Here is a 48,979-nt window from a genome sequence, read left to right on the forward strand (position 1 = left end):
CGACACCAACAAAACACCTTTAGCAGGCGCTAGTGTGCGGCTTAAAGGCACCACCATACAGACAAAAACCGATGAAAAAGGTGTATTCAAACTAGAAAATGTCCCTAGCCGATCTGTATTAGAAATCAGTTACCTCGGATATGAAATCCGTCAAATTGACCTAAGTGCAACAGATGCACGTAACCTCGGTCCATTGTTCATACTCAAGCAACAAATGGCGGAGTTAGAAGAAATCACCATCCAGGCCAATACAGGTTACCAAAAATTAGACCCAAGCAAAGCCACCGGTTCTATGGTAGTCATTGATGAGAAAAAAATACAAGAAAGTCCTGCTTTAAGCCTTATGCAACGCTTAGAAGGACAAATCCCAGGTGTTCAATTCAACATGAAAACCAACTCCATGCAAGTTCGATCTCCAAATACCATTTTTGGTTCAACAAGCACACCACTTATTGTTATCGATGGGTTTCCAGCAATGGATCAACAATTGAGTACAAATCCTACAGGCGCAGGACGTCTTTATGCCACCAATTCAAGCGCAAGTATCCTCAATAATTTTAATCCCGACGACATCGCGAGCATTACTGTTTTGAAAGATGCAGCAGCAGCCTCTATTTGGGGCTCCAGAGCAGCAAATGGAGTTATCGTCATCGAAACCAAATCCGGAAGATTGGGCAGTAACAGTATCAATTTCTCCAGCACATTCGGAACAACAGCACCTCCAAATCTAAATCGTCTGAAGACAATGAATTCGGCGGAGTACATCGATTTCGAAAAAGAACTTTTTGATAATAACTTTTATTACGATCCCACGACGGGTTGGCGGTACAGCAACCTATCAGACGCATTGCATGTGATGTTCAAAGCACAACGGGGAGAAATAACAAGCGCAGAGCGAGACGAAATCCTTACACAAATGGGGCAGCTAAACAATCGCGATCAGATCCGCGATAACCTCCTGCAGAATGCGCAAACGCAACAATACAACCTATCCTTTAATGGTGCTGTAAAAAACACCAAATACTACGCATCTGCTGTATATAGTAACGACCGTCCTATTTACAAAGAAAACAGTGCTTCCAATATGTCTTTAGCTTTTAATATGGAAAACAATTATTTCAACAATAAACTTCGTTTTTCTTTGGGGCTAAACCACATGCTACAAAAAAGTAAAGTTAATGACGCAGCACTCAAAGCTATAAGCCCAGGTAATTTTGGACTTAAGCCTTATGATATGTTACTAGATGATGCGGGCAACTCAATAAGCCGTTACTACACCTTCACGCCGCAGGTCATGCAAGACCGGTTTGAAAGTCAGGGATATCTTCCCTGGAGCTACAACCATATTGATGAGCTGAAGTATGGAAACGATCGTTACGACAATAACCAAACACGTGTTATCGGGAAAATCGACTATCAGGCATTTAGCTGGTTACATGCTTCTTTATCCGGAACCTATCAAAGAGGCTTACGCAATATGGAAAGTCTACGTGATAAAGACAGCTATGAAATGCGCGAGCTTATTAACTTAGCTACGACAGTCGACGCCACAGGCAAGAAGATATATGGTGTCCCTATGGGTGGGAAATTTACGACTTCAAACAATAAAGCCGAAGATTACACCCTACGATTCCAAGTCGACGGAGAAAAACGATGGAATGATATACACGAATTATCAATCTTCGCAGGAACAGAAATCCGACAGACCTACAATATGGGGTACATGCAAACCCGGTATGGTTTTGATAAGGACACCTATCAATCCACATTAATCAATCCTACTATACCTTACCGCGATATTTATGGAGCCAATAAGCTGCTTAATATCCAAGATGCACCTATCAATATTGATCGTCTCCGGTATTTAAGTTACTATGCTAACGGAGGATATACATTGATGGATAAATACTATCTCACAGGAAGCGTTCGCTTCGACGATGCGACGATTATCGGCGTAGATCGCTCAAAACGGGCAAAACCATTTTGGTCAACCGGTGTCAGATGGGATATACATCAAGAAGCCTTCATGCAGCATATGAATTGGTTAACCCGATTGTCGATACGTTCAAGTATAGGAACAGGCGGCTCCGTTCCTACGAATGGCACCTCATTTACACTCTATTCTGCATCAATTATCGATCCCGTCACCCAATTACCTACGGGAATGATTTCGACGCCTGCCAATCAAATGCTTGGTTGGGAAAATACCCGTACCTTCAATACAGGTGTTGATGTTGGGCTATTCAACAACCGTTTGGGGCTAAACGTCGATATCTATTCCAAACGATCTTCCGGTATTATGGCGAGCGTTCCCTATAATTCAACCTATGGATGGTCAAACCTTACCTTCAACACATCGAACATGAAGAGCAGTGGTATTGATATAAATATCCAAGGACAAATTATCCAAAAGCCTCTATGGAATTGGAGCAGTTCATTCAATATGGCCTACAGCACAAATGAAGTAACGGATAATCGCTTTCCTCGCACGTCCAACACACCTAGCTTAAGTTCTGCAGCGATTGAAGGTTACCCTATCGATCAATTATTTGCTTATCGTTGGGGAGGTCTAGATAACAAAGGCCGTACACAGATTAAGGACCAAGCAGGTAATATCATTGATTCGGAAAGCTCCACCTCTAGCTTCACGCCCGACGATCTACGCTATATGGGAAGGTTAACAGCGCCTTACTTTGGCGGTTGGACCAACAATGTATCTTACAAAAATTGGACTTTCACTGCGCGCGTAACCATGAATTTCGGACATAAAGTTCGCTGGCGCGAGGTAAACGGATCGCAATATCCAAACAACACGGCAGGTTTTGGAGGATTCCTAGCCAACAGTAAAGCTTTAACCGAAAGATGGCGTCAGGAAGGTGACGAAGCAAGAACGACTATTCCAGGTGTAATTAACACCAATTTCAACAGTATCGATCGTTTTCAATATGCCGACATCAATGTGCTAGATGCAAGCCACATCCGTTTGCAGCAATTATCGTTAAACTATAGTTTTCCAGCACACCTGCTCAACAACTACAAAACATTTAAGTCTTTATCGGTGGGTATCACAGCCTCAAATCTGGGCATCATCTGGAAAAAGACAGATCGAGATATCGATCCCGAATACATGTTTGATGGAAACTATCAAAGCATGCCACCAGTAGCAAGTTATTTATTCCGATTAAATGTTGGTTTCTAAAACTTAAACAACAATGAAATTTACACTAAAAAATATCACCTATCTTATCGTGCTTCTTTCCTTGGCATCATGTAGGAAATATGTTGAAATAGACCTCGTGGGGAAAAGAGAGTTGAAGTATACACAAGATTACCAAAATTTACTAAACAGCACGACCAACGTGGAACGCTCCTATTATTTCCCGGTGTTGGCCAGTGACGACGTTTATTCAGGAGACGAAATATATCTCAACAGGTTTGGCGTCAACGATGCCAATGCTTACACTTGGAAAGCCGATATTGTTGGTGATAATGCCGAAGATGATGACTGGGCCGGGATGTACAAACAGATCTATCTCTTTAATCAAATCACTTCCGAGATCATGCAAAGTCAAGGCGGTAGCGAAGAACAAAAAAGAAACATATTAGCCCAAGCAAAGGTTCATCGCGCGCTAAACTATTTCTTTCTCGTCAATATTTATGCGAAGCAGTACAATGCCAGTACCGCATCTTCCGATCTAGGTGTTCCATTGTTGACTACACCCGATCTATATGCATCGCTCGTCAGAAAACCGGTTCAACAGGTATACGATCAAATTATCGAAGATCTAAGCAGTGCTATCCCTGATTTACCTATAATAGCGGATCATAAAATATTAGTTTCCAGCACAGCTGCTGAGGGGATATTAGCAAGAGTATACCTACAGATGAAAAATTATGCTAAAGCTTTAGAATATGCCAATTCAACATTAGAAAAACAATCTGGATTGGTCGATTTAAAGAACTACACCACTAATCCGAATATTTATCCAGACATCCTTGTTGATCCAGAAGAAATCTTCATCAAGAGCACCAGGATAACCTCTCCCACATTATCGCTCCATCCCGATTTAATCGCATTATTTGAAGAGGGCGATTTACGGAAGACACTATTTACTATTGATGGTTCGGCTTTCGGGTCATGGCTATCCTTTACCGGGGTAGGCTATAATAAATTTCGTATCATATCGGCCAACAGTAAAATCACCAACGGTCCCAATGTTCCTGAGATGATGTTGATTAAAGCAGAAGCATTAGCTCGAGATGCCGCGAGATATCAGGAAGCACTAGCCGTATTGGACAAATTACGCGAACAACGCTTTACCAGCGCAAACTTTACCTCACTCTCACTTTCTTCGGCGCAAGAAATCTTAAAAACAGTTATTGCCGAGCGTAGAAAGGAATTGATGGGAAAAGGTCTACGTTGGTTTGACCAAAAGCGATTAGCAGATGAGGCAGGCTTTGTGAATACACAAACACGAACCTATAAAGGAGAAACGTTCACATTAGCGCCTACAAGTAATCGGTATGTCCTACCTATTGCAACAAAGTATATCGTCCTTAATCCCGAAATACAGCAAAATCCGAGATAAAAAAAGCGTTTAAAAACAGCTTACTTTCCTGAAGAACGGCCCAATCGTGCCTGGGTCGTTCTTCATCAGAACAGCATTACATTTTTGAAAAAAAATGCGCTGTCCGGGGAAGGTTCATCCATCAAAAAACAAAAAAATGACTACAAACAATGAAGCTCCTATCGTCCAAGTGGTCGATCTTTCTCACAAGTACAACGTACAGTGGGCCGTGCGGGATATCAACTTTGAAGTACGCAAAAATGGCATCTATGGTCTTTTAGGCGCGAATGGAGCCGGAAAATCGACAACGATGAACATCATGTGTGGCGTCCTCAACCAATCCCATGGTCAAGTACTGATCCGTGGTATTGACATGGCTGAGCATCCCGTTGAGGCAAAAAAACATATTGGATTTCTTCCACAACACCCGCCACTACTGCCCGAACTTACGGTTGAAGAATATTTGATCCATACAGCCAATCTTCGCTTAATGCCTGCAAATGAGATACCAGCTGCATTAGACAAAGTATTGGCAAAGTGCAACATCAGCCATTTTAGAAAACGACTACTAAAAAACCTATCCGGAGGTTACCAGCAGCGTGTCGGTATCGCACAAGCCATCATTCACGAGCCCGATTTTGTCGTATTAGATGAACCCACGAACGGCTTAGATCCAAATCAAATACTCGATGTACGTCACCTTATACGGGAAATTGCCCAAGAGCGCACGGTGGTCTTATCCACCCATATCTTACAAGAAGTGCAAGCCCTGTGCGATCATATTTGGATGATACACGAAGGTCGTATGGTGTTTTCAGGATCCATGGAAGAATTCGATAGCCAAGTCGCGCCAAACAGTGTCATGGTCAGTATGATTTCTCCTCCCTCCGTTGATTACCTACAAAGTTTGCCCTATGTCGTAGACATTGAACCCATAGGTAACGTCAAATTCCGTATCCGATCTACAAATACTCAAGAACTTATTCAGCAACTTGTAGAACGCAGTGTCGTAGAAAAATGGAATCTTATTGAGATCTATTCCGAAAAAAGCTCTTTGGAAACCGTATTTGCAGAGATGACCAAGAAAAAAAGGAAAGCATAAAAGCAATTGGATCAAAATATAAAACCTAGATGTACATCATGTTGGACACCGTCGAATCAAATTTAGACAGACAGTCGGCCACAATTGAAATAAAAAATTAGATGAAAACAACTTTAAAAATAGCAAAAACCGAGCTACAGGTTCTATTCTACTCCCCAGTAGCATGGCTTATTCTCATGATATTCACGTTCCAGATCGGCCTCTTGTTTACACAAGGATTCGAAGGCATGGTTCGTGTACAATCGATGAAAATCGATCTTGTAAATGCAACACAAAGCCTATTCTCCTCTCCTTGGGGCGGTATATATCCAAAGGTACAAAGCTATCTGTACCTTTATATGCCTCTTTTAACCATGAGTATCATGAGTAGAGAATATGCCAGCGGTTCTATCAAGCTGTTGTATTCGTCGCCGGTAACCAACAGTCAGATCATCTTAGGTAAATATATAGCATTACTTTTGTTTGGTTTAACATTAACCTTGACGGTAGCCGTTTTTGCTGTGTTTACCATGTCAACACTTATCAACACCGATATTGCCCCCATATTAACCGGTTTACTTGGATTATTTTTACTCCTCTCGGCCTATTCTGCTGTAGGTTTATTTATGTCCTCTCTCACCAGTTACAATATTGTAGCCGCAATAGGCACACTTTGCATCTTTGCCCTGATGAACTTTGCCCGTGATCTATGGCAAGATATTCCATTTGTCCGCGAGATCACCTATTGGATAGCCATCAACGGAAGAGCAGACACCTTTATTGCAGGTCTTGTCACTACCGAAGACGTGTTCTACTTTCTTCTGGTCGACCTTCTATTCATCTCATTTACCATCTTCCGATTACAAGCTGTTCGTAAAAAACAATCCAACACGCAACACATTATCCGTTTTGGAGGCATTGCACTTTGTGTATTCGTATTAGGCTACATCACCACATTACCAGCACTCAAGGGATATTATGACAGTACCTATCAAAAAAGAAACACCCTTACGAAGAGTAGTCAAGCCATCATGTCCAAACTAGATGGGGATTTTAGCATCACGACCTACGTCAATATGCTTGAACCCAACAACTTTATCGGGCTCCCCGCATCGTACAAAACTGATGTAGGTTCATTCGAGAAATACATTCGATTTAAGCCAGAGACAAAGATGAAGTATGTCTATTATTATCATGATGCAGAAAATCCTACCTTAGATCGTCAATTCCCTTCACTCAACACGGAGCAAAGGCTAGATACCTTGCGCAAATTCAACAAATGGAAATTTGACATTCTCCCTTACAGTGCGATCAAGGATCAAGTAGACCTCTCCACAGAAGACTATCGGTTCGTTCGTGTGCTAGAACGTGGTGATGGCAGAAAAACATTTCTCCGCGTATTTAATGATATGGTCCGCGTGCCGACAGAATCTGAAATCAGTGCCGCCATCAAGCGTCTTGTTATGGACGAACTTCCAGTAGTTGGATTCGTGAGCGGACATGGCGAACGTGACAGCAAGTCTACACAAGATCGCGGTTACAAGACCATTACTCAAGAAAAAACATTCCGTTACTCTATGGTGAACCAAGGCTTTGATTTTAAAGAAATCAATCTTTCGCAAGATATCCCCAGCACCATCAACATCTTAGTCATAGCGGAACCACGCCAAGCCTACAATGAAAACGAGCTAAAGGTGCTACACCGCTATATCGAACGAGGCGGCAATATGTTGCTTGCAGGCGAGCCAGAGCAAGCTAGCATTTTTAACGAAATCGCTCAGCCATTAGGTGTTTCTTTGGAACCAGGTGTCTTAGTCAAAAATCAAGAAGCTCTTCAACCCGACCTACTGACATTGAAGCCAACCTCTGCGGGTGCGTCGTTCTCATTCTACTTACAACCGATGATCCGTCGAGAAGAAGTCGTGACGATGCCAAGCACAGCTGGATTGTCCATTGCCGACAGCAGTACCTTTACCGCTACAGTACTCTTTGCTAGTGATAGCACCGGTACCTGGAACGAATTGGAAAACAGCAACTTCATCGATTCCAAGCCAACCTTGCAGTTGCAGGCAAACGAAAAAGAAGGAGCACGTGCAACCGTACTCGCCTTATCACGCCAAATATCCGGTAAAGAACAGAAGATACTTGTTACGGGCGATGCAGACTGGATCAGTAACAGTGAACTGTTCATTCAACGCAACCAGGTCAATGCCTCCAACTTCTCTTTAGTTAGTGCTGCCTTTTCGTGGCTCAGTGATGGCGAAGTTCCTGTAGACATGCGCCTTCCAGAACCTATTGATACCACCCTACGTATAGGAAAAAGCAGTTGGAACTATTTTGCAATATTATTTAAGATCATCATTCCATTGAGTATGCTTAGCATAGGCATCATCATCTGGATCAGAAGAAGAGGACGGTAATTATGGGCTTAATCATAGATAAACAAACCTTAGACGATCTAGGTATCTTCGCACAGCGTGGTAAAGCATCGATCTTCGGCATATTTAATAGAACGGCAACATCAGGAGGTTCAGAATTATTAGAAGAATGGTTCACCTATCCGTTATCTGAAGCGCCTCTTATTGAAGAACGCCTAGAAACGATTGCGTATTTTATTTCCAATCCCACAACATTTCCATTCGAATCGAATTGGTTTGATCAAGCGCTATTTTATTTAGACATGGCCGACGAGCGCAGTAGACTGCATCAGGGCAACCAAAGTTTAAAAGAGCGGTTCCAATCGTTATTAGGAGGAGATACAGAGTACAAGAAAATAGTTGCCGGTATAACGGCCTGTAGCGCTATTATCCATCGGTGGAAAACCCTCTTGGCACAAGCAACCGGCGAGCCTAGCAATAGTTTTTCCAAACAGCTCAAGCAGTTTTCCAAGAAACTATTAGGAAGCAGTCTGGAAACCTTCCCTTTGTTAAAGGACAAGCAAAAAATCGCAAGAGAACAAGTTATATATTATGACAACATCTTACGTTTTGAAGAAAAAGATCTTTTCCAACGTATCCTGCGCGATATCTATACATTAGATGTCTATATCTGCGCCGCACAGGTTGCAAAAGCACACAATTTCCATTTGCCAACCCTTACTCCTATAGGAAAACAACAATTGCACTACGAGCAAGTTTTTCATCCATTGGTACCGGGAGCAAAAGGCAACAGTCTCTACATGGATGCTGATCACAATATCACATTCCTTACCGGAGCTAATATGGCCGGAAAATCTACGTTTATGAAATCCTTGGGCATATCGTTATTCTTAGCACATATCGGGTTCCCCGTTCCCGCCCAGCGCCTCATATTTTCGCCACGAGATGCACTATACACCTCAATCAATCTGCCCGACAATATACAAATGGGCTACAGCCATTTCTATGCTGAGGTTCTCCGTGTAAAAAAAGTAGCTCAGCAACTCGCAGAAGGCAAAAAGCTTTTCGTCATTTTCGACGAAATGTTCCGTGGAACGAATGTAAAAGACGCCTATGAGGGAACAGTAGAAGTCGTATCCAGGCTCTACAAACATGGCGGATGTCAGTTCATTATTTCCACCCATATATTAGAAGCAGGTGAACAATTGAAGGCCAGTCATCCCGACATACAATATGTCTTTCTACCAACGATCATGAAGAACGGGATCCCGACCTATACCTACGCGCTGCAACAAGGCATAACAGCCGACAGACATGGTATGATTATCATTGAAAACGAAGGAATCATCGATTTATTAACCCCGCAAAAATCAGCACGTATATGAGTTTCATAACGGATAAACAGACCTTAAGAGATCTTAATATTTTGGGAAAATACAGACGGGATTCAATCTTCTCGTTATTCAACCAAACATCCACCTTTGGAGGAGAGCATCTTTTGGAAGACATGTTTCATAACCCGCTAACCCAGCTGTCCGAAATTCAGAAGCGCAGTGCAATAATCGCTTTTTTCAGAAAGCATGCCCTGCCATTTAATATTGATCTGGACGACCTAGAGCTCGGTCAGAACTTTATAAACAGTGACACAAACCGTTCCTACAGTGCCAGTCTATTCAGCATAGCCCGATACGCCATATTAGAAAAAATGGGGCTTAGTGCAGAGAAGAAACACTTTGAAGCAAGTGCTCGAGCACTTTTACGCTTAATGTTAAGCCTCCGTCGTTACCTACAGCAGTTAGATGGTGTCGATCATCAAAATTTACTACAAGAAACCCCGTTAGGCCAACGCTGGATAAGAGAAGCCAACGAATTGCAGCAACTGCAAGAGGAGGTTGAAAAATCAACAGATTCCCTTTCCTGGCAAACAGCCGCAAAATGCGACTACTACCTACGTTATACTTGGGCCGAAGAGCTGCAAGATGCACTAAAAATGATATACTACATTGATGTGTATCAATCAATTGCACAAGTTGCTAATCTTCGAAACTTTGTAGCAGCCGTTCCCTACCCCACAGAATTACAAAAGATCAGCCTCGAGAACGTTTATCACCCGACTATCCCGCGTGCCATAGGCAATGATATACACTTTAATAAAGAAGAAAATCTGCTGTTTTTGACAGGCGCCAATATGGCGGGAAAATCCACCTATATGAAAAGCCTAGGTATAGCTTTATATCTCGCCCACATGGGTTTTCCCGTCCCGGCTAATGCGATGCATTTCTCGATAAAAGATGGACTTTACTCATCTATCAATGTGGAAGACAATATCGATCTAGGCCATAGTCATTACTACGCCGAAGTACTGCGGGTCAAACAAATAGCCGAGGCTGTAAACGAAGGAAAAAATCTCGTCGTTATTTTCGATGAACTTTTCAAAGGAACGAATGTAAAAGATGCATTTGAAGCTACATTAGCTGTTACGCGAGCTTTCCAGCAGCATCATTCTTGTCAGTACCTCATATCAACACATATCGTTGAAGTAGGCGAAAAACTAAAGGAAGAAATACCTCAAGTACAATTCCTCTATATGCCAACTATCATGAGAGGACAAGTCCCACATTATACTTACAAGTCAGAAAAAGGCATCAGTGCAGATAAACATGGAATGGTACTTATCCAAAAAGAAAATGTACTCGAACTATTAGAAAACAGTAGAACAAAATTTTAGCATATGCGATTTACACCCTTATTTTTTACCTTACTTGCCTTATCTCTTGGTGCAGGCGAGCCAATCTTAGCACAAGAAGCAACGGCATCATCTTTAGAGAAGCCAATATCTTCTGAAAAAATCCCATTAAATCCAGACGTTAAAGTCGGCAAATTAGCCAATGGCTTTCAATATTTCATCCTCCGGAATACAGAACCTAAGGAGCGTGTATTATTTTACCTTGCCAACAAAGTAGGTTCGCTACAAGAAACCGACAAGCAGCAAGGCTTAGCTCATTTCTTAGAACACATGAATTTCAACGGCACGACGCATTTTCCTAAGAATGCACTCGTTGATTATCTACAAAAATCAGGCATCCGCTTTGGTGCCGATTTAAATGCCTATACCGGATTTGAAGAAACGGTGTATCAACTCCCCTTACCAACAACAGATCCTACACTATTAGCGCAAGGTTTGCTGATCATGCGAGACTGGGCCAATGGTGCATTACTAGAAGATGAGGAGATAGACCAAGAACGAGGTGTTATACTCGAGGAGAAAAGACAACGAGGCGGTCTCTCACATCGTTTGCAGGAGAAAACCTTTCCTATGCTAACCAACAATTCCCGCTACGCTTATCGCATGCCAATAGGTACCGATGAAGTACTAAACAACTTTAAGCACAGCGAAATACGTGATTTTCACAAAAACTGGTATCGCCCAGAACTGCAGGCATTAATCGTAGTAGGCGACATTCAAGTAGAAGAAATAGAAAAAGCAATTATCGACAAATTTTCAGACTTAAAAAATCCGAAAAAGGCGCCAAAGCTACAGCAACACCCTATTCCGTTGACGAACAAGAATCAGTTTCTATCCTTCACCGATGAAGAAGTAACGCAAACATCGTTACAGATCCTCTACAAAGTCGACCACAAGAAAACAGAAACAACAGCAGATTATAAACCATCCTTGGCCAAAAATCTATTCATCCAACTTACCAACACGCGCTTAGGCGAGTTGACTCGAAATGCCCAAACACCGTACTTGTCTGCTTCATTAAGCAATAGCACGCTGGTAGGAAATCTAGAAACCAATGGTATACAGATTATGCCGAAACCAGATAGTTTAGAAGCCAGTGTTACAGCCGTGTATCAAACCTTAAAGCAAATCAAACAATTTGGTTTTTCAACCAGTGAACTCGATCGCTTAAAAAAGAACTATTACACAATGCTGGATCAGAGTCTAAAAGAAAACGATAAAACCAATTCAAAATCGTTTATGGATCAAATTCTCGCCCACTATCTTAAAAACGAGCCAGCTCCATCTTTCGAGTTTCTGTACCCCATTCTTACAAAAGCTATCCAAGAGATCAGCTTAGAGGACATACTGGCCTATGCCAACGACTTTGAAGGCAATAAAAACCGCGACATTATCTTAGTACACACGAAAGATAGTAAGCACGTTCCTGACGAATCCGAACTACAGACCTGGATAGCTTCCGCCATAAAAAAGGATGTAACCCAATACGAAGAGGAACAAGCCGCCACACAACTTCTGGAAAATTTGCCCACTCCTGGTCAAATCATCAACGAAAGTAAGGATAATGTTGTGGGCACCGAAACACTAACGCTCAGTAACGGAGTTAAGGTCATCTTAAAGCCTACGCAACTCAAAAACGATGAGATACAGATTACATCGTTTAGTCCAGGCGGATATTCATTATATGATATAAAAGACTATCAATCTGCAATCAACGCAACGAGCATCGTTACAAACAGCGGATTAGGTCCCTTCAATTCCTTACAGCTGTCCCGTTATTTGAATGGTAAGAACGCATCCGTAAGCCCTTTTATCAATGAGATTGGCGAAGGTATCAAAGCCTATGCTACAAAAGAAGATCTTGGCACAGCCTTTCAGCTTCTCTACGCGTATTTTACGGCAACACGCTTAGATGAAGACTTCAATGCAGCCAATTTGGAAAAATCTAAAATTGGCTTGAAAAATCGGCATTTACAACCCAGTACTTTTTTCTCCGACAGCATCGCTGCAGTTTTATACCATAATGATCCACGAAAGACAGCGCCTACACTAGAGAAAATTAACCAAATCAACATGAAACGCTCTCTGGAGATATTTCAGGATCGATTTGCTGATGCTTCCGACTTCACCTTTGTCATCGTCGGCAATTTTGATCGCCAGCTGATCGATTCCTACATCACCCAATATCTTGCCGCCTTACCCAGTACAGGACGCAAAGAAAAATTCCGGGACAACGGGGTTTATCCACCCGAAAAAGGCATCAGCATGTCCATAAAGAAGGGGCACGAAGACAAATCTACCGTTGCCATGGCTTACCTCGGCGTATATGAAGATTACAACGAATACAACAACCTTCTAATGGATGCGCTATCAAGTTGTTTAACCATCAAGTTAACAGAGAGGCTTCGTGAAAAAGAAGGCGGAATCTACTCCATCAGTGTTTCCCCATCGTTAGCAAAAAATCCGAGAAAACGATTTGGGATGAACATATCCTTCACCACCAATCCCCAACTCGTCGAAAAACTAACTACTGCTGCTTTAGAAGAGATTGAATCCATCAGATCGAAAGGACCAAGCCAAGAAGATATTGACAAGTATATTGCCGAGAAATTGTTGAGTAGCGATCAACAGATACAGCACAATGAATTTTGGTTATCCTACCTACTCAGTAGCGCAGTCGACGGTCTTGATCCTGCCCGTATTTATAAGGAAAAAGAGGCCATCAAATCCATCAGCCGCGAAAAGGTACAAGCATTAGCAAAACGATATTTGGAACCAGCACATTTGTTCCAATTCGTCCTTTATCCAGAGCAATAGCATCAACCTCAAACCAAAAAGCCAGGGAAGTTATATCCTGGCTTTTCCATATCCTAACCTTATTAAATATACATCTGATCCATCAAATGGCCATGTAAGGTCCTTTATTCCATAGGCAAATCTACGCGTGTACCATTCTTCCAATAGCAAGGCTTATAATCGATCGGTACAGCCCCTGTAGAGCCCGTAACATACACATCATTCCCATCCACATAGATAGACGAGGCTTGTGCATTATCTTCCAACTCATGCAGTTCGGCATTCTTCCAGTACACTGCAGTGTGTCTACTACTATTTGAATTAAACTTGTTGATCAATCCCACAGCATAGACATCATTGCCACTTTTTAGCAGCTGCAACACCTCTCCATAACGTTCATCCAAAATCACGATATCTCCATTCGCCCAATACATAGGAAACCCGTATTTCGCGCTAGCATAGAATGATTTTTCGTCAGGTCTGTAGACCGATGTCATAGATACAAACGACCCTTGCTCTGGTGAAGGCAATTCCGAGAAAGAATCCTCTCCATCCCAAACAAATGGCCTATAATTATATAGAGAACCGCCCTGCTTCATCGTCATTAAGGTCCCTCCAAAAAAAGGTTTTCCGTTATAGCTATCCATCGCAACCAGTGTACCAATACTATCCGCATTCATCGTCTTCTTTATTCCATCCCTATAGTAATAGATGCTTCCTTTTCCTTCATTCGAGGAAGAAGGATTGAAACGGAATTGCTGGTAGCTTTCTGTACCATTCAGCGCATTAAACACAATCTTTCCATCGTAGTTAGCCTGTAGATACACCGCATCTGAAGGCAGAGCCTGCAGAAAAGTACTACTATCTGTCTGTTGCCCGTTCATCCAATACACTGTATGCACAGCGTCATTCTTGTTTTCGTAACCGTTTACAAGTACATTTCCTTCATGCGAAATGATGCTATAACCTCCCGCCAGGTGATCGGGCTTCGTTTCCGATTTTTGACAAGAAGAAAGCACAGCAAATGATAACGGCAGCCAACAGAGAGAACGCCAATTCAACGCAACGTAGGATTTAAAATTCATAATAGTTTATTAGATTCAAATTAGCTCTAAAAATAAAGATTTTTAACCGAAATTAACCACTTTAATAAAAGATCAACAAATTGTGACAAAAAACGATAGGACACTATTGATAGTAATAGCGTACATTGCAATACAATACAGTATCCGTTTCCTCTGTCATATCGGCCAGTGCTGCAAATCGAGCAGGATTATCCGAAAAAAAACTCCCGTCTGATAGAAAACCTTCTTGCTTTCCATCAAGTCCGACGCCACTTGTTTCACGCACCTTAACAAATCGATAAAAAGCACGATCATAGGCGATTCCCTTCGAATCAGGCAGTTTAAAACCATAAAACTGTGTTCCATTGCCAACGACCCTAAAAAGAGAATCCATTGTACTTACCTTATATTGAAACGTATTTCCTGCATAAGTCGTAGGAAATTCCACCAAGGTATCTTTATATACTTTTAAAGAATCATAGCGCGCGCCATCAATTTTATTACCGTCATCGAAATAATTCTTAAAGAAGCTTTTAGGATCCGTTACCGCAGCAGATTTGTCGATACCACCATTCTTAGAACCTACATACAATTTCAACTTTACCAACTCTTCACGATTAAACCCATACACATAAGTCTTCTCTTCGTCATCGTTCTCCTCTTCTTCTGGCTTTTCTTCGTCATCCTCCGGTACAGCGACCACTTCGTCCGCTGCCGGCTCATTTTTGGAACAGCTAAAATAAAACAAACCAGAAAACATCAACATCACCGAAATACCAAACATATTTTTCATAACACACATCTTGATTAGCAGTAACAATCTATTTAACACTAAAATAACCAACTTAATTCATGAAAAGATAGAATAATATAAATTACCGTATATATCACGTTGAATTTCTTAAAGTCATCGTTAGCATTTATTTTCCTTCTACATCACACAGTTTATTTCTACAACTAAAATTCACTAACCGAAAGAAAAGCTCATTCAAACACCTTTAGAAAAGGCGTTTTAAAACACATAAAACCAAAAATAATTTCTTTTTTTATTTACCTATCATCAGTTACTTTTTTGTAAGTTTGCCACCGAAATTAGGGACAAACCTGTGTTAGCCGTGAATCGTATCTTAGGTACTTTTCCTTTCAGAGATCAAAGAATTAGAAAACCGTCCATTAATCTCGTACAGAAAAAATATACAAACCGTAACATGAACAAATTTTTAACCTGTTTATTCTTTGTCGGAACGATCAGTTTTGCCAAAGCACAACAACCGCAAGTATTCGTCGAATTAGGCGGAAATTACAACACAACTAAGAAAGACTATAACTTGCTTTCTATGAATGGACAGAAACAGCTAAGCGAGACCAAGCAACCAAAGATCAGCGCACGCGTTGGTTTAGGCCTATCTCAACACTCGTTTATTGGCCTATCTTATCTATGGCATAAAAACAGTATCTTGACCGGTCAGTCTTATGATCAAAATGATTTTCACACATCCAATTCCGAAACAATAACTACAAAAATCAATGCATTCGGGGCCTTTTATCGATATTACTTTCTCCCTTTTAACAGTAAAAAATGGAATATATTTACCGAGTTTAATCCAAGTTACCAACTTTTAACAACGGAATTTAAAATCGAAAGAATATCAGCCTACCCAGAATACTATGGACAGGATGATCAATTGGTAGAAATAAGTGATAAAAACAAAACACAAGCAATAGATCTAGACCTAGGCGCCGGTGTCTCTTATAAAATAGCAGGCAACATTTCCGCACAGCTTACTTTTCGCTCATTGGCAAATTTTAACCGATTGACAAAAGGTGGTAAAACAACACAGTTCAGTTTGATTGACAAACCTTTGCAAAACACCTTCATATCCCTTCATTATGCATTCTAAATTCTATAGATCAACTATTGGTTTTATCCTAATATTGATGAGTACCCTTGCTACAGAGAGAGTTCAAGCACAAACCAGCAGATTTGTACTATCTGTAGACGGACAACTCAATTCCATCAAAAGAAAAGCAAGCGAGAATAATTCTTTCGAAGGTAAAGAATATGATTATTCATTGCATCCCCGATTAGGTTATCGTTTTAATAAAAGATGGACTGCTGGGCTTGCTTACCATTTTTCGAAAAATGAAATCGACTACACAGCTAATTTAAACTTTAACGGCATGGATGTCCTGTTAAAATCAGAATTAGGCACCAAAAGACATGGATACGGTTTCTTTATTCAAAATCACTTAGTAGACAATAACAAATTCCAGCTTTTCGTAGAATTGGATGGACAGAAAGCGAAAGAAAAAAGCTTTAAGGAAGTAAACGATTTTATAACTATTATAGACAATAGGGAAATTTTCCGCGAAAGCGATCAATATAACGCTGCTATCAATATAGGAAGTCGCTATTACTTCTTCAAAAATCTAGCGGTAGAAATCCGTTCCAATAATATTGTCCAGTATCGACATGCAGAGAACTCCAATAATAATAAAGAGTGGACCGTAAAAGACTTCAAACTACTTGATAACGTCCTAGGAAATATTTCCCTTGGTCTCGCATTCCGATTTTAGGTAGCGCCTCACGATCTGGTATCCTGAAAAGACAACTCCCAAACAACACAGGTTTCGGGAGTTGTTTGTTCAAAAAAGAAAAATCCCCCAACTTCTTCTTATAGCGATCATATCCTATCAGCTTGGGTATAGTACAACAACACAAAAGGCCCCAAAAAGAAAATCTTTTTGGGGCCTTTTACAAAAAATCATGCCTTTACTTTACCTCTTTCAAAAGTTCATCTACAGCTTTCTCTAACTGCTGATCTATTCCTTTTGCAATCACGTCAGGTTGGTTTTTCACTTCAAATGTAGGCTTCGTTTCATTATTTTCGAGCCATTCACCAGCCTTATTTTTAGCACTGATAGGTACCGCCCCCCAGACAACACCATTCGGCAATCCTTCCCAACCTGCAAAACTACAAGTTCCAGGTACAGGCATCCCCACAGTCTTTCCGATACCAAGGTCGGTGTATCCACAAGAAAAACAGTGTCCATCGCTGTAATTCGCCTCGTTAAACATAGCCAAAGTAGGCTTTATCCATCGGAAAGTAGGCTCGTATCCAACCGAACGATCAGCCGTAGCATAATCCAAAAACTTCTCACCGGTAAAAAACATCGCCAGATCGGATACCAGATCCCCACCACCATTAAAACGCGTATCCACAATAACACCCTCACAATCTGCAAATTTACCCATCATCTCTTCGTACATATTACGGTACTGGTTATCGTTCATTCCCGAAATATGAACATAGCCCAATTTACCTTTACTGCGTTGTTCAACTTCCTCCTGATTCTTTTTCACCCAGCGACGGTAAAGCAAAGCGCCCTCTTCACCTAAAGAAATAGGTTTTATCGTCAACTGTTGTCTCTTATTTGTTTTAGGGTCAAAAATTTCCAACAGCGTAAACTTATCGGCTTTCCGATTCAAGTACCTTGCAACATCCCTGTCTTTAGCAATCAATTTCCCATCAATTTTTTCAATGATCGATCCTGGAGCAATAGCAAAGGAAGCTTTATCCAGTGGCCCTCCTGCTATGATCTCCTCTATGCGGATACCATCTCCCTGATAACCGTAATCCATAAAAATACCCAAAGCAGCAGTAGCATCACCGTTTGCAGAACCACCCGAGTACCGAGCGCCAGCGTGCGAAACATTCAGTTCACCGAGCATTTCCGAAAGCATCTCGGCAAACTCATAATTATTACTAATATAAGGTAGGTATTTCGCATATTCTATACGCAATGCGTTCCAATCCGCTCCGTGCATATCCGGCGTATAAAACATCTTCTTTGTACGTTGCCACACATGATTAAAAGCATCTTTAAATTCAGCATCCCTATCCAGCTCCATTTCACTATCAATCTGGATTACATCCCGTTTATTGCTTTCCGGATTAATCTTTGTAATGCGTCCTCCGGTCAATAAAAAAATAGATTTCTGCTCCTTATCCCACTCCATACTACCACCAGCAGCATCCAGTGCAATTTCCATTTTCGTCTCCTTTGTACGTAAATTTGTACTCCAAAGATTCGCACCTTTCTCAAAGCGGGATAAGTAAAAAAGCTTTTCACCATCCTTCGCCAACAACGCATCCGACAAAGAAGAAGAATGGATTGTCAATCGCGCTTTACGAAAATCGATTCCCTCCCAATCAATTTTTACAGACTTTGCCTTCTCCGCGATTTTAGTTGAGTCCTTCGTTTCCTTTTTCTTATCCGTAGAATCCTTTTTGTTCACCTTCTCCAATTCCTTCAACAAACTAAAATCGTCCTTACTCAAGTTGTAACGATCCCAAGCGTCCTTCGTCAGAAAAAGTGTATACACATCCAGCTGAGAACCACCGCTAAAAGCATGACTTTTCATACCATCACGATTGCTAAACCACAATACCTGCTTTCCTTCATTCACCCATTGCGGTTTCATATCATCGTAGCCACTCTTCGTCAGGTTAATCATTTTATTTTTTCCCTCTGCATCCAGTAGCACGACCTCACTATTGGCCATCGTAGGCCGAAAGCTAGCCAAAAGCAACTTACTATCCGGGCTCCACGAAAAATACTGATCGCCATCCCGCATGTGGAAGAGCTGTTCGGGAGTCATTAAAGTTACCTGATTTTTAGTACCTATATCGAGTACCTTCAATGTCCGCCTATCTTCTATAAAAGCTAACTTCTTCCCATCAGGCGATAATTGAGGTAAATAATTATCCTTCTCATTATTTACCAATGGTTTCTCGTCGATCAAGGTTGCCGCAAAGAAAAAAGGTTCTTCTTTACGTACTCTACTTGCCTGAAAAATCTGCCATCGACCATCGCGCTCGCTTGCATACACGATCGATTTACCATCCGGTGCAAATTGCACAAAACGTTCCTGAGCAGGTGTTGAGGTAATCCTCTTCGTCATCTTCCCATCCACCGAAGTGACAAACACCTCACCACGAGCGACAAAAGCAACTTCCTTGCCATCGGGCGATATGGACATCTCGCTTACACCCGAATTAATGTCGATATAGCTATCTTGATTTGCTGAAGCCTGTGTTTTAATCTGCACATTAACTTTCTGCGGTTGAGATCCCTCCTTATAGGTATACAATTCGCCGTCATACGAAAAACACAATAATCCCTCGGCCGAACTACTTAAGGAACGAACTGGATGTTTCTTAAAATGCGTAAGCTGCATATTCTGTTCGGATTGTCCCAAGTTCAACTTATGTATATTAAAAGAACCACCTTCCTCACTCAAATAGTAGACTGACTTTTCATCCTTGGAAAACAAAGGATGCCTATTTTCCCCATAAAATGATGTTACTTTTTGGTGTTTACCTGTTTTCTTATCAAACAGCCAGATATCCCGTGCAATCGAAGACTGTTGATGCTTACGCCATTCGTTTTCTCCACCTTTTTTATCATGATACAGCATTTTCTGCCCATCTTTGCTAAACTGCACGTATTCAGCCGGCGAAGTTAAAAGTTGACTTACCCGACCCGCCGTTGTCGATACCTGATACAATTCGGGTTGTGATCCCGTAGGGTACTGGCGATGACTTGCCAAATCCTGCCGAACACCACCAAAGACCACCTGCTGTCCATCGGGAGTAAAGCAATAGGGATATTCCGCCGCCGAGTGGAATGTCAGCCGTAACGCTTCGCCACCATCAGCTTCCATCACATACACATCGAAATTCCCGTACCGATCCGATGCAAACGCAATCTTTTTACCATCAGGACTCCACACCGGCATAAAATCATGCGCCTGATGAAAAGTAAGACGGGTTGCAGCTCCCCCTTGCGCGGAAACTTTATATAAATCGCCTTTATAAGTAAACGCAATATGCTGTCCATCGGGAGATATGGCCGGATAACGCATCCATTGAGGGGACTCCTGCGCCTGTGTATTTCCCCATGGCAACAACACAGCGATGACCAAAGAGGAAAAAGCACGGAAAAAATTTATTTTCATGTATAGATTATTTATTTACCAACTTGTAACACGACAAAATACGATTTAAAACAAAAATAAAACAGCGAAAATTATATTGAAACAGCTCCAACGAATAATTTCAAACCATTTCTCTAAAAACCACACCTTTAATGAGAAAAGACAATTAAAATAAGAACGAAAGCACGAAGATGCTACTTTTAAAAGCCTAGACAGAAACAATTGGATTGAATCACAACCAAATTTAGTGTTTTTTTCAACAAATCACACAGCTTACGCATACACTGTACAATCTACCAATCCAATTTTAACAGAAAAACAGAAGAAATAAAAGATTAATATGCTCGCTTAATTATGGTATGAGATGTTAAAACAGCCTTTTGCTTCCAAACACCTTGTACAACAAAACGGTAACCCGTTTCTTCATTTTGAATCGTAAAGCTGTACTTACAAGCCCGTTCCGCATAGGTTATACGACCTTCCAAATCGATATTACTATGCGGATTCACATTTAACCATTGTTGAATTCCGCTATTCAGGTAAAGTTCTTCCGTGGTACCTTCTTTATAAGCTACCGGACTTGACCAAACTAACCCCTGTTCATCCTCAAGCCCGAGCATCGAAATCGACAAATTTTGCCCCGCAGCCCAGTCGAAAGCAGCACGGTCATCACTTTCAAAAGTCGAGAGCGACTTTACGTCGCGGAAAACAGAATCAATAGAAATAGGCTTCACAGCATTGCTATTGTTCGAGATCGTTAAAGGAACACATCCCTCATTACTTTCATAAAAAGTAAGGGATCCTTCTATCTCTTCGACTTCCTGATGTACCAATTTATAACTTTTACCGCGATGCTGCGTGATGCGAATTTCATCCGTTTCTCCAGCAGCATACAATCCAATAAGAATAGATTGGGTGCTATCCGAGAAATTCTCTTTCATCCAAATGGACAAACGACCAGTCTCGTCTAAGCGCCTCAATCCTAGCCAGCCACCTTCAACTTCTACCATACCCGACTCTTCCAAGACCATTGGATTACCGGTACTATCAAGCAACAGCGCACCTGTATTTGCATCTTTCACATAAGCCACCTGCCAGTCTTTTGCCAAAATATCCAACTCACTCTCAAAACCAGAATAAACGGTCAAGTCATGGTAAGTCGGATCGACCAACGCCGTTGATTCTTCATTTTTAGAACATGCAAGAATAAGGAAAAGGCTAAAAACAAGCGTTAATTTACTTACGACACGAAAGAGAATGGACAGGGCAGGTAACAACATAATTTAAAATTCATTAGATAGCTTGAAATGCATCACACTGTATTGCAATACATTTCAAGCTAATATAAGAAAAATTTTGTAGAATTAGCACCTAAACCGATAAGCAATTTAGGTACGTTATGAATTTTCCGTTGTTACATTTGGAATATTTCGTAGCCGAGGCAGCTGTCTTCCCGTCGAATTCGAAGCATCTGTATTATTTTTGACAACTGGGTTTGTCTTCTTTTTTTTCTTCTTCTTTCCCCATTTTCGATTATACCAAATGATAAATCCGGTAATAGGCAGAGAGCCTGCAATCAATGTAAGAAAAAAAGCTAAGAATTTAGTCGGCAGTCCCCATATCGATCCTACATGTATATCATAATTTAAACGTCTAAATTTCTCACCTGCATTCAACTCGTAAAAGTCCTTATTAAATAAAGAAACGCTGTTCGGAAGAAATTCTGCCGTATAACGATCAAAGGAATAATACCTATTGTTAAACTGCCTATCCATATTATTGCGAATAAACACCGAAATAGGACCATCAGCCTTAGCAGTATCGGGGTAGCTGATGTTTAAGTAATAAGGATCTTTGTACTGCGCCAAAATCGTCGCAATCTGTTTATCAAAAGCCTTTGGAAAATTATGCAACACATGCATTTGTGTCGTATCCGAGCTGATCGGTCGGCGTTCAGCAAGGCTTTCGCCCCAGTTTGTCGACCAATACAAAGCCTTATTAAACCAGGTAATACCATAGTACATCCCTGTTATGGCCAATAAGAGGACCAACAAAAAAGAATAAAAACCAAACACGTTATGTAGATCCAGGTTGAGCCTTTTCCATCCCGCTTTCCATTTTACCGTAAAACTCTTTTCGCGCGTCGACTTCGTCCATTTTTTGGGGTACCACCAAACCAAACCGGTGATCAGCGTAATACTGAATACCAAAGTTGCATAGTTGACAATCGGTCGACCGATATCACGAGGAAGCCAAAGGAAACGGTGTCCCTGCAATGTCCACGCAAAAAAACTTTCTAATTTTTCCCGGAGCACACCCTCCTCCGACGTATCTTCCGTTTTTAACCCCAAATATGCCCCTGTATAAGGATGCAAAAGGTGGATCTGAGGCTCAGCTCGTTTCGCCGTATCGTTAGCTTTCACGTTGACCGTAAACGAAACCGGCGAATCCCTCGTATAGGTAATTCCGCGTACCGTCTCTTGTGGATATAGCGAATCCGCAATGGCAATTATTTCAGAAGGAGCTAACAGCGATTCGTAACGAGCTGCAATAAACTGCTTTTCTTTCTTAGGAATCAGTAGATCCGTAATCTCTGTATGAAAAACCCAGAGACAGGCCATCAAACAAATAACAACGATAATGATTCCGGAAATTAAACCGAACCAGAGGTGTAGGAAATTGTTTACCGAACGAAAGGTTATTTTCTTATTCTTCTTTTCTTTTACAGCCATTACAATGTGGTTTTACGGCAACAAATCAGGATCGAATAGCATTCAAGACCCAATCTGCCAATCATCAATCTTTAGGTTGCGGACAAAAAAATAAGTTGTACGCGATACACGCACAACTTATTCACTCAAAATAACAAATCGGTTTATTTTAACTTATTCACGTGGTATACCCAAGTTACACCCGAGTCAATTTCCGCACCACGTTGCATTGTATTCGTTTCCGGATCATACTCAAACACAAACCATTTCGACTCATCCGTTTTGAAAACATCGTACAACTTGCCGTTTTCCATGAAGTTCATCGTTGTTTTCGGTTCGCCACCACCCGCTAGGATACGTAAGTCGGCAATAATCTTTTTGTTTGCCGGATCTACCACATAAGGAGCAATATAAGCTTTACCGTTGCCCAATTTCTGGATCGTAGAAGCCGAATTGGTGAACACATTATAATCCTTCAAATCAAAGAAGTAATCTTTATCGAAATCCGATTCGCCAGCCTTAATACGTACCAAACCATACTTAGAAGTTCCAACAAGTCTCGTCATGATGTACAAATCGTTATTATCATCCAAGAACGTTGTTTTATTCACCTCCCAGTGACCTGCTGTAAATCCACCATTAGCCGTCTTAATAATTTTACCATTTGTCAACGCCGGGTAGTCACATACGTACACATAGGCTGTATCGATAATATCCGTTTTCGTGATGTTGCTTCTGTATTTATGCCCAACAAATAATTGATTTCCACGCACCGTGAAACTTGTAGGCACGATATATGGATCATCATTTGTCTGCGTACCCGCTTGTTTAGGCACGTAATTAATCATCGGAATTTCGATATTCAGCGTCTTATTAATCTTTAACGTAGACGTATTCATAAAATAGATAGGCTGTTCAAGTACATTTTTTGTTTTGTTCGTTGTACCCGCAGTCTTCGTCATCACCAATTCATCTGTCGTACTAATATTGTCTAATACCTTACCAATGTAAAAAGTAGATCCAAAGATATACGAATTCGTTTCTTTCCATTGAGACCCATTTTGCACTTCAAATTGGCTTAAGCGCGTACCATCGTTCGACAAATAAAATTTACCATCGTAGTTGTAGGCATAGATTGCATAGAACGCCGCAGGCAAATGTGATGTGATGTCAATTCCTTTATTGCCTTGCGGCGTCAATAACGTATCCTTCATCAAATCATTTGTCGTCAACAGGTACGAACCCGAAGCAGAAGTCACCCACACACTGTACAAACTGCTGCTTGTATCAATAGGCTCTGGCGTACCTCCATCTGGCGAATCACTACAAGATGTAAATAAAGCGGTTGCCGTTAGGCAAGTAGCAAGTAATTGTTTAATATTCATAATATATACTTAATTTATTATTACATTAATGATAATCTCAACTTAAGGTAGAAGGCACGTCCCGGTTTCTGCAAGCGAAAGTTGTCGTAGGCCCTTTCGTCAGTAAGGTTGCGTCCTTCAAAGGAAATGTTATATTTATTGCGGCTCCACGAATAGCTCAAAACTGCCGAATGAATAGTCTGCGAAGGGATATGGTCTTTGGAAGCCAAGGAGCCCAAGTGTGCCTCACTTAAGTAAAACCAATGGCTATATTGCGATAAGTAAGACAATTGTACACGAGTTCCCTTTTGAAACCAATCGTTCTGGATTAAACTAACGTCCATACTCCCGTATGCCCAAGGTCTATTAGGCAATTGATACCCGTAGTTCAAGCTTACTTGCTGATTCGTATCGTCTGTGTACTTTTTATTATCTATCGCTTTGTCATACGATCCGTTGATCGTCACCGCAATCAAATCCTTATAACCGTATTTCACCTCTGCAGAAAAGCCATAAAGCTTTACACCTGCCTCATTGTAATACTGTTGTACATCATCCCCATCCACTTGTACCGCTTTCGAATGAATATAATCCGCAGCTAAGCGGTAGAACCCCGTAGCATCCACATTGATGAAATGATTTTCGTTGATAAATGTATTGTAGTAAAATCCTGTATTCACATTATCACTGCGTTCGGGCTTCAAATCCCAATTGGATGTGACGTTCAGCCCATCTCCAAAAAGCTGTTCGAGTGTTGGTAGATTATAAGCACGCTCATAAGAGAGTTTCCATCCCCCATCCTGCGTAATACGATAACGTGAAGCCAAACTGACACTATAATAATTCCACGCTTTCGCATCATAGGCAATCTCTCCGCTGACCACCTCATTGTTGCCATTATATTTCCGCGAATCGGTTACCTGATTCGCATCCAATCGGTAATACTTAAGCGCCAACACATTCGACAAGCGCTTGTTGAACCATTGATTTTGCCAGGACAAACCTATAATATGCCGACCTAAATTTGAAGGTAATTTAACCTGGTTATAAGCAGCTATCATATCATACTCCGTACGATGACCGCTGTTATAATTGTAATTCAGATTTAAGCTTTGATTGCGTTCGGCATCAAAATCATAATTCAAATTGACACGTGCCAAGTAATTATTAACATCAAATTTCGTATGCTGAGGTGTTGCAGCAATTGCAGGTTCGGAATAGGATACCCATCCGCCAGACCAATCGTAATTGTAGGTAGCTGTATCTTTTACATGTTTGATATCATGGCTATAACTGGCGTACACATCCGCAAACAAGCGATCGACGATAAAGTTGTTTTTCTTATAACTCAATGTCGGCATCAAATAATTACTCTCAGACCACTTTCCTCCAGTTACGGAGCTAAGCGAGAGCCCTAATTGGTTCTCTTTATGATCTTGCGAATAGCTCAAGCCTACGTAAAACTGATCTGCCCAAGATTTGTCGCGAAAGCCAACTTCCAGCTGTGCCATCCCTGATGTAAATGCATCATTAAACCTTCTGGCTTTATCTATCGTTATAGGTTTACTATTAATCGTGTTCTGCAGAAGAATACCATATTTCTCTTGCGTATACATCATATAATCATTGTCCGAATGATTGTAAAAAGCATTCATACGAAATGACAGATTGTTTTTAGGGTTCGTAAACGTACTGACCAACGAAGCCAGGTGTGTATTGAATGAACCCGTAGTGTAGCTTAAATCCAAAAAGGGTCTCGCCCGGCGTTTGGTAATAATATTCACAGCTCCACCTAAAGCGTCCGAGCCCAAGAAAGCTGGCACTACTCCCTTATAGACCTCCACCCGATCGATCAGATTGACCGGAATGTTATTGATAGACATCGAAGAACCGAAATTATCCATGGGCACACCATCTATAAATATTTTCGCATCCAGGCCATTGATCCGAAACACAAAGTTCGAGCCCAATCCCCCGTCCTCACGGATCGTCACGCCCGTCGCTCGCTTTAACACCTGCGTTAGATTAGCCGCTTCGTTCGCATATTTATTCAGGTCGATCACACTCACATCGAAGCCCGAACGTTTGATATCGTAAATGCGTCGTTCATTTTCCGACTTTCCGACTACCGAAACCTCGTCAATAGCCTTCCGATCTTCTTTCAAGACCACATCCAGGATATTTTTCCGATCAGCAACATGCAACGTTCTTGTTTCGGTACTATACCCCACCGCACTGATAACCAAAACCACCTGATTGCGTAATGGCAACCTTTCCAATTTATAAAAACCATCACCCTCGGCTTGCGTAGACTCTCCCCCATTCTGCACGCTGATCGTTGCATTGGAAACCGAGTTTCCAAAAGTATCCTTGACATATCCAGACACTTCGCCGTATTGTTTTTCTTGGGCAAATGTAAAGGCATTAAACACCGTGCATAAAAACAACAGCACGGGTACTTGTATAAATTTCATAGTAAGAATTATAAATAATTGAGGGTTGTTGATTCTCTTTCTTCACGGTTAACAACGGTTGCCAATTGTCTAGCCAAAGGCACATCAGGGATCATTTCCAACTGCTCCGGAGAAAGCACTAAGATCTGATCGCCAACAACTCCAGGATCACCCTCCAATCGAACGGTCAGATAGGTCTTATTTTGAGCCAACTTGTACACACGGCCATTCGCCTTTGTCGTCATGTGAACGGCAGTGTTCGCCTCATTCGAAACACGATAAACATCAACAGCAGTATATTCAGGATGCTCATCACCAGCTTGATAAAGCTTTTCGATTTTTAAAGCATCCGAATCGGTATGAACAGCAAAGAATGCATTATCCTCGGCAGAAAACGTCACAAAAAGCAATACAGCCGCTGCTGCCACATATCTCGTAAAACGGATCATTTTAGTCCGACCATGCTGTTTCACATGAATCTGCCCTACAATTCCCGACCAGATAAGCTCTTTCGGATTTCCTTTAGTTGCTATTGGCGAATGATCCGAATTCCACATAACTGTCGGATCCAACCATTTTTCGACTAACTTTCGTTCCTCCTCAGAACAGGTATTATCGAAATACCTTTTTACTATATCGGGATCTATACCTTGTTTCATTTGTAGAGACAGTATAAGACAAGGCAAGATTGTCCCGATTTATTCTAAATAAAAATTAGAATTTTACATAAAAAACTAATAATCAATAACATAAATTTTAAGCCTAGCCATAAAAAAAGGAAAAACTAAGTTTTTCCTTTTTTCAGAGAACGGGAACGATACCATCCCATGCACTACTTGTACCCTTCTGTTTTTAACTTATCGCGAATCACACTGATCGTCGCAGAGAGTTTATTACGTACCGTTTTTTCAGATAGTTCCAGGTGAGAAGCGATAGACCGATTGTCCAACCCTTGCTCAAAACGCATACGAAAGATTTTCTTGCATTTATCTGCCATTGGCCCTAAGAACTTCTCGATTGTCATTTCCAGATCTTTAACCAAAACCCGGTCATCTGTTTGCGTATCGGATTGGGTACCCTTCATTACAAATTCATCCGCTTCGCAAAAACGATGTCGTTTCTTCACTTCGGTCAAACAGGCAAATTTTACAGCCTTGATCAAATAAGCTTCCGCATTTTCAAGTTGCAGAAATTCACGACGCTCCCATAAGCTCACGAAGACCTGTTGCACAATATCCTCTGCAATCGGTCTATCGTCCAGAACCCTATAGGCATACCTATAGACTTTCTCCCAATATGTTTCGTAAATCAGGCGAAATGAATCACCATCTATTTCCGACATTCTTTTGTTCTGCTTAGGGGTTAAAAAATATTGGCAACAAAACTAAGCCTTATTTAGATTAATTTCAAATAATTTAACAAAAGAAAAAATTAAACCGTTATATATCAACAACCTGAAAAAACAAAAAAACACAAATAAGATTACCGAAACGCACAAAACATCAGCTTAAAAACAGCTGTAATTTCGTCGTTGCTACATTAAAAGCTATCTTTAGCAGTAAAGCTGTTATACGTATATTTTTCAATCTATCTTCTATGATACCATTCCTCGCCAGCATGCTAATTCTTATTTTTCTATTCCTATCTGCTATTCACTTTTATTGGGCATTTGGCGGACAATGGGGAAATAAGGTTGTCATTCCGACTAAAGACGATCAAATACCGCTGTTCACGCCAAGACCTTTGGGCACGGCTATTGTTGCTCTAGGACTTCTTTTTTTCGGAATGGTTGTCTTTATTAATTCATTTTATTCAGATTTTAATTCAGTAGTTGGCTCTAACTTCCTACAACGAAATGGACTTTGGAGTATTTCGATCGTATTTACTTTGCGCGCAGTCGGCGAATTCAAATATGTTGGATTTTTCAAAAAATACAGGGCTACAGCTTTCGGTCGAAACGACAGCCAATACTTTTCCCCACTTTGCTTACTTATTGGCTTACTTTCGTTGATACTCGCATGGATTACTTAACGCTGATTAAAAAAAAACAGTATATATACCACCGAACTATTTTTGGATCGTATCAGAAAGATCTCTATTTTTAAGATAAACATTTAATTCACAGACAAGAACAACCCTATGATTCCGACAACAAAACCTATAAAAAGAGCGGCAATAAATGCATTTATAACCCTATTTTGTACGACGTTGAGTCTAAATTCCTTTTCTCAGGAGCAAGCAAAAACAATGCTATCAACCTCTATTGAAACCGATAATTTCTCTTACGCTTATGTAATAATAGAGGGGAAATCCTTTTCAAAAAAACTACAGGTTACCGTAGATTTCGGTGATACCGATGAACAAATACAAGCTGGCGAAACCTATTCGAATATCCTCACAAACAAAACATCTTATGCCGCGGTACTCAATTACATGGCCCAAAATCAATTCGAACTCGTAGAAACTTTAGATTATACAGACACTTATTCAGGAAAAAACAAACATTCTGGCATTGTATTCATCTTGCGAAAAGTATCAAAATAAATAGAACTAAATTAAACTAATTCCTACGATACAAAGTGCAAATTTAATCGCTTGAACGCATAAGAAAAAAACATTTTAGGATACCATTTGTTCACATCAGACAATTCAACAATTGGTATCCTTAAAACGTTAGAAGATGAATTTGCTTCCGAGTGATGACAACAATTTTGTTTCCAAAGTATGGACTACCGTGGGTATTGCGGCTTTCGTAAGTGTCTTGTTGTTACTTTTCTGGAAAGCTGTACAAGTATTTCTGTACATACTTGCAGGTGCTATCATTGCCACCTATTTTCATGGATTTGCAGGCATGATCGCTCGCAAATTCAACCTTTCGAAAAAATGGTCTTTAGGAATCTCTATATTAACAACATTTGCCTTTCTAGGCGCCGTTTTCTTTTTCATAGGATCAAGAATTTCAAATGAAGCCGCACAGTTTTCAGAAAAATTACCTGCACTCATCGAGGACGCCAGTGCATACATCCAGAAAAATAACACCTTAAAAACGGCATATGATGAGATCAAGTCGGCCGAAATGTTACAAAAAGCTTCACCAATCGTTGGCAGCTTTTTCAATAGCACCTTCGGATTCTTAGGCAACCTGTATGTCGTTCTTTTTATCGGTCTATTTTTCACCGTCTCGCCCGAACAATACAAAAAGGGATTGGTCAAACTATTGCCCGGACGTGCACGCAAACAAGGAACAAAAATCGTCAATTTGACAGCTGATAATCTCAAATCCTGGTTAAAGGGCATGCTCTTCTCCATGTTAGTTGTATTCGTCCTGACCAGTATCGGGCTCGTCCTCCTGGGCATCGACCTGTGGCTTATCCTTGCGCTGATCGCCGGATTACTCAGCTTCATTCCCAACTTCGGTCCGATCATGGCTATCATTCCTGCCGCATTGGTTGCTCTCTCCCAATCTCCTATCATGGCTGTGTGGGTTATCGGCCTCTATTGCCTCGTACAACTATTAGAAAGTAACTTTATCACACCTCTCGTTCAACAAGAACTTATCAATACCCCACCGGCACTTCTAATTATTGTGCAAGTATTTATGGGGATTTGGCTTGGCGGTTGGGGAGTCATTTTAGCAACGCCCATCCTGGTTATTTGCATGGTACTGATTGAACAGCTCTATACAAAGAAGCAAGACGAAATCGAAAAAAACACATCCTGTTAATATAAATGTATATAACCGATCCCTATATCTCATCTTTATAGACCAGTTGACTGCGAAAGCCAATTTGTGCTTTAAACTATTAATTGTACATTTAACATTTATACAAAATAACCGAAATAAATAACAAGCCTATTGATTATGCACAAACGCAGCATTATTTTCACGTTCCTATTGATTTCTATCTGCCTACTCGTTAACCAAATTGCGGTATATGGGCAACCCGATCGGGGCGACAAGCGAAAAGTCCTATTCGATGATAATTGGCGCTTCACATTGGGAGATGTCACGAATGCATCACAAACTTCGTTCGACGATCATTCGTGGCGAAAACTGGACCTTCCACACGACTGGTCCATCGAGGGCAATGTAAATCCGAAGAACCCATCGGGCAATGATGGTGGTTACTTTCCGACAGGAATAGGATGGTATCGTAAGAATCTATATGTTGACAAGAGCCAACAAGGAAAAAATCTGCAACTTTACTTTGAAGGTATCTACATGAATGCAGAAATATACGTGAATGGCCAGTTAGCGGGAGCTCGTCCCTATGGCTACTCTTCTTTCCAGATTGATATTACGCCGCACCTACACTACGGAAAACAAAATATCATTGCCGTCAAAGTAGACAACGCACAACAAAAGAACTGTCGCTGGTATAGCGGTTCCGGAATCTATAGACACGTCTACCTGATAACCACTCCAAAGATTAATTTTACCACCTGGGGCACCTTTATCAGCACCGCAGATGTTGATAAAGACCAAGCTAGCATTCATGTTGCTACAGAGCTGCAAAATAAAACCAACGGTGCAAAAAAACTTCAACTACACTATGAAATATTCGATCAACAACAGCAACTAGTTGCACAAGAGCGCCAGGAGATTACCCTTCCTCCATCTTCCAACGAAATCAAAGAAAAAGATATCGCAATAAAACAGGTCAAACTCTGGTCGCCAGAATCGCCCCACCTTTACAGTGCTCGTTTACGTATTTTGGAAGGCACCAAACTGATCGATCAACAAACGATACCCTTCGGCGTCCGCACGATTTCCTATAGTGCAGAAGACGGCTTTAAACTAAACGGAAAGATGATCAAAATAAACGGAGGCTGTGTCCATCACGACAATGGAGCCCTTGGAGCTGCAGCCTACGACCGTGCCGAATACCGAAAAGCCGAAATATTGAAGAAAGCAGGCTTCAATGCCGTCAGAACATCTCACAACCCTCCATCCGAAGCTTTTTTAGAAGCTTGCGATCAACTCGGATTACTGGTAATGGATGAGTCTTTCGACGGATGGCGGACTGGCAAGAATCCCCATGATTATGCCACAATCTTTGACAAATGGTGGAAGCAAGACATAACAAGTATGGTACTTCGCGACCGCAACCATCCTGCTATTGTCTTCTGGAGCACGGGCAACGAGATCATCGAACGAAAAGAAGCCCAAGCAGTAACCACTGCGGGGGATCTTGCTAAATTGGTACGAAGCCTCGATCCTAGCCGGCCGGTCACCTCCGCAATCACCACCTGGGACAAAGACTGGGAAATATTCGATCCCTTGTTTGCACAGCATGATATCGGGGGCTACAACTATCAATTGCACCGGGCACCTTCCGATCATCAACGTGTCCCATCACGCGTTATCGTACAGACAGAATCCTATCCAAGAGACGCTTTCGCCAATTGGAAACTGGTAAATGACAACAACTACATCATAGGTGATTTTGTTTGGACTGCGATGGACTACCTCGGAGAATCTGGCATTGGCAGATACTACTATGCAGGTGAAACTGAGGGACAGCACTATGAACGCGATATTTACCCTTGGCATGGTGCCTATTGTGGAGACATCGATCTAATTGGTCAAAGAAAACCCATTTCCCACTATCGCGACCTATTGTACAATGACAACAAGAAACTCTATATGGCGGTCAAAGAACCCAACCATTATTTTGGTGAAATTAAAGAGACATTATGGTCGGTATGGCCAACCTGGGAAAGCTGGACCTGGCCAGGACATGATGGAAAAGATATCGAGGTCGAAGTTTATTCCCGATATCCGGCGGTGCGTTTATATATCAATGAACAACTTATAGCTGAAAAAACTACAGCTGCCAACAGCGAATTTAAAGCCAGTTTTACCGTTCCATACCAACCTGGGAAAATACGTGCGGTCGGTGTTGTACAAGGAAAAGAAGTCGATGAGTATGTGCTGACATCATCCGGAGAAGCACAACAAATCCGTTTGATTGCCGATCGGGAGAACATTAAGGCCGACGGTCAAGATCTATCCTTCATTAACGTTGAAGTTGCTGACGCAACAGGTATACTAAATCCCCACGCAGCAAACAGAATTACGTTTAGCATTGAAGGTACCGGAAGTATTATCGCCGTGGACAATGCAAACCTACAAGACGAAGACAACTATACCGATAAAAGCAGGAAAGCGTGGAAAGGTCGCGCAATGCTCGTCGTAAAAAGCAGCAAAGAAAAAGGCAACATTCGCATTAAAGCTACCGCTGACGGCCTAAAAGCAGCAACCATAAACATCCAATCGCAATAAATAAAAAAATAAAACCTGAAGCTTTGCTTCAGGTTTTATTTTTCAGCCAATTCCCATTTTAAAAAATAGACTACCAAAATAATAGATTATTTTATTTTGAAAATCCAAAAGACTTTCCGAAGTTTGCTGTCGAAGATTTTAACTGCCAGTATCAATAACTATCCATGAACTTCAAAGAAGCCGATAATGAAAAATCCTTAATCAGCAGATTAAAAACTGGTGATGAGCAAGCTTTTTTGGTCATATATAAGAAATACAGCAGTGTTTTATGGTCGTTTTTACAAAAATTGCGACTCGAACAGCAAGATCTGGAAGACGTCGTACAACAGACTTTTTCGAAGCTTTGGGAGAAAAGAGACAACTTAGATGAAGATCTTTCCATCAAATCGTATTTGATTACCATAGCTAAAAACGATATTTACAACAAAATAAAACAACAAGTTGTACACAAAAAGCATCAAGAACAGCTTATTCAGCTACATCCGAAAGAATCAACACCACACAACAACGAACTAAAGGAAATTTTATACAAAATTTTAGAAAATCTTCCAGATAAAAGAAGGGAAGTATTCGAATTAAGCAGAATCAAAGGATATAGCAACGACGAAATATCAAAAAAACTAGGCATAAGCAAGAGCACCGTAGAAAACCACATCTACAATTCATCAACATACGTCAAAAAAATATTGAAAAACCTAGGTTTTATCCTCGTGTTCATTTTTTATTAATAAAAAAATAAAAAAAAATTAAATTTACCTTAGGTGCAAAGAGCAGCAAGATTGTATAGTATATAGTTTCAGCACAAGAAAGTGGAAAGAGAAATTTTAAAAAGATATTTTGAGCAAAACAGCACAGCGACAGAGACAAAAGCTGTCGAGGATTGGCTGTTGGATCCAAGCAACAAGATCACTTTTGAGAAATTTCTAGAAGACGAGTGGAATGAACATGTTCAACAAACCGATTCGAACATTGTTCATATGAAGAAATACCAAAGCGGAATACTATGGCGTGCAGCAAGTGTTGCAGTCGTTTTACTCGCTGCATTTGGATTATACAAATTGATTCCGGTTCAGCCCAAGCCGTACCTAAGCGCAAATGTACAGCATGCAACTGCCCCGGCAGCAGTATCATCCACCACCTCTTCTGATTCACAGCCCTTAACTGTGTCTGATACAGTTAAAAAAACTCAACCTAAAACTGTACATCATGAACAAAAAAGAAAACCCCTACAGCCTGAAGCTGTAATTGCACAAGCAGACATCCCAGAGCAGGAAATCAAACCCAAATCGGTACCTTCCAGCAAGATGAGCAATTTTATGGTCAATGAGGTTGCACTAGCCAAGCTCGCGGAGAGATTGGATACCACCCAGCTCGTATTTGACGTCAATATGTCTGAGGTTACTATTCAACGCCTAGCTTATCTACTCCGTAAACAATACGGTATCGTATTAGAACTTTGCAGTACTACAGATACAAACAGAACCTATTCTGCCAGTTTCGAGAAGATATCCATCCATGACCTGCTCAACGACATGTCTGAAAAGATGTTGTTTTCGTACACATTTCAAGAAAACAAAGTAAAAATCTGTTTTAACTAACACAAATTAACCGACTCAATATGAGATTTTTGATTTTAGCATCCGCTATTATCACAGCCACCCTATTCTCTTGTAAAAAAGGAGAACCGGAATTGGACATCACTGATGATAGCACTTACGAAGCCAGCTACCCAGCAAATACAATTATCATCTCAAAAGGTGAAACATATACATCCGATGCCCTAAACCATACTTTTCCAGAGGGCGTAAAATTTAGCATCAAAGAGATAAAAAATGAAGCTGGAAAAACGAGCTCCAACTTTCGCCGAGAATACGAAATAGGTACCTGGAATGCCGTCGTCAACAAAGAAGCTGATATCAGTTTAGACGCCTTACTAAGCAAATTCGTTACAAAAAAACAAACCGGCTTATCCATCGATGAGCGAACAGGCGCCATTACGTTATTAGGAAAAGCTACACAAGATTTAAACCCCGACATCTATACTATTGTTATTGACGCTCTTCATAATGGTCAGACGACTACATTATCCTCCACCATTAAACTAAAACTCGTATCTGGCGACGATGGATTTGCGAAATTTGCGAATGCGAAATGGAAATTTTCAAATGATAATGCCTACTCCATTGCAGATGTAACGATCAATAAACTAGATGGCGAAAACCTCAACACAATTCGAAACCTCATCCCCAACTACCAAGCCAACCGTACGTATATCCAACTAAAAATAGCAGATGCTAGAACATTAGGAATAGATATCACAAAAGATATTACTTTCAAAGCACAACATTCCATAGCAGCTGTAAATCCATGGATTCCTGTACTAAAGAATAATGACGCTATCATACTCTCTTCCGCTATAGACCGCTTTCCTGTACTCGAACAGGACAGTATCCTTAGCGGACAGATCAGCAGCAATCTACTCTACAACAAAGAAACCCTTGATTTTAAAGTTCATCTTAACATCACCTCCGAAGGAGTCTATACTGTAAACGTAGCGTTAAACAACCACCCTTCAAAAAAAGCACTCTGGTGGCCTAGCGGCAAGGAAATATACATAGCAAATGATCTCAAGAAAAATGATTTCACCAGTAACGGTAGCCAATGGTCTTACGAGCGCATGCGTTGGTCGGAGAATTTTGTGGTATTCTGGGAAGCTGGGTTAGGCACCGATCCCAAATATTCGACACAGCGTCTGGATATCGATGATATGTTGGCAAAAATGGAAGCCGCCTATGACTATTATTACAATACGTTAAAATTCGTCGACCGTAGTAGCACAAAAGCAAATAAATACCGCATCCAGCTTTTCATCAATGACAAAAGTGAATGGCTAGCCACCGGTGCAGGCTACGATAATGAAGTTGGCGCAATGTGGGTAAATTACAGCGCAGCAAGCACTGCAGCCACCATGGCACATGAGGTGGGACACACCTTCCAGTATCTCAATGCCTGCGATGGAAATTACGCTTTCACCGGCAATACACATGCAGGCATGTTTTGGGAGCAGACATCACAATATCAAGCAAGTCTACTTTACCCATCCTCTTCCCAAGTACTGTCTAGCTATCTGCAAAATTTCATAGCTACAACACACCTTAATTTGCTACATGAGGACAACCGTTACAACAACTTCTATCACCTACAATACTGGCATATGCTTCATGGAGCAGATTTCGTCGGTCAACTTTGGCAAAAAGCACAAAAGCCTGAGGATCCTATCGAAGCTTACAAGCGTATTACCAATACAACACAGCAAGTATTTAATGATGAGATTTACGATTATGCCAAACGCACGTTGACCTGGGATTTCTTAAATAAATCGATATATAGCAGCTATATCCTATCAAGTCAAACAACCTATATCCATAATACAACCGTTAATGCACTAGCTGATGGATATTATCAAGTAGCCCCCGCTAAATGCGTACAAAACTACGGCTTCAATGCCCTGCGCCTAACCGTACCTAGCTCCGGCACCGTACAAGCCACTTTCGAGGGAATAAAAGGAAACACATCTTACAACAACAGCTACGATCAATACGCAGGCTGGCGCTGGGGATTTGTAGCCATCTCCACAACGGGAACCGCGACCTACGGAACGATGAGCAGCAGCAGTTCGGGTACCACAACCTTCACCGTCCCTGCCAATACGAGTAGACTTTACCTTCTTGTAACCGGTGCTCCTACCCAACACTTTCGGCATGTCTGGGACGACAATGCCAGCAACGACGAACAATATCCCTGGAAAGCCAAGTTTACAAACACTGCCCCTACCAACTAAAATTAACGTAACCTAATTTAAGTAATGAAGAACAACATTAAATCCAGTATCTTGGCCTTGGCATTACTAGGAGCAGTCAGTGTTCCTGAGCATACCATGGCACAAGTACCCGCCACACAAGTCCGTACCATTCCAAAAATCATCGGAAAGATCTTTGACAGCAATCACCATCCAATCAGCGGCGTTCGCATTTTCATCAAAGAAGAGAAGGAAAACGTCACTGTTTCTAACAAAGTCGGTGAATTTATTATCTCTCCCCAAAAAGAGAATCAAACGTTAGTACTTACAAGTATCGGTCACAAGCCACAAGAGATTAAACTATCGGCAGATATCAAACTTCCGTTGGTTGTTGTATTAGAGAGCTCTACGGACCAAATTGACGAAGTCGTTGTTACAGGCTACGGCAATAGATCAAAGGAAAGCTTTACCGGAAGTGCGGCTACGTTCAGCAAAGAAGAGCTGTTACGCGTTGGCAATAAAAACGTCTTACAAAGTTTACAAAACCTAGATCCCTCGTTCGTCTTTACAGAAAACCTGTCCCTAGGCTCAAATCCCAATGCCCTGCCAGATATCCAATTGCGCGGACAAACCGGACTGGATGACGTCAGAGGAGAATACTCCGGAAACCCCAACGAGCCCCTCTTTATTTTAGACGGTTTCGAAGCGAACTTACAGAAAGTATTTGACCTAGATATGAACCGAATTGCCTCTGTAACGCTATTGAAAGATGCTTCGGCAAAAGCGATTTATGGATCAAAAGCGGCAAATGGTGTCCTTATTATTGAAACGATAGTTCCTGCAGAAGGAGCCATGCGGGTATCCTACAATGCCAACCTGAATATCGAAGCCCCCGATTTGACATCATATAGCCTTGCCAATGCGCGCGAAAAGCTGCAAATAGAGCTCAACGCTGGCCGTTACACCTCAACGCAACCCACTATCCAACAATTTCTGAGCGAGCAGTACAATACCTTACTCCAAAATGTAGAACGAGGTGTTGATACCTATTGGTTATCCCAACCCCTACGTGTTGGTTTAGGAAATAAGCATACTCTCATGCTAGAAGGAGGTACCTCGTCCTTGCGTTACGCTGTCGATTTCACATACAACAACAATATCGGTGTTATGAAAGGATCAAATAGACAAAATACAGGAGGTTCTATCAATCTTTCTTATCGCAGTGGCAAGGTCAATTTTAGAAATATCCTGAACGTGACCTTTAATACCTCGAACAATTCTCCTTACGGCAGTTTCTCGGAATACAGTTCACAGAATCCCTATTTTTCACCTTACGATGAATATGGAAACTTAGTAAAAGTAATGTCATCCTACAGGACACAGGCAAGTGCTACGCCATTATATTATTACAACCCACTGTACAACGCGAGTTTACAGACAAAAGATTTCAGCAAATACAATGAAATCACAGAAAATTTTTACGCAGAATGGCAAACCACGCGTGAACTAAAACTTACCGCGCGTGTCGGTTTTACATTCAACGGCAACAATACAGAAATCTTTCTACCAGGAGACCACACGAAATTTGCAAGCTGGACAGGAGAAAATTATTTCAACCGAGGCTCTTATTATATGAGCGATGGCAACAGTAATTCGTTAAGCTCCGATCTCTTTGCAAACTGGTCAAAGCGATTCGGAAAACATGCCCTATTTATAAATGGAGGAGCAAATTTGGCGACTTTTGCCAATGAAAGCCACGGCATGACCGCCTGGGGATTCTTGAACAGCCGTGTCGATTTCATCACCTTTGCCAAGCAATATGAAGAAAATGGAATACCGAGTGGCAATGAAAGTTTAAAAAGAGAAATAGGCTTACTAGGCTTCGTCAATTACTCCTACGATGACAGGTACCTGGCGGATTTAAGCTACAGAAGCAATGCTTCTTCCGTATTTGGAGCAGACAATAGATGGGGCAACTTTTGGTCTGTCGGCTTAGGTTGGAATGCACATCACGAGAAATTCCTGCGTGATATTCGTTCAATAAATCAACTTAAAATACGCGGATCCATAGGCTCAACAGGTAGTCAAAATTTCAATCCCTACCAAGCTATGGCTACGTACACCTTCTTCAATCAAAGCACTTACGACAATATCGCAGGAGCATACCTACAAGCCTTGGCCAATGACAAACTAAAATGGCAGCAGACCATGGATTACAATGGAGGAATCGATTTAAGACTTATAAACAAGTTTAACGTCCGTTTCGATTACTATGTCCGTAACACAAACAACCTGCTAACAGACTTTACCCTACCTCCCTCCACTGGCTTTTACAGTTACAAGGAAAACTTAGGTAAAGTCCAAAACAGAGGATTTGAAGGATCACTCAATTACACGTTTTACTCCAACCCCGAGAAACAATCCTATGCAACGGTATTCACCTCATTTTCAAAAAACAGCAATAAATTATTAACCATATCTGACGCTTTGAAACAAGTCAACAAAGAACAAGATGAAGCAGGTCTAGACACTGATGAAGCATTCTTCCTTCCAAAAATAAGATATGAAGAAGGGAAATCAACCAATGCTATTTGGGCAGTTCCTTCGTTGGGCATCGACCCGATGACCGGAAGAGAAATCTATGTTACCAAAGACGGTAGTCAGACCTATGTATGGAATGCAGACGACCAAATAGCTGTTGGTGTAACTGATCCTAAACTAAGAGGTAATTTCGGTTTCAACTTCGAATACAAAGGATGGGGATTAAGCACTTCTTTTCGTTATACGTTAGGAGAAGATTACTACAATTCGACGTTAGTAACCCGTGTTGAAAACGTCAATGTCGCCTATAATGTAGATACCCGAGTATTAAACGACACCTGGTTAAATGCCGGCGATCAGACCTTTTTCAAAAAAATAACCGCATTGCCCACCAAGACAAATCCAACATCAAGATTCTTACAAAAGAAATCAGATCTAACCCTTTCATCGGTCAATGCCTATTATGATTTCAAATGGAAAAATCTGTCTAGGTATCATCTAAAAAGTCTAAAACTAGGATTGTACATGTCCGAAGCCTTTGTATTATCAACAGTAAGGACCGAGCGCGGTACTGACTATCCATTTGCTCGAACATTTTCATTCACTCTTCAAACGTCGTTTTAATCATGAAAAGCAAAAAAATCAGATATATCGTTCTCGCTATTTTAACCATTAGCCTGAACAGCTCCTGCGAGAAATGGTTGGATGTACAACCTAAATCCCAAATAAAAGCAAATGAATTATTCGAAACAGAGGCCGGCTACAAAGAAGCGCTAGCAGGCGTTTATACCATTTTAACCGACGAAGCACTCTACGGAAAAGAGCTAACCTATGGAATGATGGGTGTATTATCCCACGAATGGAACAGTTTTTCTTCTCAATATAACGACGAAGCAAGTTACAACTACGTAGGCAGCTATCCACGAAACCGTATGGAAGGCGTATGGAGCAATATGTATAAAGCCATCTCCAACACCAATATGATCTTAGAAAATATCGACAAGGAAAACGTGTTCACAGGAGACAACCGTGCCATCATAAAAGGCGAAGCATTGGCCTTACGGGCTTTTATACACTTCGATCTACTACGCTGTTTCGGTGTCAGTTATGCCACCAACCCTGCGCAAGCCTCTATACCCTACGTCACCTTGTATACTTCCAAGCAAACCAAGCAATATACTGTTGACGAAATCGTGCAATACGTTATAGACGATCTTAAATTAGCACAAGAACTCCTCCAAGTTGACCCCATCCTTACAGGGCGTAGCGTTACAGAATATGAGGATAATGGTTACCTAATCAATAGACAACTGCACCTAAACTACTACGCTGTAGAAGCATTGCTCGCCCGCATTTACCTCTATAAAGGAGATTTTGCCAATGCGAGAATACATGCCCAGCATGTCGTCGATGCGCAAAAATTCCGTTTCACATCACAAAACGAGTTTATTAACGAATACAATCCTTCTGGTACTGAAGAACATATTTTCGGTCTCCAAATCAATAAGCTTCATCAGTATGCAGTTAACTACCTTTCCCAAGAAGGCGAAGGAACTATTTTTTCACTAACTGAAACAATGCTGGCCAGCTATTACTCCTCCAACACGGATGATTATAGATACCGATACCTATTTCGTGACGGTACAGCGGCCGAAGCCAGTAAGAAATACATCTTGAAGTACAGTGAACCAAAAACACCTAGCACTACGTCAGAATTACCTTACACATTTTCATACTATCGTGATAAACTTGCCTTAATCAAAATCAGTGAGATGTATTTTATTCTCGCAGAATGTGACAATCACGACGGCATTAGCCCTTTACCCAATCTGAATGTAGTTGTACGTGCCCGTGGTGTAGCTGCTATTACAGACATTCCCGATTTCAGAGCACTTATGACCAATGAATTCAGAAAGGAATTTATGGCCGAAGGACAACTTTTCTATTATTATAAAAGAATAAACCAGGAGTACATACAAAATGCGGATGTCAATCTAGTTACTACCAAAAGTTATACGTTTCCTATTCCAGACTCGGAGTATGAAGCAGGCAACAGAACCTCTAACAGATAACGACTATGAAACTATTTAATTATCTTATACTAAGCTGTGTACTGATCTGCACAAGCTGTGAAAAGAATAAAGATCTCCTCTTTTCACCAGAGAAAAAAGATCTCAATATTTGGCTCGGTCAAAGCGGAGCTCCCTTAGATAGCATTACCTATAACTTTTCATATAATGTAGATGGACATGATTCCATATTGTTTAACTATAGAATATTAGGACTCCCTTTAGAAGAAGATGCCGAGTTTGAATTGGAAGCCTTAGATGGCGATATTGATCTCGTTTATTTTTCGTTCGGCAAATACATCATCAAAGCTGGTCAAACAGAGGGAAAATTTCCCATCTATTTTGACCAACCCGCAAACTACAATGAGTTTAAGCTAGAAACAGGAAAAATAAGATTTCAATTAAAAGAAAATGATGCATTTAAAAGAGGAGTAAACGAACTCAGTAAGCTGAAAGTAGTTTTAAAAAATGGATTATCCAAACCCGACAATTGGGATGTCGCCCCCCTATATTATCTAAAGTTGAACACCTATTTTGGCAGCTATAGTGAGAAAAAACATTCGCTGATTATCCAAGAAACAGGACAACAAACCATAAATGTTTATCAAGTATTAAATGCGATCACACGTGAAGACGCAAATGCGATTAGTGCCGGAAAAGCAATTTTTTATCGCGATCAATGTAAATCCTGGCTTGCCCAATACAAGGAATCCAATAACGGCCAAGCCTTACTGGATGAGAACAATCAAGAAGTCGTATTCCCTTAATAATGAAAACAATGAAAAATATAAAACCCTATACTTTCAAAGCCCTCGTTTTCTTCAGTGTCTTTTTCATTATATCAGGCTGTTATAAAGACAAAGGAAATTACGAATACGTGGAACTTGATCAAGTACTTATCGATACCTCCAATCTTAATATACAAGATTCCTATTCCCTTTACCGATATGATACGTTAACCATCGCACCTAAAATCTACTTTAATGGCAAACAGATCACTGATGAGTCTAGCGTAAAAGACCAACTGTCTTTTACATGGAGCATTTACCAAGCAAATATTGGAGGCACTTTACAGACACGCGATACGTTATCGCATAAAATTATATTGAATAATCCGATTACCAAGCCAACCGGTGGCTGGATTGTAATGCTGACTGTTAGAGATCTCAAAACAAATACAGATAGCTATCAAAAATTCAACTTACAACTGGACGAATCACTCTCGGACGGATGGATGGTCATGTACGAAAAAGACGGAAATACAGATGTCGGACTTATTGTCGACGAACGTAGTAAACCTGGAACGGTAAATCAACGAATATTTACGGATATCATCAAGAATACAAATGGTGCCGCATTAGAGGGCAAACCCATCTCACTTTTGCAGTCCGCGTCACCGCTTACATCAAAAGAAGTCGTTGTGGCTTCCGAAAAAGACATGCAAGCATTTAACTATACCGATTTTGAACGAGCTTTCTCCTTTGAAAACTTCTTCTACGGTGCTCCAACAACCAAAGCCCTCACGGCCTTTACGGCCAACAATGCCCGGAAAGAATTTGTGATCAACAACAATAAGATCCACGTCGCCAACTTTTCGTCAGGTACAACACGGACGATTTTATTCAGTGTACCTTTGTCGGGCAACTTTGGTGAACTAGCCAATTGGAATCCGAAGTTTTATGCCCAAGGATTTGACGCCGTAGCTTACGATAAAACCAACAAAAAATTTGTGTACGTCGTAGCTGGATCAATAGCCGTTTCCGACATACCCGCACAAACAGCAACCACTGCAGAATGGTCGCCTAGCAACGTAGGACTAGACCTCAAAGTATCAGATTACGGTCGATTGAATTACGAATATCTCATTATGAACGATGCCAACAACCACTATCTTTTGACGGCAAACTTCATGGGTACAGCGCCACTATTTGCTTTAAAAAAATACAATATAAGTGACGCACCAGACATTAGTAATGTCAGTGCCATGGCCTCTTCATCCACCGGCTCTTACATACTATATGGAGCAAACGAAAAAGTCTACCTGCACAAATATGAAACAAATCAAGCGATTGAAAACATATGGACCGCCCCTGCCGGTGAAAAGATTACATCCATACGTTTCCTTAAATTCTACTTCACAACAGCCCAAACTATCCGTATAGCCAGTGTAGCCAACCAATACGTATACTTCGCCACATACAACGAAAGTACAAAAGAAGGTAAAGTATACAATGTAAAGATAGACCAAACCAATGGTAGCATAGATTCTTCCACACTTAAGGTGTATGAAGGCTTTGGCAAAATTACAGACATGAGTTTAAAATGGTTTTTATAAAAAATTAAATATTTAAAAAAGAGAGATGAAAACAATCAAATTAGTAGTAGCGATTTTGCTGTTTATTCCATTCATGGGAATAGCGCAAGGAAAGAAAGTGAAAATCAGTGGACAGTACAAAAACATCCAAGGGGACTTCGATAAGTTGTACCTGTTCTACAAGTACGATGGTAAACAATTTGTTGACAGTTCAAAGCTTGTAAAAGGTAAGTATGCCTTTGAATTCGAATTGGAGCAACCCGTTCTTGTACGCGTTATTGTATTCAAAGCTATCCCCGGCCGTCCAGGAGCAGGAATCAGCAATCCAGACAACACCCTCAGCCTTTATATCGAGCCCGGCAAAATGAATTTGGTGAGTGATGGAAAATTCTCCAATGTTAAGGTAACGGGGTCAAAAAGCCATGCGGAATACGAAAAGCTAAACGCACTAGCAGGGCAGTATCAAGGAAAGCTAATGGACCTGATGCGCAAAACGCAAGACAAATCTATTTCCGAAGAAGCAAAACAAGCGCTTCAAGCAGAAATAAAAGCGCAGCAGCAAGAGCTTAAAGAAAATGTATATGGCAAATATATTGCAGAAAACCCAACATCGCCGATGCTCTTCTACGCTTTGCAACGCTACGGTGGTGGATCGCGGGAGGACATGTTGAAAGTATTGGAAATGTACAAAGATCTTCCTGCAGAGCAGCGGGATGCGCCAGAAGGAATAGCTTTTGCTAAGCGTCTTCAAGGACAATTAGAAATAGCTATCGGCGGTATGGCTCCAGACTTTGCACAGCACACACCAACGGGCGAGCTTGTAGCCCTATCTTCTACCCGTGGCAAATACGTTCTGTTAGATTTCTGGGCAAGTTGGTGCGGTCCCTGCCGTAAAGAAAATCCACATGTAGTGAGTGCCTTCCAAAAATATAAAGACAAAGGATTTACAGTATTCGGCGTATCGTTAGATAAAGAAAATGCAAAAGCAAACTGGATCAAAGCCATCGAAGACGACGGTTTAGGTGGATGGACCAATGTCTCCGATCTTAAATTTTGGAGCAATGAAGCTGCACTGAAATACGGCGTAAGCGGTATCCCTCAAAACTATCTGATCGATCCAAGCGGTAAGATCATCGCCAAAAATTTACGTGGAGAAGCTCTTCATGAGATGTTAGAAAAGCTTTTAAACAATTAAAAAAAGAACCCCGCTGCTCGGAAAATCTTGAGCAGCGGGGTTTTTCTTATACTCGATTATTAAGTTCCGCCTATCCCTATAAAAGCATACGGCAGATAGCAAAAAAATGCTTTTCCTATCCGGAAAAGCACGTTGAAATTCTATTATTATCGCCTCTACCGAGGTAATACAGCACTTATCCTAACGCCTCGATTTCCGCTATAGAAAGACCAGTCGTCTCGACGATAATGGAAATATCCACATTCAATTTTTTCAGTCCAAATGCCACTGCGCGCTTTGCTTCCTCAAGCTGCTTCTTCTGTTCCTCTTCTTGATATTGGCAAACCGCCTCCTGATCCAATTTTCGTTTTAAACTTACATCGTACATTGTACGTTCCTCGTTATTTAATTTAGAGTACTCAGCTATTTTAAATAACTTTTCAAAGACGGGCTTTCTCAAAAACAGTGGCAACTTCTCTAATCCCGAAAGATTCCGCAAGACGTATAGCCAACGATCAAGATCGCTCTCCAACTCATGTTCATCTTTTGTAAAGTAACGCAACTGTACGTAAATAAATCCCAAATCTTCGTAAAAAACTTCACCTGTATCCCTGTTGCACAGACTGATATCATGCAGAACTTCATTTGCTTCGTCAGCATCTGGAAGCACAAAACTATCCATAATGACAACAACATATACTTCTGTGATCTCGTAGTTCCAGGCTTTCCGATTCCCTTTTGGGGCCTGATCAGCAATAATTTTGCGGCCGTAATACAACATGTGCCGTTCGAGGTTTACCTGGGCAGTAAGTTGCACTTCAATGATAAATTTTGCACCGTCCTCCGTCGTACACATCAAGTCGAAAATGACTGTGCCGATCTCCACGCCCTCGCCAACATGTTCGATTTTTTCGTAGACCAAATCCACGATGTTCTTTCGTCCGCGAAAGATTCCGTTCAGCAACGAGATCAATAAATCTTTGTTAACTTCCGATCCAAAAATAATTTTGAATCCATAATCCGTTATCGGATCAATGTAAATTGGTGTAAGCATAGCTTATTATAAATGGTTATGCGACAAAAGTAATAAAAATAGATTTCAAAAACTAATATTTTTAGTTTTTATTTTTTTCTCAACCGTCAGTTTATTTCTATAAAATGTCCATCATTGCAAACCAAATGTAACCCTATCCGCTCATCACTTCTATAAGCAAGATTGAAAACAAAAAAAATTATTGGAGAACTTTTACGATTGAGCACCGTTCTTTTAATACAACGGACGATAGAAGTCCGGTAATTAAAAACAAAATTTATGGGACAAGTAACAGTATTAAAAGATTTAATTGAGATCAACAATGATCGTGTAGCAGGTTTCGAAAAAGTAACCAGCGATATCAAAGATGAAAATATCGATCTAAAAGAAGTGTTCTTACATTATGCCGATCAAAGTAGACGTTTTGCGCAAGAGCTAAGTGCTGAGGTAGGTCGTCTTGGCGAAGAAGTAGATACCGATACAAGCGCTGCAGGATCGTTGCACCGCATCTGGATCGATGTCAAATCATTGTTCACGGGCGGCGACCGTGAGAGTATTTTAAATGAAGCCGAACGCGGTGAAGATGCGATCAAAGCAGCGTATGAAAAAGCTTTGGAGAGCACGGAGCTGAGCCCGATCATCAGAGAGCTGATCGTGAAGCAATCGCAAGATATCTATGAAGGACACGACACCATCAAAGCGTTGCGTGACCTTGCAAAATAACGTTTTGTCACAACCATTATCAAGAGTGTGGAACGTGAGTAGGATGCGTGTTTGTAGGTTAACCCCTGCAAACACGTTTTTTTATTACAACGATTTTTCCATTCGCAGAAATACCACTTCACCAACTAGCTGTAGTAAAAATGCATGATTATCCATGCCAGTATCGTAAGTGATAAGACCAATAGCGATTCCTTCCTTCCATATTCCTTCGGTATCCAATAATTCGCAGCAATGTTCAGTAAAACGATAATTATGATCAGTACCAGATTTTCATAAAAATGGTCGGGCGATGAACCAAAACCTAACAGGAACGCTAAAAACACATATAGAAAACGACAGGCCAACAATATCGTCAGATAAATAAAAAATCGGGCGTAAAATGAAGTTATCATACGAATTGATGGTTACATAACGGCCTGTATTCATAATTTAAGGCACAATCTAAATTTAGGAAATAAAATCGAAGAAATAACATCCACTTCAGCAAATATATTCCTGAGGTTTTCTTAAATTTACCTATCTTATTTCAATCTTCCTGATTAACGAGCCAAAGGAAACAGACATTCCGCCAAATAGCGTATATGATGTTAACTAACTATATCCAGAAACGGGAAGACTTATAGCAAACAAGAACAACATAACTTATGAAAACACGATTAACATTACTCTTTCTGATCGCAACGATTGGCTTAGCTTTTGGACAGGAAACCGTCGAAACAACCACTCAAACCATCTATAAGTCAGGTATCGGACTCGGCTCCGTCATCGCTGTCGTGGCATCTTGGGACCGCAATAGATCAATCTTTTGGGCCATCCTCCATGGTATATTCGGTTGGTTGTACGTTATCTATTTTGCATTCACCAGATAGTTACGCATAAATCAAACCTTAAAACGGCTTTATTAAATGATGAAGAATGCAGTCTCTATAGCAACAGCAGATCTACCATTCGTAAACACTGTACCTGAAATCATAAAAGTAGAATATGATATGGTCACACTATCCGTAGATGTACTTTTTCATGAGCAAAACGAAGCTACAGTTAATCTTAAATTCGATAAAATTGTTGGTTTTAGAGTACTCGACGAAGGAAATTTATTAGAATTCTGGAATAAACAAAGGGCTAAGGGATGGCTATGGGAAGTCGTAGAAAACGGATGGTTTGATTTGGAGAAGAAACGTGAAGGATTTATCCTAGGTTATTATGACGATCACAACACAAAAGAATATATCATATTAGGTATAGACGATTGTGTTAGTATCATAACCTATAGCAACCCTGTGATTTCCGGGATAAAAAACAAAGATGAAGATAAGCTCTATTAAGGATATTCAAACCCAAAATATATTTCTATCAATCTATTGTTTTTGAAAGTATACTTAGAAAAGTATAGAGAGAGGTATAAAAAACTAGAATTCAACAACATAAAAGTACTATTTGTATTTGATTTGTTTCCGGCGCGTGATAGTTTCTCTTGTATACTATAAAAAAGCAGGCAGAAACACTGCCTGCTTTTACCGTCATTTAACGTCGTCGTCGTTTTCCTTGCAGCAATCGGCTGACAAGGTAGCTAACAGTAGCTCCAACGATAGCCATCAGGATGGTATTTATAAGATTCGACCAATCGAAGCTGTTCCATAAGGAACACAGCGTTCCGCCGACGGTGCCGATCTGTACATTACTCAGCGGTTTCATCGGCTACTTCCTTTTCCGCGTCGCTCTGTTGATCTACCGAAGCCTTTGATTCTCCCGTTTCCGTTTCCGTTTCCTCCTGCTGCAGCACCGTTTCCACGATACCCAAACCTATAGCAATATATTTCAAGACGTTCAATGCCTTTCCAGGCAATTGAACCGGAGCCAGCAATACAACCTGTATCA

At 40.9% G+C, this 48,979-nt stretch carries 37 protein-coding genes (1 of these 37 cut by a window edge); 24 read left to right on the plus strand and 13 right to left on the minus strand.

What is annotated here, in order from left to right; all coding sequences use genetic code 11:
• The 7 genes from ACSZOX_RS17335 to ACSZOX_RS17365 all read left to right on the plus strand — a co-directional run.
• Positions 1 to 3,199, plus strand: partial view of a SusC/RagA family TonB-linked outer membrane protein gene (locus ACSZOX_RS17335; protein WP_437921418.1) — the 3' portion only. It extends 332 nt beyond the left edge of the window; the window shows 3,199 of its 3,531 coding nt (coding positions 333-3,531); its start codon lies off the left edge, out of view; it ends in the stop codon at positions 3,197 to 3,199.
• Positions 3,200 to 3,212: 13 nt separating this feature from the next.
• Positions 3,213 to 4,589, plus strand: coding sequence for a RagB/SusD family nutrient uptake outer membrane protein (locus ACSZOX_RS17340; protein WP_437921419.1), 1,377 nt, complete (start codon positions 3,213 to 3,215; stop codon positions 4,587 to 4,589).
• Between the two features lie 136 nt (positions 4,590 to 4,725).
• Complete coding sequence (locus ACSZOX_RS17345) at positions 4,726 to 5,670, plus strand: ABC transporter ATP-binding protein (RefSeq protein WP_437921420.1); 945 nt, start codon at positions 4,726 to 4,728, stop codon at positions 5,668 to 5,670.
• A 101-nt stretch (positions 5,671 to 5,771) separates the two neighbouring features.
• Positions 5,772 to 8,069, plus strand: coding sequence for a Gldg family protein (locus tag ACSZOX_RS17350; RefSeq protein WP_437921421.1), 2,298 nt, complete (start codon positions 5,772 to 5,774; stop codon positions 8,067 to 8,069).
• A 2-nt stretch (positions 8,070 to 8,071) separates the two neighbouring features.
• Positions 8,072 to 9,412, plus strand: a complete 1,341-nt coding sequence (locus ACSZOX_RS17355) for a MutS-related protein (protein WP_437921422.1) — start codon at positions 8,072 to 8,074, stop codon at positions 9,410 to 9,412.
• Positions 9,409 to 10,755 carry a MutS-related protein gene (locus ACSZOX_RS17360; RefSeq protein ID WP_437921423.1) on the plus strand — a complete coding sequence of 449 codons (1,347 nt, stop codon included), beginning with the start codon at positions 9,409 to 9,411 and terminating at the stop codon, positions 10,753 to 10,755. The genes ACSZOX_RS17355 and ACSZOX_RS17360 overlap by 4 nt, the downstream gene beginning before the upstream one ends.
• A gap of 3 nt (positions 10,756 to 10,758) precedes the next feature.
• A complete protein-coding gene (locus ACSZOX_RS17365; protein ID WP_437921424.1) occupies positions 10,759 to 13,590 on the plus strand; it encodes a M16 family metallopeptidase in 2,832 nt (943 codons plus the stop codon).
• 104 nt (positions 13,591 to 13,694) lie between these two features.
• On the opposite strand, the gene ACSZOX_RS17370 is transcribed toward ACSZOX_RS17365, so the two are convergent.
• The gene (locus ACSZOX_RS17370) at positions 13,695 to 14,654 is read right to left on the minus strand and encodes a hypothetical protein (protein ID WP_437921425.1); all 960 of its coding nucleotides are present in this window, start codon (positions 14,652 to 14,654) and stop codon (positions 13,695 to 13,697) included.
• A 103-nt stretch (positions 14,655 to 14,757) separates the two neighbouring features.
• Positions 14,758 to 15,426, minus strand: coding sequence for a hypothetical protein (locus tag ACSZOX_RS17375; RefSeq protein ID WP_437921426.1), 669 nt, complete (start codon positions 15,424 to 15,426; stop codon positions 14,758 to 14,760).
• A 415-nt stretch (positions 15,427 to 15,841) separates the two neighbouring features.
• Between ACSZOX_RS17375 and ACSZOX_RS17380 the strand changes: the two genes are divergently transcribed.
• The gene (locus ACSZOX_RS17380) at positions 15,842 to 16,534 is read left to right on the plus strand and encodes an outer membrane beta-barrel protein (protein WP_437921427.1); all 693 of its coding nucleotides are present in this window, start codon (positions 15,842 to 15,844) and stop codon (positions 16,532 to 16,534) included.
• A gap of 37 nt (positions 16,535 to 16,571) precedes the next feature.
• The gene (locus ACSZOX_RS17385; protein WP_437921428.1) at positions 16,572 to 17,210 is read left to right on the plus strand and encodes a hypothetical protein; all 639 of its coding nucleotides are present in this window, start codon (positions 16,572 to 16,574) and stop codon (positions 17,208 to 17,210) included.
• A gap of 196 nt (positions 17,211 to 17,406) precedes the next feature.
• Here the strand turns inward: ACSZOX_RS17385 and ACSZOX_RS17390 are convergent, their stop codons facing one another.
• The 7 genes from ACSZOX_RS17390 to ACSZOX_RS17420 form a co-directional block, all read right to left on the minus strand.
• Positions 17,407 to 20,655: a S41 family peptidase gene (locus tag ACSZOX_RS17390; RefSeq protein WP_437921429.1), complete on the minus strand. Its 3,249-nt coding sequence runs from the start codon at positions 20,653 to 20,655 to the stop codon at positions 17,407 to 17,409.
• A 314-nt stretch (positions 20,656 to 20,969) separates the two neighbouring features.
• A complete protein-coding gene (locus ACSZOX_RS17395; RefSeq protein WP_437921430.1) occupies positions 20,970 to 21,914 on the minus strand; it encodes a hypothetical protein in 945 nt (314 codons plus the stop codon).
• Positions 21,915 to 22,031: 117 nt separating this feature from the next.
• Complete coding sequence (locus tag ACSZOX_RS17400) at positions 22,032 to 23,366, minus strand: PepSY-associated TM helix domain-containing protein (RefSeq protein WP_437921431.1); 1,335 nt, start codon at positions 23,364 to 23,366, stop codon at positions 22,032 to 22,034.
• 143 nt (positions 23,367 to 23,509) lie between these two features.
• Entirely contained in the window at positions 23,510 to 24,730 is a 1,221-nt protein-coding gene (locus ACSZOX_RS17405; protein ID WP_437921432.1) for a DUF4374 domain-containing protein, read from the minus strand.
• Between the two features lie 20 nt (positions 24,731 to 24,750).
• Positions 24,751 to 27,183 carry a TonB-dependent receptor gene (locus ACSZOX_RS17410; RefSeq protein WP_437921433.1) on the minus strand — a complete coding sequence of 811 codons (2,433 nt, stop codon included), beginning with the start codon at positions 27,181 to 27,183 and terminating at the stop codon, positions 24,751 to 24,753.
• Positions 27,184 to 27,191: 8 nt separating this feature from the next.
• A complete protein-coding gene (locus ACSZOX_RS17415; protein ID WP_437921434.1) occupies positions 27,192 to 27,821 on the minus strand; it encodes a hypothetical protein in 630 nt (209 codons plus the stop codon).
• 173 nt (positions 27,822 to 27,994) lie between these two features.
• Positions 27,995 to 28,504 carry an RNA polymerase sigma-70 factor gene (locus ACSZOX_RS17420; protein WP_437921435.1) on the minus strand — a complete coding sequence of 170 codons (510 nt, stop codon included), beginning with the start codon at positions 28,502 to 28,504 and terminating at the stop codon, positions 27,995 to 27,997.
• 254 nt (positions 28,505 to 28,758) lie between these two features.
• Between ACSZOX_RS17420 and ACSZOX_RS17425 the strand changes: the two genes are divergently transcribed.
• The 12 genes from ACSZOX_RS17425 to ACSZOX_RS17480 all read left to right on the plus strand — a co-directional run bounded on the left by ACSZOX_RS17425 (position 28,759) and on the right by ACSZOX_RS17480 (position 45,366).
• The gene (locus tag ACSZOX_RS17425; protein ID WP_437921436.1) at positions 28,759 to 29,193 is read left to right on the plus strand and encodes a DUF3995 domain-containing protein; all 435 of its coding nucleotides are present in this window, start codon (positions 28,759 to 28,761) and stop codon (positions 29,191 to 29,193) included.
• A 108-nt stretch (positions 29,194 to 29,301) separates the two neighbouring features.
• On the plus strand, positions 29,302 to 29,706 hold the full coding sequence (locus ACSZOX_RS17430) for a hypothetical protein (protein WP_437921437.1): 405 nt from the start codon (positions 29,302 to 29,304) through the stop codon (positions 29,704 to 29,706).
• Between the two features lie 136 nt (positions 29,707 to 29,842).
• Positions 29,843 to 30,886, plus strand: coding sequence for an AI-2E family transporter (locus ACSZOX_RS17435; RefSeq protein ID WP_437921438.1), 1,044 nt, complete (start codon positions 29,843 to 29,845; stop codon positions 30,884 to 30,886).
• A 138-nt stretch (positions 30,887 to 31,024) separates the two neighbouring features.
• Positions 31,025 to 33,448, plus strand: coding sequence for a sugar-binding domain-containing protein (locus ACSZOX_RS17440; RefSeq protein ID WP_437921439.1), 2,424 nt, complete (start codon positions 31,025 to 31,027; stop codon positions 33,446 to 33,448).
• 164 nt (positions 33,449 to 33,612) lie between these two features.
• On the plus strand, positions 33,613 to 34,176 hold the full coding sequence (locus ACSZOX_RS17445; RefSeq protein WP_437921440.1) for an RNA polymerase sigma factor: 564 nt from the start codon (positions 33,613 to 33,615) through the stop codon (positions 34,174 to 34,176).
• A gap of 81 nt (positions 34,177 to 34,257) precedes the next feature.
• Positions 34,258 to 35,046: a hypothetical protein gene (locus ACSZOX_RS17450; RefSeq protein ID WP_437921441.1), complete on the plus strand. Its 789-nt coding sequence runs from the start codon at positions 34,258 to 34,260 to the stop codon at positions 35,044 to 35,046.
• A 20-nt stretch (positions 35,047 to 35,066) separates the two neighbouring features.
• Entirely contained in the window at positions 35,067 to 37,289 is a 2,223-nt protein-coding gene (locus ACSZOX_RS17455) for a DUF6055 domain-containing protein (protein WP_437921442.1), read from the plus strand.
• A gap of 24 nt (positions 37,290 to 37,313) precedes the next feature.
• Positions 37,314 to 40,412, plus strand: a complete 3,099-nt coding sequence (locus ACSZOX_RS17460) for a SusC/RagA family TonB-linked outer membrane protein (protein ID WP_437921443.1) — start codon at positions 37,314 to 37,316, stop codon at positions 40,410 to 40,412.
• Positions 40,413 to 40,414: 2 nt separating this feature from the next.
• Positions 40,415 to 41,860 carry a RagB/SusD family nutrient uptake outer membrane protein gene (locus ACSZOX_RS17465; protein WP_437921444.1) on the plus strand — a complete coding sequence of 482 codons (1,446 nt, stop codon included), beginning with the start codon at positions 40,415 to 40,417 and terminating at the stop codon, positions 41,858 to 41,860.
• 5 nt (positions 41,861 to 41,865) lie between these two features.
• Positions 41,866 to 42,624 carry a DUF4843 domain-containing protein gene (locus tag ACSZOX_RS17470; protein WP_437921445.1) on the plus strand — a complete coding sequence of 253 codons (759 nt, stop codon included), beginning with the start codon at positions 41,866 to 41,868 and terminating at the stop codon, positions 42,622 to 42,624.
• Positions 42,625 to 42,635: 11 nt separating this feature from the next.
• Positions 42,636 to 44,192 (plus strand): PKD-like family lipoprotein, encoded by a 1,557-nt coding sequence (locus tag ACSZOX_RS17475; RefSeq protein WP_437921446.1) that lies wholly within the window; start codon positions 42,636 to 42,638, stop codon positions 44,190 to 44,192.
• A gap of 25 nt (positions 44,193 to 44,217) precedes the next feature.
• Positions 44,218 to 45,366 carry a redoxin domain-containing protein gene (locus ACSZOX_RS17480; protein ID WP_437921447.1) on the plus strand — a complete coding sequence of 383 codons (1,149 nt, stop codon included), beginning with the start codon at positions 44,218 to 44,220 and terminating at the stop codon, positions 45,364 to 45,366.
• 175 nt (positions 45,367 to 45,541) lie between these two features.
• On the opposite strand, the gene ACSZOX_RS17485 is transcribed toward ACSZOX_RS17480, so the two are convergent.
• The gene (locus ACSZOX_RS17485; protein ID WP_437921448.1) at positions 45,542 to 46,399 is read right to left on the minus strand and encodes an Rpn family recombination-promoting nuclease/putative transposase; all 858 of its coding nucleotides are present in this window, start codon (positions 46,397 to 46,399) and stop codon (positions 45,542 to 45,544) included.
• A 258-nt stretch (positions 46,400 to 46,657) separates the two neighbouring features.
• On the opposite strand from ACSZOX_RS17485, the gene ACSZOX_RS17490 reads away from it, so the two are divergent.
• On the plus strand, positions 46,658 to 47,101 hold the full coding sequence (locus ACSZOX_RS17490) for a ferritin-like domain-containing protein (protein ID WP_437921449.1): 444 nt from the start codon (positions 46,658 to 46,660) through the stop codon (positions 47,099 to 47,101).
• Between the two features lie 125 nt (positions 47,102 to 47,226).
• On the opposite strand, the gene ACSZOX_RS17495 is transcribed toward ACSZOX_RS17490, so the two are convergent.
• A complete protein-coding gene (locus ACSZOX_RS17495; protein ID WP_437921451.1) occupies positions 47,227 to 47,493 on the minus strand; it encodes a hypothetical protein in 267 nt (88 codons plus the stop codon).
• Between the two features lie 252 nt (positions 47,494 to 47,745).
• On the opposite strand from ACSZOX_RS17495, the gene ACSZOX_RS17500 reads away from it, so the two are divergent.
• Positions 47,746 to 47,970, plus strand: coding sequence for a hypothetical protein (locus ACSZOX_RS17500; protein ID WP_437921452.1), 225 nt, complete (start codon positions 47,746 to 47,748; stop codon positions 47,968 to 47,970).
• A 36-nt stretch (positions 47,971 to 48,006) separates the two neighbouring features.
• Positions 48,007 to 48,426: a hypothetical protein gene (locus ACSZOX_RS17505; protein WP_437921454.1), complete on the plus strand. Its 420-nt coding sequence runs from the start codon at positions 48,007 to 48,009 to the stop codon at positions 48,424 to 48,426.
• A gap of 199 nt (positions 48,427 to 48,625) precedes the next feature.
• Here the strand turns inward: ACSZOX_RS17505 and ACSZOX_RS17510 are convergent, their stop codons facing one another.
• Together ACSZOX_RS17510 and ACSZOX_RS17515 are read right to left on the minus strand one after the other, a co-directional pair.
• Complete coding sequence (locus ACSZOX_RS17510; protein WP_437921456.1) at positions 48,626 to 48,796, minus strand: hypothetical protein; 171 nt, start codon at positions 48,794 to 48,796, stop codon at positions 48,626 to 48,628.
• The coding region (locus ACSZOX_RS17515) for a hypothetical protein (protein ID WP_437921458.1) at positions 48,780 to 48,979 on the minus strand (200 nt) is incomplete at its 5' end. The genes ACSZOX_RS17510 and ACSZOX_RS17515, both read right to left, overlap by 17 nt.

It is taken from the genome of Sphingobacterium sp. LRF_L2 (assembly GCF_965644235.1).
In the GTDB taxonomy this organism is placed as follows: domain Bacteria; phylum Bacteroidota; class Bacteroidia; order Sphingobacteriales; family Sphingobacteriaceae; genus Sphingobacterium.

What these genes read in the sequence shown, in the direction of transcription:
- ACSZOX_RS17340 (WP_437921419.1), top strand. Translation starts at nt 3,213, where the DNA reads ATGAAATTTACACTAAAAAATATCACCTATCTTATCGTGCTTCTTTCC.
- ACSZOX_RS17345 (WP_437921420.1), top strand. Translation starts at nt 4,726, where the DNA reads ATGACTACAAACAATGAAGCTCCTATCGTCCAAGTGGTCGATCTTTCT.
- ACSZOX_RS17350 (WP_437921421.1), top strand. Translation starts at nt 5,772, where the DNA reads ATGAAAACAACTTTAAAAATAGCAAAAACCGAGCTACAGGTTCTATTC.
- ACSZOX_RS17355 (WP_437921422.1), top strand. Translation starts at nt 8,072, where the DNA reads ATGGGCTTAATCATAGATAAACAAACCTTAGACGATCTAGGTATCTTC.
- ACSZOX_RS17360 (WP_437921423.1), top strand. Translation starts at nt 9,409, where the DNA reads ATGAGTTTCATAACGGATAAACAGACCTTAAGAGATCTTAATATTTTG.
- ACSZOX_RS17365 (WP_437921424.1), top strand. Translation starts at nt 10,759, where the DNA reads ATGCGATTTACACCCTTATTTTTTACCTTACTTGCCTTATCTCTTGGT.
- ACSZOX_RS17370 (WP_437921425.1), bottom strand. Translation starts at nt 14,654, where the DNA reads ATGAATTTTAAATCCTACGTTGCGTTGAATTGGCGTTCTCTCTGTTGG.
- ACSZOX_RS17375 (WP_437921426.1), bottom strand. Translation starts at nt 15,426, where the DNA reads ATGAAAAATATGTTTGGTATTTCGGTGATGTTGATGTTTTCTGGTTTG.
- ACSZOX_RS17380 (WP_437921427.1), top strand. Translation starts at nt 15,842, where the DNA reads ATGAACAAATTTTTAACCTGTTTATTCTTTGTCGGAACGATCAGTTTT.
- ACSZOX_RS17385 (WP_437921428.1), top strand. Translation starts at nt 16,572, where the DNA reads ATGAGTACCCTTGCTACAGAGAGAGTTCAAGCACAAACCAGCAGATTT.
- ACSZOX_RS17390 (WP_437921429.1), bottom strand. Translation starts at nt 20,655, where the DNA reads ATGAAAATAAATTTTTTCCGTGCTTTTTCCTCTTTGGTCATCGCTGTG.
- ACSZOX_RS17395 (WP_437921430.1), bottom strand. Translation starts at nt 21,914, where the DNA reads ATGTTGTTACCTGCCCTGTCCATTCTCTTTCGTGTCGTAAGTAAATTA.
- ACSZOX_RS17400 (WP_437921431.1), bottom strand. Translation starts at nt 23,366, where the DNA reads ATGGCTGTAAAAGAAAAGAAGAATAAGAAAATAACCTTTCGTTCGGTA.
- ACSZOX_RS17405 (WP_437921432.1), bottom strand. Translation starts at nt 24,730, where the DNA reads ATGAATATTAAACAATTACTTGCTACTTGCCTAACGGCAACCGCTTTA.
- ACSZOX_RS17410 (WP_437921433.1), bottom strand. Translation starts at nt 27,183, where the DNA reads ATGAAATTTATACAAGTACCCGTGCTGTTGTTTTTATGCACGGTGTTT.
- ACSZOX_RS17415 (WP_437921434.1), bottom strand. Translation starts at nt 27,821, where the DNA reads ATGAAACAAGGTATAGATCCCGATATAGTAAAAAGGTATTTCGATAAT.
- ACSZOX_RS17420 (WP_437921435.1), bottom strand. Translation starts at nt 28,504, where the DNA reads ATGTCGGAAATAGATGGTGATTCATTTCGCCTGATTTACGAAACATAT.
- ACSZOX_RS17425 (WP_437921436.1), top strand. Translation starts at nt 28,759, where the DNA reads ATGATACCATTCCTCGCCAGCATGCTAATTCTTATTTTTCTATTCCTA.
- ACSZOX_RS17430 (WP_437921437.1), top strand. Translation starts at nt 29,302, where the DNA reads ATGATTCCGACAACAAAACCTATAAAAAGAGCGGCAATAAATGCATTT.
- ACSZOX_RS17435 (WP_437921438.1), top strand. Translation starts at nt 29,843, where the DNA reads ATGAATTTGCTTCCGAGTGATGACAACAATTTTGTTTCCAAAGTATGG.
- ACSZOX_RS17440 (WP_437921439.1), top strand. Translation starts at nt 31,025, where the DNA reads ATGCACAAACGCAGCATTATTTTCACGTTCCTATTGATTTCTATCTGC.
- ACSZOX_RS17445 (WP_437921440.1), top strand. Translation starts at nt 33,613, where the DNA reads ATGAACTTCAAAGAAGCCGATAATGAAAAATCCTTAATCAGCAGATTA.
- ACSZOX_RS17455 (WP_437921442.1), top strand. Translation starts at nt 35,067, where the DNA reads ATGAGATTTTTGATTTTAGCATCCGCTATTATCACAGCCACCCTATTC.
- ACSZOX_RS17460 (WP_437921443.1), top strand. Translation starts at nt 37,314, where the DNA reads ATGAAGAACAACATTAAATCCAGTATCTTGGCCTTGGCATTACTAGGA.
- ACSZOX_RS17465 (WP_437921444.1), top strand. Translation starts at nt 40,415, where the DNA reads ATGAAAAGCAAAAAAATCAGATATATCGTTCTCGCTATTTTAACCATT.
- ACSZOX_RS17470 (WP_437921445.1), top strand. Translation starts at nt 41,866, where the DNA reads ATGAAACTATTTAATTATCTTATACTAAGCTGTGTACTGATCTGCACA.
- ACSZOX_RS17475 (WP_437921446.1), top strand. Translation starts at nt 42,636, where the DNA reads ATGAAAAATATAAAACCCTATACTTTCAAAGCCCTCGTTTTCTTCAGT.
- ACSZOX_RS17480 (WP_437921447.1), top strand. Translation starts at nt 44,218, where the DNA reads ATGAAAACAATCAAATTAGTAGTAGCGATTTTGCTGTTTATTCCATTC.
- ACSZOX_RS17485 (WP_437921448.1), bottom strand. Translation starts at nt 46,399, where the DNA reads ATGCTTACACCAATTTACATTGATCCGATAACGGATTATGGATTCAAA.
- ACSZOX_RS17490 (WP_437921449.1), top strand. Translation starts at nt 46,658, where the DNA reads ATGGGACAAGTAACAGTATTAAAAGATTTAATTGAGATCAACAATGAT.
- ACSZOX_RS17495 (WP_437921451.1), bottom strand. Translation starts at nt 47,493, where the DNA reads ATGATAACTTCATTTTACGCCCGATTTTTTATTTATCTGACGATATTG.
- ACSZOX_RS17500 (WP_437921452.1), top strand. Translation starts at nt 47,746, where the DNA reads ATGAAAACACGATTAACATTACTCTTTCTGATCGCAACGATTGGCTTA.
- ACSZOX_RS17505 (WP_437921454.1), top strand. Translation starts at nt 48,007, where the DNA reads ATGATGAAGAATGCAGTCTCTATAGCAACAGCAGATCTACCATTCGTA.
- ACSZOX_RS17510 (WP_437921456.1), bottom strand. Translation starts at nt 48,796, where the DNA reads ATGAAACCGCTGAGTAATGTACAGATCGGCACCGTCGGCGGAACGCTG.